Source organism: Caulobacter sp. GW821-FHT12A07 (genome assembly GCF_058807655.1).
This window is the reverse complement of the sequence record NZ_JBXAQX010000006.1, coordinates 223,099-276,434: the sequence shown is the minus strand read 5'-3', so window position 1 is coordinate 276,434 and position 53,336 is coordinate 223,099. Positions and strand designations below refer to the sequence as shown.

General features: G+C 69.3%; 60 protein-coding genes and 1 other RNA gene (2 of these 61 only partly in view). 22 read left to right on the top strand and 39 right to left on the bottom strand.

Annotated elements, in window-relative coordinates; genetic code table 11:
• Positions 1-316 carry the 5' portion of a histidine kinase dimerization/phosphoacceptor domain -containing protein gene (locus tag AC1RRS_RS15080; protein ID WP_492855850.1) on the bottom strand. Its footprint begins 1,820 nt before the window's first position, so 316 of the gene's 2,136 nt are visible here — the first part of the coding sequence; its start codon is at positions 314-316; the stop codon falls past the left edge of the window.
• 214 nt (positions 317-530) lie between these two features.
• On the opposite strand from AC1RRS_RS15080, the gene AC1RRS_RS15075 reads away from it, so the two are divergent.
• Complete coding sequence (locus tag AC1RRS_RS15075) at positions 531-887, top strand: phage holin family protein (RefSeq protein WP_492855849.1); 357 nt, start codon at positions 531-533, stop codon at positions 885-887.
• 10 nt (positions 888-897) lie between these two features.
• Here AC1RRS_RS15075 and AC1RRS_RS15070 read toward each other — a convergent pair whose 3' ends face one another.
• Complete coding sequence (locus AC1RRS_RS15070; RefSeq protein WP_492855848.1) at positions 898-1,680, bottom strand: M23 family metallopeptidase; 783 nt, start codon at positions 1,678-1,680, stop codon at positions 898-900.
• Between the two features lie 323 nt (positions 1,681-2,003).
• Here AC1RRS_RS15070 and AC1RRS_RS15065 point away from each other — a divergent pair, with 323 nt between their 5' ends.
• A complete protein-coding gene (locus AC1RRS_RS15065; protein ID WP_492855847.1) occupies positions 2,004-2,348 on the top strand; it encodes a UrcA family protein in 345 nt (114 codons plus the stop codon).
• Positions 2,349-2,515: 167 nt separating this feature from the next.
• Here the strand turns inward: AC1RRS_RS15065 and AC1RRS_RS15060 are convergent, their stop codons facing one another.
• From AC1RRS_RS15060 to AC1RRS_RS15015, 10 genes are all read right to left on the bottom strand, one after another.
• Entirely contained in the window at positions 2,516-3,934 is a 1,419-nt protein-coding gene (locus tag AC1RRS_RS15060; RefSeq protein ID WP_492855846.1) for an NAD(P)(+) transhydrogenase (Re/Si-specific) subunit beta, read from the bottom strand.
• 31 nt (positions 3,935-3,965) lie between these two features.
• The gene (locus AC1RRS_RS15055; RefSeq protein WP_492855845.1) at positions 3,966-4,289 is read right to left on the bottom strand and encodes a proton-translocating transhydrogenase family protein; all 324 of its coding nucleotides are present in this window, start codon (positions 4,287-4,289) and stop codon (positions 3,966-3,968) included.
• Between the two features lie 23 nt (positions 4,290-4,312).
• A complete protein-coding gene (locus tag AC1RRS_RS15050; RefSeq protein WP_492855844.1) occupies positions 4,313-5,455 on the bottom strand; it encodes a Re/Si-specific NAD(P)(+) transhydrogenase subunit alpha in 1,143 nt (380 codons plus the stop codon).
• 210 nt (positions 5,456-5,665) lie between these two features.
• Positions 5,666-5,905: an aa3-type cytochrome c oxidase subunit IV gene (locus AC1RRS_RS15045; protein WP_487292030.1), complete on the bottom strand. Its 240-nt coding sequence runs from the start codon at positions 5,903-5,905 to the stop codon at positions 5,666-5,668.
• Between the two features lie 113 nt (positions 5,906-6,018).
• Entirely contained in the window at positions 6,019-6,939 is a 921-nt protein-coding gene (locus AC1RRS_RS15040) for an alpha/beta fold hydrolase (RefSeq protein ID WP_492855843.1), read from the bottom strand.
• Positions 6,940-6,942: 3 nt separating this feature from the next.
• Complete coding sequence (locus AC1RRS_RS15035; RefSeq protein ID WP_492855842.1) at positions 6,943-7,416, bottom strand: PaaI family thioesterase; 474 nt, start codon at positions 7,414-7,416, stop codon at positions 6,943-6,945.
• Between the two features lie 256 nt (positions 7,417-7,672).
• On the bottom strand, positions 7,673-8,524 hold the full coding sequence (locus AC1RRS_RS15030; protein ID WP_492855841.1) for a pirin family protein: 852 nt from the start codon (positions 8,522-8,524) through the stop codon (positions 7,673-7,675).
• Between the two features lie 149 nt (positions 8,525-8,673).
• Positions 8,674-10,029, bottom strand: a complete 1,356-nt coding sequence (locus tag AC1RRS_RS15025; RefSeq protein WP_492855840.1) for an ABC1 kinase family protein — start codon at positions 10,027-10,029, stop codon at positions 8,674-8,676.
• Positions 10,030-10,144: 115 nt separating this feature from the next.
• Positions 10,145-11,935 (bottom strand): M3 family oligoendopeptidase, encoded by a 1,791-nt coding sequence (locus AC1RRS_RS15020; protein ID WP_492855839.1) that lies wholly within the window; start codon positions 11,933-11,935, stop codon positions 10,145-10,147.
• 218 nt (positions 11,936-12,153) lie between these two features.
• On the bottom strand, positions 12,154-12,519 hold the full coding sequence (locus tag AC1RRS_RS15015) for an MmcQ/YjbR family DNA-binding protein (protein ID WP_492855838.1): 366 nt from the start codon (positions 12,517-12,519) through the stop codon (positions 12,154-12,156).
• 203 nt (positions 12,520-12,722) lie between these two features.
• On the opposite strand from AC1RRS_RS15015, the gene AC1RRS_RS15010 reads away from it, so the two are divergent.
• Positions 12,723-14,183: a sigma-54-dependent transcriptional regulator gene (locus AC1RRS_RS15010; RefSeq protein ID WP_492855837.1), complete on the top strand. Its 1,461-nt coding sequence runs from the start codon at positions 12,723-12,725 to the stop codon at positions 14,181-14,183.
• Here AC1RRS_RS15010 and AC1RRS_RS15005 read toward each other — a convergent pair.
• From AC1RRS_RS15005 to AC1RRS_RS14975, 7 genes are all read right to left on the bottom strand, one after another.
• Positions 14,180-14,683 (bottom strand): hypothetical protein, encoded by a 504-nt coding sequence (locus tag AC1RRS_RS15005; protein WP_492855836.1) that lies wholly within the window; start codon positions 14,681-14,683, stop codon positions 14,180-14,182. The two genes, AC1RRS_RS15010 and AC1RRS_RS15005, sit on opposite strands and share 4 nt — an antisense overlap.
• A 71-nt stretch (positions 14,684-14,754) precedes the next feature.
• Positions 14,755-15,096 carry a hypothetical protein gene (locus AC1RRS_RS15000; protein ID WP_492855835.1) on the bottom strand — a complete coding sequence of 114 codons (342 nt, stop codon included), beginning with the start codon at positions 15,094-15,096 and terminating at the stop codon, positions 14,755-14,757.
• Positions 15,097-15,146: 50 nt separating this feature from the next.
• On the bottom strand, positions 15,147-15,416 hold the full coding sequence (gene gapR / locus AC1RRS_RS14995) for a nucleoid-associated protein GapR (RefSeq protein ID WP_058348015.1): 270 nt from the start codon (positions 15,414-15,416) through the stop codon (positions 15,147-15,149).
• Positions 15,417-15,491: 75 nt separating this feature from the next.
• On the bottom strand, positions 15,492-16,109 hold the full coding sequence (locus AC1RRS_RS14990) for an HAD family hydrolase (protein ID WP_492855834.1): 618 nt from the start codon (positions 16,107-16,109) through the stop codon (positions 15,492-15,494).
• The gene (ykgO, locus tag AC1RRS_RS14985; RefSeq protein ID WP_110119424.1) at positions 16,109-16,234 is read right to left on the bottom strand and encodes a type B 50S ribosomal protein L36; all 126 of its coding nucleotides are present in this window, start codon (positions 16,232-16,234) and stop codon (positions 16,109-16,111) included. The genes AC1RRS_RS14990 and ykgO overlap by 1 nt, the downstream gene beginning before the upstream one ends.
• Positions 16,235-16,385: 151 nt before the next feature.
• Positions 16,386-16,790 (bottom strand): DUF805 domain-containing protein, encoded by a 405-nt coding sequence (locus tag AC1RRS_RS14980; protein WP_492855833.1) that lies wholly within the window; start codon positions 16,788-16,790, stop codon positions 16,386-16,388.
• Positions 16,791-16,814: 24 nt separating this feature from the next.
• Positions 16,815-17,231: a hypothetical protein gene (locus AC1RRS_RS14975; RefSeq protein ID WP_492855832.1), complete on the bottom strand. Its 417-nt coding sequence runs from the start codon at positions 17,229-17,231 to the stop codon at positions 16,815-16,817.
• A gap of 112 nt (positions 17,232-17,343) precedes the next feature.
• Between AC1RRS_RS14975 and AC1RRS_RS14970 the strand changes: the two genes are divergently transcribed.
• Entirely contained in the window at positions 17,344-18,642 is a 1,299-nt protein-coding gene (locus AC1RRS_RS14970) for a lytic murein transglycosylase (protein ID WP_492855831.1), read from the top strand.
• 169 nt (positions 18,643-18,811) lie between these two features.
• On the opposite strand, the gene AC1RRS_RS14965 is transcribed toward AC1RRS_RS14970, so the two are convergent.
• Entirely contained in the window at positions 18,812-19,267 is a 456-nt protein-coding gene (locus AC1RRS_RS14965; RefSeq protein WP_199228406.1) for a chemotaxis protein CheW, read from the bottom strand.
• A gap of 164 nt (positions 19,268-19,431) precedes the next feature.
• Positions 19,432-20,154: a GGDEF domain-containing protein gene (locus AC1RRS_RS14960; RefSeq protein WP_110119418.1), complete on the bottom strand. Its 723-nt coding sequence runs from the start codon at positions 20,152-20,154 to the stop codon at positions 19,432-19,434.
• 271 nt (positions 20,155-20,425) lie between these two features.
• Here AC1RRS_RS14960 and purE point away from each other — a divergent pair, with 271 nt between their 5' ends.
• From purE to AC1RRS_RS14945, 3 genes are all read left to right on the top strand, one after another.
• On the top strand, positions 20,426-20,917 hold the full coding sequence (purE, locus tag AC1RRS_RS14955) for a 5-(carboxyamino)imidazole ribonucleotide mutase (protein WP_492855830.1): 492 nt from the start codon (positions 20,426-20,428) through the stop codon (positions 20,915-20,917).
• A gap of 5 nt (positions 20,918-20,922) precedes the next feature.
• Positions 20,923-22,017, top strand: coding sequence for a 5-(carboxyamino)imidazole ribonucleotide synthase (locus AC1RRS_RS14950; protein ID WP_492855829.1), 1,095 nt, complete (start codon positions 20,923-20,925; stop codon positions 22,015-22,017).
• Positions 22,018-22,192: 175 nt separating this feature from the next.
• Complete coding sequence (locus tag AC1RRS_RS14945) at positions 22,193-22,891, top strand: aspartate/glutamate racemase family protein (protein WP_492855828.1); 699 nt, start codon at positions 22,193-22,195, stop codon at positions 22,889-22,891.
• Between the two features lie 164 nt (positions 22,892-23,055).
• On the opposite strand, the gene AC1RRS_RS14940 is transcribed toward AC1RRS_RS14945, so the two are convergent.
• On the bottom strand, positions 23,056-23,715 hold the full coding sequence (locus tag AC1RRS_RS14940; protein WP_492855827.1) for a COQ9 family protein: 660 nt from the start codon (positions 23,713-23,715) through the stop codon (positions 23,056-23,058).
• A 182-nt stretch (positions 23,716-23,897) separates the two neighbouring features.
• Here AC1RRS_RS14940 and rpsU point away from each other — a divergent pair, with 182 nt between their 5' ends.
• Both rpsU and AC1RRS_RS14930 read left to right on the top strand, forming a co-directional pair.
• Positions 23,898-24,131 carry a 30S ribosomal protein S21 gene (rpsU, locus tag AC1RRS_RS14935; RefSeq protein WP_487292076.1) on the top strand — a complete coding sequence of 78 codons (234 nt, stop codon included), beginning with the start codon at positions 23,898-23,900 and terminating at the stop codon, positions 24,129-24,131.
• A gap of 174 nt (positions 24,132-24,305) precedes the next feature.
• The gene (locus tag AC1RRS_RS14930) at positions 24,306-25,103 is read left to right on the top strand and encodes a DUF72 domain-containing protein (protein ID WP_492855826.1); all 798 of its coding nucleotides are present in this window, start codon (positions 24,306-24,308) and stop codon (positions 25,101-25,103) included.
• Between the two features lie 165 nt (positions 25,104-25,268).
• On the opposite strand, the gene AC1RRS_RS14925 is transcribed toward AC1RRS_RS14930, so the two are convergent.
• On the bottom strand, positions 25,269-26,006 hold the full coding sequence (locus AC1RRS_RS14925) for a tetratricopeptide repeat protein (protein ID WP_492855825.1): 738 nt from the start codon (positions 26,004-26,006) through the stop codon (positions 25,269-25,271).
• 295 nt (positions 26,007-26,301) lie between these two features.
• Here AC1RRS_RS14925 and AC1RRS_RS14920 point away from each other — a divergent pair, with 295 nt between their 5' ends.
• Positions 26,302-29,199, top strand: coding sequence for a TonB-dependent receptor (locus AC1RRS_RS14920; protein ID WP_492855824.1), 2,898 nt, complete (start codon positions 26,302-26,304; stop codon positions 29,197-29,199).
• Between the two features lie 196 nt (positions 29,200-29,395).
• Here AC1RRS_RS14920 and pth read toward each other — a convergent pair whose 3' ends face one another.
• The 7 genes from pth to lgt form a co-directional block, all read right to left on the bottom strand.
• Positions 29,396-30,010 (bottom strand): aminoacyl-tRNA hydrolase, encoded by a 615-nt coding sequence (gene pth / locus AC1RRS_RS14915; protein WP_110119410.1) that lies wholly within the window; start codon positions 30,008-30,010, stop codon positions 29,396-29,398.
• 90 nt (positions 30,011-30,100) lie between these two features.
• Positions 30,101-30,700, bottom strand: a complete 600-nt coding sequence (locus AC1RRS_RS14910) for a 50S ribosomal protein L25/general stress protein Ctc (RefSeq protein ID WP_487292051.1) — start codon at positions 30,698-30,700, stop codon at positions 30,101-30,103.
• Positions 30,701-30,861: 161 nt separating this feature from the next.
• Complete coding sequence (locus tag AC1RRS_RS14905) at positions 30,862-31,992, bottom strand: hypothetical protein (protein ID WP_492855823.1); 1,131 nt, start codon at positions 31,990-31,992, stop codon at positions 30,862-30,864.
• Positions 31,993-32,335: 343 nt separating this feature from the next.
• Positions 32,336-33,274 (bottom strand): ribose-phosphate pyrophosphokinase, encoded by a 939-nt coding sequence (locus AC1RRS_RS14900; RefSeq protein WP_492855822.1) that lies wholly within the window; start codon positions 33,272-33,274, stop codon positions 32,336-32,338.
• Between the two features lie 281 nt (positions 33,275-33,555).
• On the bottom strand, positions 33,556-34,341 hold the full coding sequence (gene pgeF, locus AC1RRS_RS14895) for a peptidoglycan editing factor PgeF (RefSeq protein WP_110120077.1): 786 nt from the start codon (positions 34,339-34,341) through the stop codon (positions 33,556-33,558).
• Positions 34,338-35,516: a class I SAM-dependent methyltransferase gene (locus tag AC1RRS_RS14890; protein ID WP_492855821.1), complete on the bottom strand. Its 1,179-nt coding sequence runs from the start codon at positions 35,514-35,516 to the stop codon at positions 34,338-34,340. Before AC1RRS_RS14890 ends, pgeF begins: the two co-directional genes overlap by 4 nt.
• Positions 35,513-36,397 carry a prolipoprotein diacylglyceryl transferase gene (gene lgt, locus AC1RRS_RS14885; protein WP_492855820.1) on the bottom strand — a complete coding sequence of 295 codons (885 nt, stop codon included), beginning with the start codon at positions 36,395-36,397 and terminating at the stop codon, positions 35,513-35,515. The genes AC1RRS_RS14890 and lgt overlap by 4 nt, the downstream gene beginning before the upstream one ends.
• 116 nt (positions 36,398-36,513) lie before the next feature.
• On the opposite strand from lgt, the gene AC1RRS_RS14880 reads away from it, so the two are divergent.
• The 3 genes from AC1RRS_RS14880 to proC all read left to right on the top strand — a co-directional run bounded on the left by AC1RRS_RS14880 (position 36,514) and on the right by proC (position 38,477).
• Positions 36,514-36,819, top strand: coding sequence for an accessory factor UbiK family protein (locus AC1RRS_RS14880; RefSeq protein ID WP_492855819.1), 306 nt, complete (start codon positions 36,514-36,516; stop codon positions 36,817-36,819).
• Between the two features lie 131 nt (positions 36,820-36,950).
• Complete coding sequence (locus tag AC1RRS_RS14875) at positions 36,951-37,454, top strand: type III secretion system chaperone family protein (protein WP_110120074.1); 504 nt, start codon at positions 36,951-36,953, stop codon at positions 37,452-37,454.
• Between the two features lie 240 nt (positions 37,455-37,694).
• Positions 37,695-38,477 (top strand): pyrroline-5-carboxylate reductase, encoded by a 783-nt coding sequence (proC, locus tag AC1RRS_RS14870; protein ID WP_492855818.1) that lies wholly within the window; start codon positions 37,695-37,697, stop codon positions 38,475-38,477.
• A 221-nt stretch (positions 38,478-38,698) separates the two neighbouring features.
• On the opposite strand, the gene AC1RRS_RS14865 is transcribed toward proC, so the two are convergent.
• Positions 38,699-39,691, bottom strand: coding sequence for an alpha/beta hydrolase (locus AC1RRS_RS14865; RefSeq protein ID WP_492855817.1), 993 nt, complete (start codon positions 39,689-39,691; stop codon positions 38,699-38,701).
• Positions 39,692-39,788: 97 nt separating this feature from the next.
• Between AC1RRS_RS14865 and AC1RRS_RS14860 the strand changes: the two genes are divergently transcribed.
• From AC1RRS_RS14860 to AC1RRS_RS14845, 4 genes are all read left to right on the top strand, one after another.
• Positions 39,789-40,103 (top strand): hypothetical protein, encoded by a 315-nt coding sequence (locus tag AC1RRS_RS14860; protein WP_492855816.1) that lies wholly within the window; start codon positions 39,789-39,791, stop codon positions 40,101-40,103.
• A 193-nt stretch (positions 40,104-40,296) separates the two neighbouring features.
• Positions 40,297-40,938 carry a TetR/AcrR family transcriptional regulator gene (locus AC1RRS_RS14855; RefSeq protein WP_492855815.1) on the top strand — a complete coding sequence of 214 codons (642 nt, stop codon included), beginning with the start codon at positions 40,297-40,299 and terminating at the stop codon, positions 40,936-40,938.
• A 44-nt stretch (positions 40,939-40,982) separates the two neighbouring features.
• Positions 40,983-42,014 (top strand): alpha/beta hydrolase, encoded by a 1,032-nt coding sequence (locus tag AC1RRS_RS14850; protein WP_492855814.1) that lies wholly within the window; start codon positions 40,983-40,985, stop codon positions 42,012-42,014.
• A gap of 30 nt (positions 42,015-42,044) precedes the next feature.
• Positions 42,045-43,022 carry an NADPH:quinone oxidoreductase family protein gene (locus AC1RRS_RS14845; protein ID WP_492855813.1) on the top strand — a complete coding sequence of 326 codons (978 nt, stop codon included), beginning with the start codon at positions 42,045-42,047 and terminating at the stop codon, positions 43,020-43,022.
• Positions 43,023-43,250: 228 nt separating this feature from the next.
• On the opposite strand, the gene recR is transcribed toward AC1RRS_RS14845, so the two are convergent.
• The 4 genes from recR to ffs form a co-directional block, all read right to left on the bottom strand.
• Positions 43,251-43,853 (bottom strand): recombination mediator RecR, encoded by a 603-nt coding sequence (gene recR, locus AC1RRS_RS14840; protein ID WP_492855812.1) that lies wholly within the window; start codon positions 43,851-43,853, stop codon positions 43,251-43,253.
• Positions 43,854-43,859: 6 nt separating this feature from the next.
• Positions 43,860-44,189 carry a YbaB/EbfC family nucleoid-associated protein gene (locus tag AC1RRS_RS14835; protein ID WP_492855811.1) on the bottom strand — a complete coding sequence of 110 codons (330 nt, stop codon included), beginning with the start codon at positions 44,187-44,189 and terminating at the stop codon, positions 43,860-43,862.
• 159 nt (positions 44,190-44,348) lie between these two features.
• Positions 44,349-46,193, bottom strand: coding sequence for a DNA polymerase III subunit gamma/tau (locus tag AC1RRS_RS14830; RefSeq protein WP_492855810.1), 1,845 nt, complete (start codon positions 46,191-46,193; stop codon positions 44,349-44,351).
• Positions 46,194-46,278: 85 nt separating this feature from the next.
• Positions 46,279-46,371: signal recognition particle sRNA small type (ffs, locus tag AC1RRS_RS14825), an RNA gene on the bottom strand.
• 266 nt (positions 46,372-46,637) lie between these two features.
• Here ffs and nudC point away from each other — a divergent pair.
• On the top strand, positions 46,638-47,582 hold the full coding sequence (gene nudC, locus AC1RRS_RS14820) for an NAD(+) diphosphatase (RefSeq protein WP_492855809.1): 945 nt from the start codon (positions 46,638-46,640) through the stop codon (positions 47,580-47,582).
• A gap of 164 nt (positions 47,583-47,746) precedes the next feature.
• Here the strand turns inward: nudC and AC1RRS_RS14815 are convergent, their stop codons facing one another.
• The 3 genes from AC1RRS_RS14815 to thrB form a co-directional block, all read right to left on the bottom strand.
• On the bottom strand, positions 47,747-48,163 hold the full coding sequence (locus AC1RRS_RS14815; protein WP_492855808.1) for an MAPEG family protein: 417 nt from the start codon (positions 48,161-48,163) through the stop codon (positions 47,747-47,749).
• Positions 48,164-48,238: 75 nt separating this feature from the next.
• Entirely contained in the window at positions 48,239-48,685 is a 447-nt protein-coding gene (gene rnhA / locus AC1RRS_RS14810) for a ribonuclease HI (RefSeq protein ID WP_110120061.1), read from the bottom strand.
• Complete coding sequence (gene thrB, locus AC1RRS_RS14805; protein ID WP_492855807.1) at positions 48,682-49,644, bottom strand: homoserine kinase; 963 nt, start codon at positions 49,642-49,644, stop codon at positions 48,682-48,684. Before thrB ends, rnhA begins: the two co-directional genes overlap by 4 nt.
• A 93-nt stretch (positions 49,645-49,737) precedes the next feature.
• On the opposite strand from thrB, the gene AC1RRS_RS14800 reads away from it, so the two are divergent.
• Positions 49,738-49,959, top strand: a complete 222-nt coding sequence (locus AC1RRS_RS14800) for an AbrB/MazE/SpoVT family DNA-binding domain-containing protein (protein WP_492855806.1) — start codon at positions 49,738-49,740, stop codon at positions 49,957-49,959.
• Positions 49,960-49,967: 8 nt separating this feature from the next.
• Positions 49,968-50,360, top strand: coding sequence for a type II toxin-antitoxin system death-on-curing family toxin (locus AC1RRS_RS14795; RefSeq protein ID WP_492855805.1), 393 nt, complete (start codon positions 49,968-49,970; stop codon positions 50,358-50,360).
• 11 nt (positions 50,361-50,371) lie between these two features.
• Here AC1RRS_RS14795 and ispH read toward each other — a convergent pair whose 3' ends face one another.
• Positions 50,372-51,334 (bottom strand): 4-hydroxy-3-methylbut-2-enyl diphosphate reductase, encoded by a 963-nt coding sequence (gene ispH / locus AC1RRS_RS14790; RefSeq protein WP_487292068.1) that lies wholly within the window; start codon positions 51,332-51,334, stop codon positions 50,372-50,374.
• A 189-nt stretch (positions 51,335-51,523) separates the two neighbouring features.
• Between ispH and AC1RRS_RS14785 the strand changes: the two genes are divergently transcribed.
• Both AC1RRS_RS14785 and argS read left to right on the top strand, forming a co-directional pair.
• On the top strand, positions 51,524-52,246 hold the full coding sequence (locus AC1RRS_RS14785; protein WP_487292069.1) for a Tat pathway signal sequence domain protein: 723 nt from the start codon (positions 51,524-51,526) through the stop codon (positions 52,244-52,246).
• Positions 52,243-53,336, top strand: partial view of an arginine--tRNA ligase gene (gene argS / locus AC1RRS_RS14780; protein ID WP_110120055.1) — the 5' portion only. Its footprint extends 748 nt past the window's final position; 1,094 of the gene's 1,842 nt are visible here — the first part of the coding sequence; the start codon lies at positions 52,243-52,245; the stop codon falls past the right edge of the window. Before AC1RRS_RS14785 ends, argS begins: the two co-directional genes overlap by 4 nt.

The following is a 53,336-nucleotide window of genomic DNA, read 5'->3' as shown; positions in this document are numbered from 1 at the left end:
GTTCGCCCTGCACCGTGGCGCTGAGGTCGAGATTGCGGCCGTTCCGGTGCAGCACGCCGACGAAGCCGCCGGCCGGGCGGGAATTGGAGATGGCGGCCACCTGGCCGGCCAGGTCGTCGCCGATCACGGCGCCGACCGCCTGGTCCAGCCACGTCCCGACGCCCAGCAGGCCGGCCACGTCGCCGGCCGCGGCGCGCACGGTCAGGCCGTCGCGGTCCAGCGCCAGCAGCACGCCGTGCGGCTGGATGGCGCCGGGGATGTGGATCGGCTCGCGATCGCAGGCCTGGATCTGCTCGGGCGTCGGCGCGGCCGTCATGCGTCAAGCCTGTCCAGCATGGGGGCGTGCGACGGGAAAGCTACGGTCACGGCGGCGGCTCCAGACGGCCTAGGCCGGTGCTTGACAGTACGTCGCATTGAACAGGCTGACCGTCGTCTTGTCGACATTTGGCCCACGACAACGCGAACAGGGCTTGTCTGCATCTTTCGAGAGCGTCACGGTCGCGCTTGTTTTTTTCGGGAGACCCATCCGCATGACCGGCTTTCTTCTGCGCGCGCTGTTCGCGGGGCTGGGGCTCTGGCTGGCGTCGCGGATCGTGCCGGGGATCAGCGCCTCGGGCTGGCAGACGATCGCCATCGCCGCGGTGCTGCTGGGGATCGTCAACGCGGTGGTGCGGCCGATCGTGGTGCTGCTGACCCTGCCGATCACCCTGGTGACGTTGGGTCTGTTCCTGTTGGTGGTCAACGCCGCCATGCTGGGCCTGGTGGCGATGCTGCTGCGAGGGCTGGTCGTTCACGGCTTCTGGGCCGGCGTCTTCGGCGCGATCGTGATCGGCGTGGTCAGCTGGCTGGGCCACCTGCTGCTGGGCGAAGGCGCCGAGCGGGAATGAGCCTGAAGTTCTAGCCGTCGGCGACCTGGATCCGAACGCGCACGCGGCCGTCCTCGCCGCGCGTGGCGACGCCGACGCCGCCATTCGCAGCGCGGCGGGCGGCGACCTTTTCCTTCATGCCCTCGGGCCAGCGCGACACCTGGGCCAGGCGCACCTTGCGCGGCACGCGTGCGGCGGCCTTCAGCGGCAGGTCGTCGGCCTGCGCGAAGGTCTTGTCCATGAACAGGGCCGGGTTCAGCGGCCGGCCCTTGCGGCTGATCTCGAAATGCAGGTGCGAGCCGGTCGAGCGGCCGCTGTCGCCGACCAGGGCGATCGGCGTGCCGCGGCGCACGAAGACGTCCTTCTTCATGCCAAGATTGCGGCCCAGGTGCGCATAGAGCGTCGTGAAGCCGTCCTTGTGCCGGACCTCGACGAAGCGGCCGTAGCCGGCGTCGACGCCGGTGCGCAGGACGACGCCGTCGGCGGCGACCTTCACCGCCGTGCCGGAGGGGGCGGCGATGTCGACGCCTTCATGCAGGCGGCCGCCTTCTTCCCAGGGTAGCTTGCGCAGGCCGAAGGGCGAGGCGATGTCGCGGCCGGGCAGGGGCGCGTCGAAGACGTAGGCGGGCGGCGGGGGTGGCGGCGCGGGTTCGGCGGCGGCCTGGACGACGGGCGCGGTGATGGGGGCGGGCGCCAGCAGGTCGGCCAGGGCGCGGGCGGCCGGCACGGAAGCGGCGGCCACGACGACGGCGAAGCCCAGCGTCAGCGGCAGGGCGAGATTGCGGGCGGGCGGGGCCTGGGTGTCTGGCGCCAAGAACGGAACCTCGTGGATCGGTCATGTGCGAGGATCGCGGGCCGGGCGGTTCTAGGGGCTTGGCCTTTCGCGATCGTGAACGCGGCTCTTTGCCCGCCTGATCGGGCGGAAAGGCGGCAGCTGAGCCGTGGTGTTCATCAGAGCTTGGCCGATCGCTGTCGCGAATTTGTCAAACATTACACGAATTTTAGAATATTAAATCCAGTCAATACTATGAATACGGAGTCATGAACGACACTTAACGGGACTCTTCAAGTATCGTTCAGTACACCTTTGTCCATGGAGGCGCGGCGGACGCGCCCGGGAACAGAGGGAAAATTCCAATGCGCAAGTTCATGATCAGCCTCACCTCGATCGCGACCCTGACCCTGGCGGCCGTGCCGCTGATCGGCCTGACCCAGGCGGCCCACGCCGCGCCGGTCACGGTTCGCGTCGGCGACCTGAACCTGGCCGACCCGGCCGACGCCGCCGAGTTCGAGACCCGCGCCGCCGACGCCACCAAGCGCTTCTGCCGCGCCCGCGCCAACCACGAGCGTCTCGACCTGATGTCGCAGCGCGCCTGCAAGATCGACGTCCGTGACGAGATCAACGACAAGCTCTCGGACAAGCAGCGCCAGGCCCTGGCCTCGGCCGCCCGCGCGACCCCGATGGCGGTGGCCGCTCGCTGAGCCCCGCATGCAAAGCCATCCGCCGCGGAGGCCCCGGTAGAACCGGGGCCTTTGCTGGAGGACCCCCTCCGGTCCTGCGGACCACCTCCCCCAGAGGGGGAGGATCAAACGAAAAAGCCCCGGTCCTGCGACCGGGGCTTTCGCGTTTCTGGCGGAGGAAGAAGGCTTCAGAGCCCCTTCACGATGCCTTCGACCATCTTCTTGGCGTCGGCGAACAGCATCATCGTGTTGTCCTTGAAGAACAGCTCGTTCTCGACCCCGGCATAGCCCGACGACATGCCGCGCTTCACGAAGAGGACGGTGCGGGCCTTTTCGACGTCCAGGATCGGCATGCCGAAGATGGCGCTGGTCGGGTCGGTCTTGGCGGCCGGGTTGGTCACGTCGTTGGCGCCGATCACGAAGGCCACGTCGGCCGTCGAGAACTCCGAGTTGATGTCCTCCAGCTCGAAGACCTCGTCGTAGGGGACGTTCGCCTCGGCCAGCAGCACGTTCATGTGGCCCGGCATGCGGCCGGCGACGGGGTGGATGGCGTACTTCACCTCCACGCCCTCTTCCTTCAGCTTGTCGGCCATTTCGCGCAGGGCGTGCTGGGCCTGGGAGACGGCCATGCCGTAGCCCGGGACGATGATCACCTTGCTGGCGTTCTTCATGATGAAGGCCGCGTCGTCGGCCGAGCCCTGCTTGACCGGACGGGTCTCGACCTTGCCGCCGGGGCCGGCGGCCGCGGCGTCGGCCCCGAAGCCGCCCAGGATCACCGAGACGAACGAGCGGTTCATGCCCTTGCACATGATGTAGGACAGGATCGCGCCCGAGCTGCCGACCAGAGCGCCGGTGATGATCAGGGTGGTGTTCTCGAGCGTGAAGCCCAGCGCCGCCGCGGCCCAGCCCGAATAGCTGTTCAGCATTGACACCACGACCGGCATGTCGGCCCCGCCGATCGGGATGATCAGGGTGACGCCGATCAGCAGGCTCAGAGCGAAGATGCCCCAGAAGGCCCACTTGGCCTGGCCGCCGCTGATCACCAGCACCACCACCAGGGCGACGATGGCGGCCGCGATCGCGATGTTCAGCAGGTGGCGGGCCGGCAGCAGGATCGGCGCGCCGCCCATGTTGCCGTTCAGCTTGGCGAAGGCGATGACCGAGCCGGTGAAGGTGATGGCGCCGATGGCCAGGCCCAGCGACAGCTCTATCAGGCTGTTGAGGTGGATCGCCCCGTTCTCGCCGACGATGCCGTAGGCGGCCGGGGTGTAGATGGCGGCCACGGCCACCAGGCAGGCGGCCATGCCGACCAGCGAGTGGAAGGCGGCGACCAGCTGCGGCATCGAGGTCATGGCGACCTTGCGGGCGATGATCGCGCCCACCGCGCCGCCGACGGCGACGCCGCCGAGGATCAGGCCCAGGGTCACGATGTCGAGCGCGCCTTGCGTCCACAGGGTGGCCAGGGTGGTCGCCACGGCGATGGCCATGCCGATCATGCCGTTGCGGTTGCCGGTCTGGCTGGTCACCGGGCTGGACAGCCCGCGCAGCGCCAGGATGAAGAGCACGCCCGAGACGATGTAGAGGATGGCGGCGAGATTGGCGTTCATGATGTCATTTCCCCCAAGTGGCTCTCGCCGCTCACTTCTTTTCTTTCTTCTTGTACATGGCCAGCATTCGCTGGGTGACCAGGAAGCCGCCGAAGATGTTGACCGCCGCAAAGGCCGCGGCGAGCGCGCCGGCGCCCTTGGAGATCCACACCGAACCGGCGGCGGCCTCGCCCGAGGCGCCGTGGGCGGCCGCGGCGAGCAAGGCGCCGACGATGATCACCGACGAGATGGCGTTGGTCACGGCCATCAGCGGGGTGTGCAGGGCGGGCGTCACGCTCCAGACGACGTAGTAGCCGACGAAGATGGCGAGCACGAAGATCGCCAGGCGGAACACGGTGGGGTCGACAGCTTCCATGGGAGCCTCCCTTTCTATGCCGGTTAGGCGGTCTTCAGGTTCGGGTGGACGATCTCGCCGCCGCGGGTGACCACGGCCGCCTTGAGGATCTCGTCCTCGAAGTCGGGGGCGAAGGCGCCTTCCTTGGTCAGGAACAGGGCCGACAGGGCGAACAGGTTGCGCGAATAGAGCGCCGAGGCGTCGGCGGCGATGCGGCCGGGCAGGTTGGCGTGGCCGAGGATCTTGGCGCCGTTGGCGGTGACCACGGTCTCGTCCAGCTTGGCGCCCTCGACATTGCCGCCCTGCTCGATGGCCAGGTCGACCAGGATCGAGCCGGCCTTCATCGACGCCACCTGGGCGGCGCTGACCAGCTTCGGCGCCGGGCGGCCCGGGATCAGGGCGGTAGTGATGACAATGTCCTGCTTGGCGATGTGGCTGGAGACCAGCTCGGCCTGCTTGGCCTGGTACTCGGCCGACATCTCCTTGGCGTAGCCGCCGGCGGTCTGGGCGTTCTTGAACTCCTCGTCCTCGACGGCGAGGAACTTGGCGCCGAGCGACTCGACCTGCTCCTTGGTGGCGGGGCGGACGTCGGTGGCGGTGACCACGGCGCCCAGGCGGCGGGCGGTGGCGATGGCCTGCAGGCCGGCGACGCCGACGCCCATGATGAACACCTTGGCCGCGGCGACGGTGCCGGCGGCGGTCATCATCATCGGCAGGGCCTTGCCGTAGGCCTCGGCCCCTTCGATCACGGCGCGATAGCCGGCGAGGTTGGCTTGCGAGGACAGCATGTCCATCACCTGGGCTCGCGTGATGCGCGGGATGAACTCCATGGCGATGGCGCTGGCGCCCGCTTTTGCAAGCGCGTTCAGCGTGTCCTTGTCCTGGTAGGGATTGAGGGCGGCGGCGACGATCGCGCCGCTCTTCAGGGCCGCGATCTCGGCGGTTTCGGGCGCGCGGACCTTGAACAGGACGTCGGCGTCCTTGATCGCGTCCTTGGCGGTCTTGGCCAGCTTGGCGCCGGCCGCTTCGTAGTCGGCGTCGAGATAGGAGGCGGCCGTTCCGGCTCCGGCCTCGACCACCACCGAGAAGCCGGCGGCGGTCAGTTTCTTGACGGTCTCGGGCGTCGCGGCGACCCGCGTCTCATTGGCGCGGGTCTCTTTCGTGACGGCGATGACGGCCATCGGCATACCTCCCCCGTGAGCGTTGTTCGCTCCCCGAGCCCGCGAGGTCTCGCAGGCACGGGATCCTAAAGTTGGAGCGGCGTTCAGCGTTGATGCCGCTGACACTTTCGCCTAACGCCGCTCCAGCAACTTGAGCCGCTCTTTAGGGGAGGTTCTTGCCTCTTGTCGAGAAATACCCGCGTGTCGGGCGCAAAAAATTGCCGATGTCCACCGGTGTCAGTGAGCCGGGGCGGCTTTCTCGCGAAGGGCCAGGATTCCGACGACGGCCAGCACGACAGCCGTTCCGGCCGCGCCGATGAAGCCCGCGGGGGTGCAGAAGAGCAGGGTAAAGAAGGTCAGGGCGACAGCGATCGCCAGCGAGCCCCACTTGGTCATCTTGCCGAACGCCGCATAGGTCGCGGCCTGTTCGTGGATGTCCATTTCACCGCGGTGGTAGTCGGACGCTTGGTTGCCCATCGAGGAGCCTCTCCCTGAATTTTTTTCCACAGCCGAAGTATATCAAGCCTGCCCGGGGCTCAAGCTGGGGCGGCGCCATGACGCAGAACGACGTTCCAATTTCCCAGGCCAATTTATTCCCAGGCCGCCAGCAGACCGCGCAGTCCGGCCACGAAGGCGAGCGGCTGGTCGAGCATGACGTGGTGGTCGGCGTCGGGCACGGGCAGGCGCAGCACCGCGTCCGGCATCTGGGCGATCATGTAGTCCAGGGTCTCGGCGTGCATCAGGCCCGAGCGCTCACCCCACATCAGCGCCGCCGGGCAGGCGATTTCGGTCAGCAGCTGGCCAAGATCCGGCATCGAGAATCGTTGCCAGATCGCCGGATCGAACTTCCAGGTCCAGCCGCCCTCGACTTCCTTGAGCGAGCGGCGGGCGATGTGGTCGGCGATGTAGAGGTTCTCGCAGGGCTGGGGCGGAGCCAGGCGGAAGCGGGCCAGGGCCTCCTCCAGGGTCGGATAGACCTTGGTGCCGAAGCCCGAGCGCGGCGGCGGGCCCTTCCAGCGCTTTTCCGGCGGCTGGATGCTGGTGTCGACCAGGATCGCCCCGCGCAGGCGCTCTGGGTGGCGGGCGGCGCAATAGAGGGTCGGAAAGCCGCCGAACGAGTGGCCGACGAAGATCGGCTTCACCCCGCCGGCCTCCAGCTGGGCGGCCTCGACCGTGGCGAAGGCCTCGGCCGCGAAGGTCTCGGCGCTGTAGGCCTCGCGCCAGCCGCTGCTCCCCATGCCGGCCCAGGAGATGGCGGCGATCCGCCAGTCCTTGGCGAAGGAGGGCGCGATGAAGCTCCACCAGTCGGCGTGGGCGCCATTGCCGTGCAAAAAGAGCAGGCCCGGCTTGCCAACCTCGCCCCAGGTCAAAAGCTCGATGGGCGTTCCCAGCACGTCGATGGTCGAGCGCTCGGGCTGGTGCGCGATCGCCGCGTCGAACCAGGCGGGGGCGGGCGGCGGCGCGCCGTGGAACGGGGCCAGCAGCGAGGCGGGGGCGTGGTCGTCGGCCATGGCTCAGCCCTCCTCGCGGAAGGCGACCTCGCCAGGGCGGGGCTTGCGGGGGGAGAGCGCCTTGAAGATCCCCGCGCCGGTCATCAGGGTGCGCTCGCCGGTCCAGATGCGGCCGCGCACGGTGAAGACCAGGTCCTCCTCGGCCAGCAGCTCGCCCCGGCCCTCGACGAATTCGCCCAGCTGCGCGCCAGACAGGAAGTCGGTCATCAGCCGCACGGTCACCCACGAATAGGACTTCTGCAGCGAGATGATCCGGCCCCAGGCCATGTCGGCGAAGCTCATCAGCATGCCGCCGTGGCAGTTGCCCAGGCCGTTGGTGTGGTGCTCCTCGACCCGGAAGCCCAGCGTGGCCTCGCCTGGGCCGTCGGCGCGCTCGTACAGCGGCCCGATCTGTCGGCCGAAGCCGCGCGTCCAGTTCAGCTGGGCGTAGCCGGGCGGGATGGCGGCGCTCTGGGCCTCGGTCAGGTCGTCGGACATGGGGGAAGTCTAACGGTCGTTTGAACCGGTGAGCAAGTTTCCTTTGAGGACGGCTCCCCTCTCCCTGTGGGAGAGGTGTCGGCGAAGCCGACGGAGAGGGGAGTAGCTGAAGCCGTCCAGCTATTCGGAAGCTGAAAACGGTCCCCCTCCGGCCCTCCGGGCCACCTCCCCCAGAGGGGGAGGATCTAGCGACGTCGCGCCAGGAAGATGCTCCCCCTCTGGGGGAGCTGTCGCGGAGCGACTGAGGGGGTCTTACCTACGCCCGAACCTCGCCGAACTTGCCGGCCTGGTAATCCTGGATCGCCTGGATGATCTCCTCGCGCGTCGTCATCACGAACGGCCCGTGCGAGACGACCGGTTCGCGGATCGGGTCGGCGTGGCCGAGCAGCAGCACCGCGCCGTCGGCCGAGGCCAGGTCCAGGCCCTCGCCGTCGGTCAGCTCGACGAGGTTCGCGGCGCCCGCCGTCCGATCGCCGACCGTGATCGACCCGCCCACCACATAGAGGAACACCGCCCGTCCGGCCGGGATCGGCAGGGACAGGGCCGCGCCCGCGTCCAGTCGCACGACGCTCATAGCCACGCCGGTCAGCGACTCGATCGGACCCTTAACGCCGTCGATCTCGCCCGAGATCAGCTCGATGGTCGCGCCGTCCTTTTGGATCTTGGGGATGTCCGGCGCCTGCAGGCCGACATAGTGCGGCTTGGTCATCTTCAGGCGGCTGGGCAGGTTGACCCACAGCTGCAGGATCTCCAGCGGTCCGCCGCTGCGCTTGAAGCTCTCCGGCGACAGCTCGGCGTGCACCAGGCCGCTGCCGGCCGTCATCCACTGCACGCCGCCGGCGTCGATGACGCTCTCGTGGCCGCCGCTGTCCAGGTGCGACAGCTGGCCTTCGAGGATGAAGGTCACAGTCTCGAAGCCGCGATGCGGATGCGGCCCGAACGGCAGGCCGCGATTGCCGGGGCGGTAGGTCTGCGGACCGTGGTGGTTGAGGAACAGGAACGGGTCCAGCTGGTCGATGGCCGGGCCGGGCAGGGGGCGACGGGTCGAAAGGTCGCCGATGTCGTCGCGATAGGCCGCGTGCAGGCGGGCGATGGTGCGGGTGGTCATGCGAACTCCTTACTCCTCCCTCGCGAAGCGGGGGAGGTGGCGCGGCGCTATCAGCGCCGTGACGGAGGGGGCGACCGCAAGCTCAGCGCCCAGTCTCGCCCCCTCCACCGCTTCGTGGTCCCCCTCCCCCGTTGCACGGGGAGGAGTGGTTATGCGATCCCAGCCGCCCCGAGCACCTTGCCCTGCCGCTCCGCCAGCCCGTCCTCCGAGAACCCCTCCAGCGAGGCCTCGAACAGGGCGCGCCAGTTGTGGCGGGCGCCTAGGTGCAGGAAGGCCGCGCCCAGGCCGATGGCGGCGCGGTCCATGAACACGAACTCGCGGGGGATGACGACGCCGCCGACCGACTTCAGCGCCTGGCGCACCTTGAAGGCCTCGCGGCGCCCGTACTCGCCGGGCGGCACGTCGTCGGCCACGGTGCGGACGCGGTCGTCGAGCAGCGGGCCGTAGATGAACCGCGCCCAGACGTTCAGCACGTCGACCAGCTCGTCGGTCAGGTTGGCGAAGCCCCAGCTGCGATAGGCCTCCATCTGGCCGGCGCGGTCGTCTTCGGAGAGGGCGCGGTAGAGCCGCACCACCCCGGCCACGAAGCGCGGCGGGAACACCCGGATGCAGCCGAAGTCGAGCAGGTTGAGGTGCGCGGCCCCGTCCTCGCCGCCGCCGAAGGTGTAGTTGCCCAGGTGCGGATCGCCGTGGATGACGCCGATATGGGTCATCGGCCCCCACCAGGCCTCGAACAGCAGGGCGGCGATGCGATCGCGGGTTTCCTGCGGCGCGGTCTTGAAGGCCATCAGCCCCTGGCCGTCGAGCCAGGTCATGCTGAGCAGGCGCCTGGTCGAAAGCTCGGGGGCGGGCAGGGGCGTGCGGATGTCGTCGCGGCCGGCGAAGAAGCCGCCATAGACGGTCATCATTCGGGCCTCGCGCTCGTAGTCGAGCTCCTCGCGCAGGCGGTCGCCGATCTCCTCGATCATCTCGGTCGGGTCGATCGAGCCGTCCATCCGCTTGAGCAGGGCGATCAGGGCGCGCAGCTGGCCAAGGTCGCTTTCGACGGCGCTCTGCATGTCCGGGTATTGCAGCTTCACCGCCAGGGCGCGGCCGTCCGGCGCCGTGGCGCGGTGCACCTGGCCCAGCGATGCGGCCGCGGCGGCCTCGTGCTCGAAGTTCGTGAACCTGCTCGCCCAGTCGGCGCCCAGTTCGGCGGCCATCCGCCGACGGACGAACGGCCAGCCCATGGCCGGGGCGTTGGTCTGCAGCTCGGCCAGCTCCTTGGCGAACTCCGGCGGCAGGAGGTCTGGCACCGTGGCGAACATCTGCGCCGCCTTCATCAGCGGACCCTTCAGCCCGCCCAGCGCCGCCTTCAGCGCCTTGGCGTTGCGGGCGCTGGCGTCGTCGCCGGCGAACAGGCTGTTGGCGCCGTAGCTGACGGCGGCGCCGGAGAGGCCAGCGCCGACCTTGGCGAAGCGGGCCAGGCGGCCGGACAGGCGGTCGCGTTCCGGGTCATTCGTCACGCGGGAAACCCCCTCCGGCCCTCCGGGCCACCTCCCCCAGAGGGGGAGGATCTGGTCGGCGCGGCGTAGATGCTCCCCCTCTGGGGGAGCTGTCGCGGAGCGACTGAGGGGGTCCTCACACCAACGCCTCGAACTCGTCCACCAGCCGTTCCAGCTGCTTGCAGCCCGCCGCCCAGAAGGCCTTGTCGCGCGGGTTCAGGCCGAACGGCTTGAGGGCCTCGACATAGGTCCGGGTGCCGCCGGCGGCCAGCAGGTCTTCGTACAGAGGCGCGAAGGTCGCCGGATCCTCGCGGCGCTTCTCCATCAGGCCGCGCACCAGCAGGTCGCCGAAGGCGTAGGCGTAGACGTAGAACGGCGCGTGCACGAAGTGGCTGACATAGGCCCAGTAGTGCTCGTAGCCCTCGTTCAGCACCACGGCCGGGCCCAGGCTCTCGGCCATCGTCTCCAGCCACAGGCCGCCGATCTGGTCGGGCGACAGCTCGCCCTCCTGGCGGGCGGCGTGGAACCGGCGCTCGAAGCGGTGGAAGGCGATCTGGCGGACCACCGTGTTGAGCCCGTCCTCGATTTTCCCTGCAAGGAGCCCCTTGCGGTCGGCCGGAGTGGCCTCGGCCAGCAGGCGGTCGAACACCAGGCCCTCGCCGAAGATCGAGGCGGTCTCGGCCAGGGTCAGGGGCGTGTCGGCCAACAGGGTGCCCAGCGGCGCGCACAGGGTCTGGTGCACGGCGTGGCCCAGCTCGTGGGCCAGGGTCAGCACGTCGCGCCGCTCGCCCATGTAGTTCATGAAGACGTAGGGGTGGCGGTCGGCGGTCACCGGGTGCGAATAGGCGCCCGACTGCTTGCCGGCCCGCGGACGGGCGTCGATCCACGGCTGGGTGAAGAAGGTCTCGGCGGTGTCGGCGAACTTCGGGGCCAGGGCCTGGAAGCTTTCCAGCACCACGTCCCTGGCTTCGTTCCAGGGATAGGTGCGGGGCTGGGCGGCGTCGAGCGGGGCGTTGCGGTCCCAGTAGTCCAGGCTCTTGCGGCCCATGGCCTTGGCCTTCAGCGCATAATAGCGGTGCGACAGGCGCGGATAGGCCTCGACCACGGCGGCTTCCAGGGCGTCGACCGCGTCGGCGTCGACCTCGTTGGCCAGGTGGCGCGAGTGGGCCGGGTCGTCATAGCGCCGCCAGCGGTCCTCGACCTGCTTTTCGAAGGCCAGGGTGTTCATCACCAGCGCCTGGGTGGAGGCGCGCTCGTGCAGGGCGTGGGCCAGGCCGTCGGCGGCGGCCTTGCGGCGGCGCACGTCGGGATCCGACAGCCGGTTCAGCGCCTCGGGCAGGGTCAGCTGCTCCTTGCCGACCTTGGCGCTGAGTTTGGCGAGGGTCTCGTCATAGAGCCGCACCCAGTTGGCCACGGCCGGGCCGCGATCGACGATGTAGCGCTCCAGCTCGGCCGACAGCTCGTGCGGGCGCGACAGACGCAGGCGGCGCAGCCACGGCGTCCAGCGGCGGGCCGGCTCGTGGGCGTCCAGCGCCGCGTTCAGTTCGGCGTCCTCCAGCTGGTTCAGCTCCAGCGAGAAGAACAGGCTGTCGGCGGCGATCTGCGAGGAGCGGGCGCGAAGATCGGCCTCGAACTTGGCCCAGGCCGGGTCGTCGCGGGCGGTCGAGGCGGCCAGGCCTGCATAGGCGCCCACGCCCCACAGGCCGTTCGTGGCCTCCTCATAGAGCCGGATGCCGCGATCCAGCAGCTTGCCCAGCCGCCCGGGCTCGCCGCGCGCTTCGAGGAACATGCCCTCCAGCGAGGCCAGTTCGTCATTGGCGGCCTTGGCGGCGGCCAGGTCGGTCTCGATCCTCGGATCCTCGCGGCCGGCATAGAGGTCGGCGAGGTTCCACTCGGGAAGGGCGTCGGGCTTGAAGGGCGCGTTCATGGCTGGAAGGGATATGGCGTCTGGCGGGGATGAAGCAATCGGGAAGGGCGGAAATCCCCTCTCCCCCTGCGGGAGAGGGTGGTCTCCGAAGGAGGTCGGGTGAGGGGTTGAAGGACAAGACAGCTGCGGAAACGTGTCAGCCGGCGCGGTGGTTCAGGTCTGAGAGACCCCACATCCGTCGGCTACCGCCGACACCTTCTCCCGCAAGGGGAGAAGGATCAGGAATACCGTTTCACCAACGCCTTCGGCGCCACGAGCGTCCAGGCCATGCGCAGCAGGCCCGCCAGCTCGTCCGCGTCGATCGCCGCCAGCCGCACCAGCACCGCCGGATAGCCAAGATAGTGGGAGTCGTCGAAGAACCGCTCCGGGGCGGCCTCGATCAGCATCTGCTTGGTCTCGATCAGGCAGCGCACGGCGATGACGCCGGGCACCAGCACGCGCCTGGCCTTGGGCGCGGGCCGGGCGAGATAGCCCCAGGCCAGGCCCTTGCCGGCCACCTCGTAGGCGACCTGCTCGCCGTTGGAGGCTTCCACCACCTCCGGCAAGGCGATCGCCAGGGCGCGCAGGGTTTCATCGTCGACCATGGAGAGATGAAGCGCTTTTCTCCCGCCCCGTGCAACGGGCGAGGAGCCGGTTTGGTCAAATAGCGTAAACCGTTGTTAAGGCTCGCTGTTAAGGTCTGCGACACCTCTCCGAAAGCCGGTGTTTACCCCCGTGCTGTACCACTCTGAACCAACAAGAGCCTCGCTCCATGTCGGGCGCGGCCGGTTCTGGTGGATGGCCTTCAATGACCAAGACGGTGCTCGTCGTCGACGACGATCCGACCCAACGTCGACTGATCCAGGCGGTGCTGGAGCGCGAAGGATTCGCCGTCTCCCACGCCGAAAGCGGCGACGCGGCCATGGCCCATCTGGCGGCCGGGGCGCCGGCCGACGTGATCCTGCTCGACCTCGTCATGCCCGGCCTGCCGGGCCAGGAGGCGCTGAAGGAGATGCGCGCGCGCGGCTACGCCCAGCCGGTGATCGTGCTGACCGCCAGCGGCGGCGTCGACACCGTGGTGAAGGCCATGCAGGCCGGCGCCACCGACTTCTTCATCAAGCCGGCCAGCCCTGAGCGGATCACCGTGTCGATCCGCAACGCCCTCTCCATGGGCGACCTCAAGGGCGAGGTCGATCGCCTCAACAAGCGCGTCTCGGGCCGCACCACCTTCGCCGACCTGATCGGTTCGTCGCCGGCCATGACCATGGTCAAGCGTATCGGCGAGCGGGCCGCCAAGAGCTCGATCCCGGTGCTGATCACCGGCGAGAGCGGCGTCGGCAAGGAACTGATCGCCCGCGCCGTGCACGGCTCGTCCGATCGCGCCGGCAAGCCGTTCGTGGCCGTCAACTGCGGCGCCATTCCGGAGAACCTCGTCGAGTCGATCCTGTTCGGCCACGAGAAGGGCTCCTTCACCGGCGCCTCCGACAAGCACTCGGGCAAGTTCAAGGAAGCCGACGGCGGCACCCTGTTCCTCGACGAGGTCGGCGAGCTGCCGCTCGACGTCCAGGTCAAGCTGCTGCGCGCGCTGCAAGAGGGCGAGATCGATCCGATCGGCTCCAAGCGCTCGGTCAAGGTCGACGTCCGCATCGTCTCGGCCACCAACCGCGACCTGTCGGCCGCGGTGAAGCAGGGGCTGTTCCGCGAGGACCTCTATTACCGCCTGAACGTCTTCCCGGTGGAGGCGCCCAGCTTGCGCGAACGCCGCGAGGACATCCCGGCCCTGGTCGAGGCCTTCGTGCGTCGCTTCAATGTCGAGGAAGGCAAGCGCGTGGTCGGGGCCTCGCCCGAGACCCTGCAGATCCTCTGCGCCTTCGACTGGCCCGGCAACGTGCGCCAGCTGGAGAACGCGGTCTATCGCGCCATCGTCCTGGCCGACGCGCCCTACCTCCAGCCCTACGACTTCCCGGCCATCTCGGGCGTCATGGCCCCGCCGCTGGAAGCCTCGCCCACCGAGGCCCTGCCGGAGATGATCCAGGCCGCCGCCGTCTTCGTCGACGGCCCGATCGGCGAGGCGCCGGTGCGCATCCTCGACGGCCACGGTCACCTGCGGACCCTGGAGGAGATCGAGCGCGACCTCATCCAGCACGCCATCGAAGTCTATGCCGGCCACATGAGCGAGGTGGCCCGCCGCCTCGGCATCGGCCGCTCGACCCTCTATCGCAAGGTGCGCGAGCAGGGCATCGACGTGGACGTGAAGGAAGCCTCCTAGGAGGCTTCCCTCGCGGCCTCGCCCGCGCCCCACCGCGCCACGAGCGCGATCGGGATCCCTACCAGCGCCAGGTGGGCGCCGAGGTTGTTGATGAAGCGCGGCCAGGCGAAGGCGGCCGGCGGGGCCACGGCGCTGAGCGGCAGCACCACATAGTTCATCACGACATAGGTCGCCGCCCCGTAGGCCAGGCCCATCAGCAGCGGCCGGCGGACCAGCACCGGCAGCCGGCGCGCGGCGGCGACGTAGAGCCCGGCCATCACCGACATGATGAAATAGTGCAGGACGAGGCCGAGGGCCGCCGTCGCCGTTCCCCCTTGGAACGCCGCCTTGCCCAGCAGGCCGCTGGCGATCGACTGCAGGATCCGCTCGGGCGGCACGCCCTTGGTCACGGCCCAGAAGGTGAAGGCGTCGGTGATGTCGAGCGTGCCGGCGACCAGCGTCGCCACGGCGACGACGAGCACGAGCGGACGCGCGCCGGCGGCGCGGCTGTCGGTGGTCATTGGACGGTTCCTCCCCGTTCCCGGCGGCGAGGCTATTGCGACGAACGGCGTTCGGCAATCTGGGGCGAGGTTCAGTCCTCGGCCTCTTCCGCTGCTTCGGGCTCGGGCTGGCGACCGCGGCGGGCAAAGCCCTTGCCGCGCTGCATCGGCTTGCGCTCGCCCTTGGCCTTGGCGGTGATTTCCTTGAGCTTGATGGTCTGGTTGACCGACAGGGCCTGGCCGGCGCCGCCCTTTTCGGGATCGCCGAACGCCCGGCCGTAGGTCTCGATGCGCTGGGCGACCGAGCCCAGGAACTCGCCCTCCCAGTCGGAGAGCTCGATCCCGCCCTTGTCGGCCATCCGCTTGGCCTTCTTCAGGGCGTTCAGCGCGGCCTTCTTGGCCTGGGTGCGGGGATCGGGCGGCTTGGCGCGCATGAGGCCAGCCTAGCAAAAAGGCCCTCTCCGGGGAGAGGGCCTTTTCAAAATCAAATCTCGCCGATGGCCGAGAGGTAGAGGTCGAGGATGGCGTCCTCTTCCTGGCGCTTGGCGCGGTCGGTCTTGCGCAGGCGGACCACCTTCTTGAGCACCTTGACGTCGAAGCCGTTGCCCTTGGCTTCGAGGTAGACTTCCTTGATCTGCTCCATGATCTCGGCCTTCTCGACTTCGAGGCGCTCGACGCGCTCGATGATCGACTTCAGCTGGCCCTGGGCGGTGGAGTTCAGAACGTCGGCGTGCGGGATGGCGTCGTCGGCCATGGAGATCTCTCGCGAAAAGGGCTGGAAACTGGAGGCGCGGAAACTAGTTCGGGACGCGCCCGAGGGAAAGCCGATTCAGAGCAGGCCGTGGGCTTGAATCGCCGGACGCAGGGCGGCCGGGTCGACGAAGTGGTGGACGTGGAAGCCCATCGCCCGCGCCGCCTCGATATTGGCCGCGCTGTCGTCCACGAAAAGCAGGTCGGCGGGCGACAGGCCGGTGCGCTCCAGCGCGATCTCGTAGATCCGGCGCTCGGGCTTGATGGTGCGTTCCTCGGCCGAGACGACGGCGTCGCGGAAGTGGCGGAAGACCGGGCTCATGGCCTGCACGCCGGGCCAGGATTCGCTCGACATGTTGGTCAGGGCGAACTGCGGCACGCCGGCGGCGGCCAGGTCCTCGATCAGGGACTCGGTCTCGGGGATCGCGCCGGAGAACATCTCGTCCCAGCGGTCCCACCAGGCGGCCAGATGCTCGGCGTGCTCGGGGAACCGAGCGGCGCGCAGGGCGATGTTCTCGCCGAAGGTCAGGCCCCGGTCGGTTTCGCTGTGCCAGTCCAGGGTCCCGACATGCGAAAGGAACCGGTCGAGATCGGCCGGTTCCTTGAAGATCTTCGCGTAGAGCGTGCGCGGGTTCCAGCGCACGATGACATTGCCGACGTCCCAGAGCATGGCCCTGGGAGACGCGGGCAGGGTCATCAGCCCTGCTTGGCCTTGAAGCGCGGGTCGGTCTTGTTGATGATGTAGATGATGCCCTTGCGGCGCACCAACTTGCAGTCGCGGTGGCGACCCTTCAGCGACTTCAGCGAGCTGCGAACCTTCATGACCGTCTCTGTTTTCAGCGGAGAGGTTCGGGCGCGCCAAGAGACTCGCCGGAACATCCGGATGTTTCGGAGGGCGTGCGTATAGGCAAGACCCGGGCGAGAGTCAATCGACCTGGGGCCTTTCCCGCGCGGCGTTTGCGCGCTGTGGCTCTCAGGCCTCCGTCTTGGGTCCCGCCAGGGCCGGCTTGAACGACAGGCCCTTGGGCGGGGGCGGGCCGAAGCGGTTGTCGGCGGCCTTGCCGGGCAGGGCGCCCAGCGCGATCAGCAGGCCCGCCAGCAGCAGCACGGCCACGCCCAGGGCGCTCTGATAGGGCTGGGGCGACAGGACGAAGCCGCCGCCGAAGATCAGGGCCGTCTCGGGGATGAAGAAGCCGCCGGCCCACCAGCCGCTGCGTCCCAGGTCGTGCAGGCGCGGCACGGCGGCGATCAGCAGCACCACCTGGGCGGCCGGCATCGGCCGCTTGAACACCACGCCCGAGATCAGGGCCGCGGCGATGGCCACGCCGACGATGATCCAATAGGTGGCGCGGTTGATCCGGCCCTTCAGCAAATGCACGGCGATGATCTCCTGGATGGGCGGTCAGCGGCGCAGCGGCGCGACGCTCAAGATGCGCTCGGCATAGAGCCGGCTTTCGGTGTCGTGCAAGTAGGCCTTGGGCTTGCGCTGGACGGCGCGGCGTCCCTCGAAGGCCACCACCACCCTCACGCCCGCCCGCAGGTCGCCGCCCAGCGCCTTGATCCGCCGTTCGAGTTCGGCGCAGGCGTCGGGCGCGCACTCCAGCCATTCCGGCTCGGCGGCCCCGGGAGGATTGCAGGGCGCGCCTTTGGCCGGGCAGGCGGTCAGGGTGCTGTTTTCCCAGTTGCTGAAATAGACGCCGGTGATGCGCTGCGAAGGGCCGTAGGCGCGGTCGCGAACCACCAGCCGGTCGCCCGCGAGCGCGGAGCCCGCGGCGAGCAGGGCGGCGCACGAAAGCAGGGTGGGGACGACGATCCTCATGGGGCCAGCCTGGCACGGCGGGAGTCAGCTTGACCATGCCCGAAAGGGAACTCACCGCGTCCTGGCGTCCTTGTGATTGAAGCTTTCGCACGAACCCCGGTAGCCTGCCCGCATGGATAAACGCGTATTCCTCGTTCTGCTGCTGGCCGGCTGCGCCGACACGACCGTCAACGCGCCGCTGGCGCCGTCGACCCCGGTCGCCCCGCCGCCGAAGGTCTCCACGCCCGCCGCCCCGACCCAGCCGAGCGCCGTCACGGCGGTCGAGACCGGCGGCCAGGTCGCCGCCTTCAACGCCTGGCTGGCCGACTTCAAGCCTCGCGCGGTCGCCGCCGGCGTGCCCCAGGCGGTGGTCGATCGCGAGCTGGACGGCCTGACGCCGAACCCGCGCGTCATCTCGCTGGACGGCCGCCAGCCGGAATTCTCCAAGCCGGTCGGCGACTACATCAAGGGCGTGATCAGCGACGATCGCGTGGCCGTGGGCCGCGCCAAGCGCGACGCCCTGCCGTTCCTGCCCACCGTCGAGAGCCGCTACGGCGTGCCGCGCGACATCCTGCTGGCCGTCTGGGCCATGGAGTCAGCCTTCGGCAAGATCCAGGGCGACTTCGACGTCGTCCGCTCGATGGCTAGCCTCGCCGCCGACGGCCGCCGCCGCGCCTGGGCCGAGGGCGAGCTGATCGCGGTGCTGAAGATCATCGCCTCGGGCGAGGATCGCCGCGACCAGCTGAAGGGCTCGTGGGCGGGCGCGATGGGCCAGACCCAGTTCCTGCCGTCCAGCTATCTCTCCACCGCCGTCGACTTCGACGGCGACGGCCGCCGCGACATCTGGGGCAGCGACGCCGACAGCCTGGCCTCGGCGGCCAATCTGCTGGCCAAGGGCGGCTGGAAACCGGGGGTGGGCTGGGCCAAGGAAGTGATCCTGCCGGCCGGCTTCGACTACAGCCTGGCCGAGGGCCCGCGCGAGGTTCCGTCGTGGTGGGAAGCCAAGGGCGTCAAAAGGGCCGACGGCCTGCCCTGGACGGCCGCTGACGCCGCATCGCCCGCCGGGCTGATCCTGCCCGCCGGCGCGGCCGGTCCGGCCTTCCTGGCCCTGCCCAACCACTTCGCGATCCGCAAGTACAACAACTCCACCTCCTACGCCCTGGGCATCGGCCTGCTGGCCGACCGCTTCGGCGGCGGCGGGCCGCTGGTCGCGCCCTGGCCGGTGGAGCAGCCGCTGTCGCTGGCCGACCGCATGGCTGCCCAGATCGCCCTGGCGCGCCTGGGCTTTGATCCCGGTCCCGCCGACGGCGTGATCGGCGCGGGCACCCGCAAGGCCCTGCGCGCCTGGCAGCAGAGCCGCCAGCTGCCCGCCGACGGCTACCTGTCGTCGGACATGGTGGTGAAGCTCAAGGCCCAGGCGGCCATCTCCTGATCCCTCTCCCCTTGCGGGAGAGGGTGGCCCTGCGGAGCAGGGTCGGGTGAGGGGGTGCACGAACAGAAACGCCGCGAAAGCCGATCAGCTTTCGCGGCGTTTTTGATTTCTGAGAGACCCCTCATCCGTCGCCTACGGCGACACCTTCTCCCGCAAGGGGAGAAGGAGATCAGGCCGCCTGGCTGACCTGCGGCGGGAACACGTCGTCCATGCGCAGATAGGTGATCAGGCGGGTGTCGACCGACAGGATGGCCTGCACGAAGCGGAGTTCGTCGGCGCCCATGTCCGGGGCCGGCTGCAGGTGGTCGCGGGTGATGGTGAAGGTTTCCGACACGGCGTCGACCAGGATGCCGGCCAGGCGGTCGTGGCACTCGACGACGACGATGACGTGGCGGGTTTCCGGGACGGTGACGCCCAGGCCCAGGCGGTTGCGCAGGTCGATGACCGGCATGATCGCGCCGCGCAGGTTGATGACGCCCTTCAGGAAGCCCGGCGCATGCGGGATCGGGGTCGCCGGGGTCCAGCCGCGGATCTCGCGGACGGTCTTGACGTCGATGCAGAACTCCTGCTCGCCGATGCAGAAGGAGATCAGCTCCAGGGCCGGTTCGGCTTGGTCGGTCATCAGGAAATCCCCGGGAATTGGAAGGCTTGCGCGGACGTCTCCGCTCGCCTGCCACAAGAGCCCGGGCGCCGTTTAACAACGGTTAATGCTGAAGTTTTCCGGTGGTTTTCGGGGCGAGGCGGATTGTCGCGCCCCGGCCGTGTCCATTGGCGCCCAAGGAACGGGCGTCAGCTCGCCGCGCGCAGGCGCTTCTTGAGGAACATGGCCGCGTCGGCTTCGGCCAGGGCCGTCTCCGGCTCGGCGTTGGTCTCGATCTCGCGCACGCCGAACGAGACGTGCAGCGGGGCGCTCCATTCGCCGAACTGGACGGGCGTGTTGCGGATCGCGCCGGCCAGGCTCTCGCCCTTCATCTCGGCGGTGGCCTTGTCGGCCTGGACCAGCAGCACGGCGAACTCGTCGCCGCCCATGCGGCCGACGATGTCGCTTTCGCGGACATTGGCCAGCAGGCGCTCGGCCACGGCCTTCAGCGCCGAGTCGCCGGCGGCGTGGCCGAAGCGGTCGTTGACGGCCTTGAAGTTGTCGAGGTCGAAGAACACCAGGCTGGCCGGCGAGCCGTAGCGCTGGGCGAAGGACGAGACGCGGCGCACCTCGCGCAGGAAGGCGCGGCGGTTCAGCACCGGAGCCAGCACGTCCATGTCGGCCAGGGTCTCGGCCTCGGTCAGGCGATACTTCAGGCGCGAGACTTCCGAGCGAAGATCGTCGATCTCGGTCATCAGGGTCTGCAGGGCGGCCTGCACCTGGGGCGTCAGGTCGGCGGGCTCCAGACCGAGAAAGCCGGCCTTGTCGACGGCCACGCTGCCGCGCGGCGCCGAGGACACGCCGGCGGCGTCGGCGAGCGCCCGGCGGCGGATCGCGGAGAAGGTTTCGGTGCGGGCGCCTGAGATCTTCATCGGAGGTGCAGCGAATCACTTTCGGTCAAGCTGAATGGAAATCTGCGTTTTCTCGTTAACCATGACAATGGCGGGCCGGGGCCGGCGCCAATACGCCGCAGGCGAGGGGCGGGGCGATCGGGCGCGCCCCGGGCGCGTCAAACTCCGCGCAACCTGCGGAAGCGACATGAAAAACGTCCGAGAACGGGCTTTGGCCTGGGGATGCGACCCGCTATAAGGCGCGCGATTCAAGGGGCCGCCCTGGCGCCTTCGTCGTTCTAGGAAGACGCCGATGACCACGTCCGCGCCGCCTGTCGCCATCGTCATGGGCAGCCGCTCCGACTGGCCGACGATGAAGAAGGCGGCCGACGCCCTCGACGAGCTGGGCGTCGGCTACGAGGCCAAGGTCGTTTCGGCCCACCGCACGCCCCAGCGCCTCGTCGAATTCGCCACCGGCGCCAAGGCGGCCGGCTTCCAGGTGATCATCGCCGGGGCCGGCGGCGCGGCGCACCTGCCGGGCATGGTGGCGTCCATGACGCCGCTGCCGGTGCTGGGCGTGCCGGTGCAGTCCAAGGCCCTCAGCGGCCTCGATTCCCTGCTTTCCATCGTGCAGATGCCCGGCGGCATCCCCGTGGCGACCCTGGCCATCGGCGAGGCGGGCGCCAAGAACGCCGGCCTGCTGGCGGCCCAGATCCTGTCGCTGGCCGATCCCGCGCTCGCCGCCCGCCTGGACGCCCAGCGCGCGGCCCAGACCGACAGCGTCGCCGAAAGCGTCGAGGACTAAAGATCATGACCGCCTCTCCGGCTCTTCCCCTGCCCCCCGGCTCCACCCTCGGAATCCTCGGCGGCGGGCAACTGGGCCGGATGCTGGCCCAGGCCGCCTCGCGGCTCGGCTTCGACGTCGTGATCCTCGATCCCGAGGAGAACAGCCCGGCCGGCCGCGTCGCCGCCCGCCAGATCGTCGGCGCCTATGACGACCGCTGGTCGCTCAAGCGCCTGGCCGAGGCCTGCCAGGTCGTGACCTACGAGTTCGAGAACGTGCCGGCCGACACCGTCGCCGAGCTGACGGCCCTGGGCTGCGAGGTCGCGCCGGGCGCCGCTGCCCTGGCCGCCGCGCAGGATCGCGTCGTCGAAAAGACCTTCCTGGCCGAGATCGGCGTGCCGACCGTGGCCTTCGCCGCCGTCGACGACGAGGAAAGCCTGTTGGCCGCCGTGGCCAGGATCGGCGCGCCCAGCCTGCTGAAGACCCGCCGCGAGGGCTATGACGGCAAGGGCCAGGCCTGGATCCAGCGTCCAGGCGACGCCGTCGCCGCCTTCGAGAAGATCGGCCGCCAGCCGGCCATCCTCGAGGCCCCGGCCGATTTCGGCCGCGAGCTGTCGGTGATCGCCGCGCGCGGCCGCAACGGCGAGATCGTCTGCTATCCGCTGTCGGACAATCACCACGAGAGCGGCGTCCTGCGCCGCACGATCGCCCCGGCCAAGGTCACCCCGGCCGAGCGCGACCAGGCCGAATCCATCGCCGCCAAGATCCTCACCGCCCTCGACTATGTGGGCGTGATCGGGGTGGAGCTGTTCGAACTGGCCGGCGGTAAGCTGCTGGTCAACGAGTTCGCCCCGCGGGTGCACAACACCGGCCACTGGACCCAGGACGGCTGCGAGGTCGACCAGTTCGAGCAGCACATCCGCGCCGTCGCCGGCTGGCCGCTGGGCCCGACCGCGCCGCTGGCCCGGGTGGAGATGACCAACCTGCTCGGTCCCGAGGTCGACGCCTGGAAGAAGCTGGCCGCCGAGCCCGAGACCCGCATCCACCTCTATGGCAAGGGCGAGGCTCGGCCGGGCCGCAAGATGGGCCATGTGAACCGCCTGCGGCCTCTGGAGGGCTGACGGGGGCGTCCTTATCCCCTCGGGACGCGCCTTGGCGCGGCCCGCCCTAGGGCATGCTTCGACAGGCTCAGGATGAGGACGAATGCGAAGACGGCTGAACCGAAAACCTCATCCGGAGCTTGTCGAAGGACGAGGTTTTCGCTGCATTGGATCCGCCCAGCCCTAGCGAGATCCCATGACCCAAACCATCGGCCTGATCGGCGGCATGAGCTGGGAAAGCTCGGCGCACTATTATCGACTGATCAACGAGGCGGTGCGGGCGCGGCGCGGGCCGACGGCGTCCGCCCAGTGCCTGCTGTGGTCGTTCGACTTCTCCGAGATCGAGGCCCTGCAGCACGCCGGCCGCTGGAGCGAGCTGGCCGACCGTCTGGTCGAGGCCGGCAAGGCGCTGGAGCGGGGCGGGGCCGACTTTCTGGTCCTCTGCACCAACACCATGCACCGGCTGGCCGGAGAGCTTCAGGCCGCCGTCGACCTGCCGCTGCTGCACATCGCCGACCCGACCGGCGCGGCGATCCAGGCGGCGGGTCTGCGCAAGGTCGGCCTGCTGGGCACGGCCTTCACCATGGAGCACGCCTTCTATCGCGGACGGCTGGAAGAGCGCTTCGGGCTGGAGGTGCTGGTTCCGGAGGCGCAGGACCGCGCCCTGGTCCACCGGGTGATCTACGAGGAACTGGTGGCCGGCGTGGTGCGCGAGGAGTCCCGCCAGGCCTATCGCCAGGTCATCGCCCGGCTGGTCGAAGCCGGCGCCGAGGGGATCATCTTGGGCTGCACCGAGATCATGCTGCTGGTCGGGGAGGGCGACAGTCCCGTCCCTGTGTTCGACACCACCACCCTGCACGCACTGGCGGCCGTGGAGCGGGCGCTGGGCGGCTAGGTCCTTCTCCCCTTGCGGGAGAAGGTGTCGGCGAAGCCGACGGATGAGGGGTCTCTCAAAAGCAAGGCGCCGCGCCCAGGCGTTCCGCTGTCGCGGCGGACAGGGCTATCGACCCCTCACCCGACCCGCTTCGCGGGCCACCCTCTCCCGCAAGGGGAGAGGGATCAGCTTTTGGCGTACCGCATCTTGGCCAGGGCGGTCAGGAATTCCGCCGCCAGGTTCGGCGCCTTCACGCCGGCCTTCCACTTCTCGAAGGCCATGACGCCGTCGATGCGGGCGTCCAGGTGCTTGAGGGCCGAGTCGCGGCCCGAGGCCAGATCGACCGCCAGGGTCGAGACCAGGATCCCCGACAGGATGGCGCGCTTGGAATAGTGGTTCTCGTCGGTGGCCACGTCGCCGGCCCAGCGCCACAGCTGGTCGGCGCTTTCCCACAACAAGGTGAGCGCCAGCGGCAGATTGGTCGGGAAGGCCAGGAAGGCGGCCCAGCGGCGGACGGCCTGGCTGTCGTGGGCGGCCGCGTCGATGCGGGCGATGACGCCCTCGCGAATCTTCTGGCGAATCTTCAGCGCCGCCGGATCGAGCTTGGCCAGCGTCGCCATGGCCTGGGCGTCGTGCCGGCGGGCCAGCAGGGCGGCCAGATCCCGCGGGCCCTGGGGCAGCAGAAGATCGGTCTCGCCGGGCGACAAACCGGCCGCCGCGGCGGCCGCGCGGGTCAGGGCCGCGTTCCAGCCAAGGCGCGGCGACAGGCGCAGGGCCTCGTCCAGCACCTTCTGTTCGGCCTTGTCGGCCCAGTCCTGCGTGGCTTTGGTCGCGGCGTCGCTCATGAATCCGAGTCTACACCGGTGTTTAGCGCTCGTCGCGCATGGACACGCGCCCTCGCCTCTGCTATCTGCCGCCCCTCGTCGCCCGGAAGCACCCCTTCCAGGGCGTAAGGTTTTTATTCGCCCGCCCGGCCCCTCAAGAGGGACTTGGGAAATTGGTCGGGCCGTCGAATGGAGAGTCACCCCTGGTCCAGATTTTCGTCCGCGACAACAACGTCGATCAGGCCCTCAAGGCCCTGAAGAAGAAGATGCAACGCGAAGGCTCGTTCCGCGAGATGAAGCGTCACGTGCATTATGAAAAGCCCTCGGAAAAGCGCGCCCGTCAAAAGGCCGAAGCTGTCCGTCGCGCTCGCAAGCTGGCCCGCAAGCGCGCTCAGCGCGAAGGCCTGCTGCCGATGCCGAAGAAGGCTACGCGTTAAGAGCGCCGTCGAGGCGCGGATCTTCGCGCCTCCGCGTTCCACGCACCCGAAAACAGACGAAACCCGCGCCGGGCGACCGGCGCGGGTTTTGTTTTGCCTGGAGTCCTGTTTGCCCTCTCGACGAGGGCCGGAAGCTCGCCTAGGTTTCGCCTCCAGAACAAGAGGGGAACGTGCATGAGCGGCGACATCCGCATCGGCATCGGCGGCTGGACCTTCGAGCCCTGGCGCGGCCACTTCTATCCCTCCGACCTGAAGCAGAAGGACGAGCTGGCCTACGCCAGCCGCCAGCTGACGGCGATCGAGATCAACGGCACCTACTATTCCAGCTTCAAGCCCGACAGCTGGCGCAAGTGGCGCGACGAGACGCCCGACGACTTCGTGTTCGCCGTGAAGGCCTCGCGCTTCACCACCAACCGAAAGGTGCTGGCCGAAGGCGGCGAGTCGGTCGGCAAGTTCCTCGACCAGGGTCTGACCGAGCTGGGCGACAAGCTGGGGCCGATCCTCTGGCAGTTCATGCCGACCAAGAAGTTCGACGAGGCCGACTTCGGGGCGTTCCTGGCCCTGCTGCCCAAGGAGAAGGACGGCGTGCGTCTGCGCCACGCCGTGGAGGTGCGCAACGACACCTTCATGACCCCGGCCTTCCCGGCGCTTTTGAGGGCGCACGGCGTGGCCGGCGTCTACGCCAAGCACTTCGACTATCCGGAGTTCGCCGACGAGACGGCCGACTTCGTCTATGCCCGCCTGCAGACGGGCTCCGACGAGGTGGCCACGGCCTATCCGGAACCGGAGCTCGACGACTGGGCCTCTCGCCTGAAGACCTGGTCGCGGGGCGAGCGCCCCGGCGACCTGTCGCGCATCGACAAGGACGCGGCGCCCGTCGCCGACAAGCGCGACGTCTTCGCCTTCATCATCCACGAGGGCAAGGTGAACGCGCCGCATGGCGCCAAGGCGCTGATCGAGAAGGTCCGCTGATCCTTCTCCCCTTGCGGGAGAAGGTGTCATCCGAAGGATGACGGATGAGGGGTCTCTCAGACGCAAAACGCCGCGACAGCTGAACGGCCGTCGCGGCGTTTCTGTTCGTGCGACCCCTCACCCGACCCGCTTCGCGGGCCACCCTCTCCCGCAAGGGGGGAGGGGTCAGGAAGAAGCGGCCGCGGCCATCTCGCGCCAGCCCTTGGCCTCCTTGCGGAAGCGCGGGTGGGTCTTGGACAGGCGCTTGTCGAGTTCGGCCAGGGCTTCGCGGGCCTCGGTCTTGCGGCCGGTCTCGCCCAGGAACACGGCGTAGCGCGCCATGCCCTCGAAACCCGGCAGGTGGGCGGCGGCCCAGCGCAGGGAGACGTCGGCCTCCTCGGTGCGGCCCAGGGCCGCCTGGGCCCGTCCCAGGGCCAGGGCGGTCTGCGGCGTGCGGCTCTTGACGCCCTGCTCGCCCAGGGCCTCCAGCAGCGGCAGGGCCTCGGCGGCGCGGCCCAACTCGATCAGGCTGTTGGCGCGGGCCAGCATCAGGGCCGGATCGTCGGCATAGTGGCCCTGCAGGGCCTGGGCGTAGATCCGCTCGGCTTCCTCGTGCTTGCCCAGGCTCGTGGCGGCGGCGGCCAGGCGCGAGAGGTTGGTGACGGTCGGCGCGTCCTCGGCGTCGCGGCTGGCCTCGCGGTATTCGCGCTGCGGGTCCAGCGCCTGGCGGGCGGCGGCCTTCATCTGCTGGGCCTTGGTCCCGCCCATGAACTCCGGCGCGACGATGGCCAGCAGATAGACGATCCCGCCCAGCGGCTGGAACATCAGGATGATGAACAGCCAGTACATGGCCTGGCCCGAGCGCACGACGTGAACACAGAGGGCGATCGAGAAGATCAGCGACAGGCCGAAAAGCGGGATCATCGAAAGGGCTCCAGGACGTCCCGGCTATGTGTGGCGCAAGCGTCGCCGCGTCAATCGGTGGGATGGCCGTCCAGGACGCGCGGGTGTGCGCTGCCGCTTGATGGGCAATCTGGGGACTAACCGGCAGGCGGGGACTTGTACTTCAGTCTTGTCACAGTATTCTCCCTATATTGCGAGATGGTATCCCAAAAGATGGGATTTGCTCTCCGCTGACATAAGCAGACCGGGAAAACCGGCGCTTTGGGTTGGAAACATAAGGCGGGCCGCCGAGCGGCGCCGCCGTCAGGAGGGACCTATGTCGTCATCATCCTTGCGTAACCTGCGTGCGGGCGTGTCCATCGCCGTCCTGGCGGTCGCGGCCTTGGGAGCGGTGAACGCTCAGGCCCAGACGGCCGCCCCGCCCGCCGGCGAGACCACCGAGAACGCCGTCGAGGAGGTGATCGTCACCGGCTTCCGCGAGAGCCTGCGCAGCGCCCTCTCGGTCAAGCGTCAGTCCTCGGGCGTGGTCGACGCCATCAAGGCCGAGGACATCGCCGACTTCCCTGACGCCAACCTCGCCGAGTCGATCCAGCGGGTGCCGGGCGTGTCGATCACCCGCGTGGCGGGCGAGGGACGCACGATCACCGTGCGCGGCCTGCCGCCCAGCTTCACCCGCGTGCGCATCAACGGCATGGAGGCCCAGTCGACCAGCGGCGCCACCACCAGCGACCGCGGCGCGAACCTCGGCCGGGGCTTCGACTTCAACACCTTCGCTTCGGAGCTGTTCAGCGGCATCACCGTGCGCAAGTCGGCCCAGGCCGAGGTGATCGAGGGCTCGCTGGGCGCCACGGTCGATCTCGACATCGCCAAGCCGCTCGACCAGAAGGGCCGCACGCTCGTGCTGGGCGGCTCGCTGGGCTACAACGACCTGTCCGAGAAGATGGACAAGAAGTTCACCGCCGTGGCCGGCGACCGCTGGGACACCGCCTGGGGCGAGTTCGGCGCCCAGGCCTCTCTGGCCTTCAGCAAGCGCAAGTTCCTCGAGGACCAGTGGGGCTCGGGCGGCTGGAACCCGGCGACGATCGACGGCGGCTTCTGCACGCCCGTGGGCCGCACGGCGCAGAACCCGGCCACCGACCCGGCCACCGGCGCCGACGCCCTGAACTGCGCCACCGGCGTGGCGCGCCCGGCGGCCAACGACACCCTCTACGACCTGGGCAACCAGACCACCGTCTTCTTCCCGCGCCTGCCGCGCTACGGCCGCTTCCACCACGACCAGGAGCGCACCGGCGCCACCCTGGCCCTGCAATGGAAGCCTAACGACCGCACCTCGTTCGGCTTCAACGCCCTCTATTCGAAGTACGACGTGGTGCGCGAGGAGAACTGGCTGGAAGGCTTCTCCTTCGCCCGCGCCATCAGCCAGAACGGCAAGCCGCAGACGGCCATCCGCGAGCTGATCCTGCGCAACGCCGGAACCAGCAGCACCGCCGGGATCAATTTCGGCAAGACGGTCTACGACGTGGCTTATGGCCGCTTCGACGGCGTCGACGTGCGCTCCGACACCCAGCACGACGAGTTCCAGAACGTCTTCCAGCAGTACACCTTCACCGGCAAGCACGAGCTGACCGACAGCATCACGCTCACTGGCCTGATCGGCTATTCGAAGTCGGACTACGACCAGCCGATCACCACGACGATCATGTTCCAGCGTCCGAACACGAGCATGACCGTCGACTTCCGCGAGGATCGCGACCAGCCGACCATCACCCACGGCTTCAACGTCGCCGACGCCAGCCTCTACACCTTCGGCACGGGCAACGCCGAGGTGCGGCTGTCGCAGATCTTCACCACCAACATCTACAAGACCGCCGAGGCCAACCTCGCCTGGCGGGCCGACGACGACCTGACCATCAAGTTCGGCGGGCACATCCACGAGTTCTCGTTCGACACCTCGGCCTTCCAGCGCTCGAACAACTTCCTGGTGCCCAACCTGACCACGGCCCAGTTGCAGGCCGTGACCAAGGTGGTCGAGGGCTTCGGCGGCCACGGCATCAAGAGCGGCGTGTTCCCAAGCAGCTGGGCGACCATCGACTACGACAAGTTCGTCGCCGACCAGAACCTCTACAGCAAGACCGGCATGTACGCCCTGATCCCCAATACGGGCGGCACGCGGCGCGTGGAGGAGAAGGTCTCCTCCGGCTATCTGCAGGCCGACCTGAAGACCGAGATCGGCGGCCTGCCGGTGCGCGGCGACATCGGCTTCCGCATCGCCAAGACCGAGTTGTGGGCGCGCGGCTACCAGATCGGCTCGACCCGGGTGACCGCCGAGAACGACTATCTCGACGTGCTGCCGGCCCTGAACGTGGCCTTCGACCTGCGCGACGACCTAGTGCTGCGCTTCTCGGCCGCCAAGGTCGTGTCGCGGCCCGACCTGACCTTCCTGTCGCCCGGCGGCAGCCTGAACCTGACCGGCACGCCGTCGATCACCTCGGGCAACCCGGACCTGGATCCGATCCGCGCGACCACCTTCGACATCGGCGGCGAATGGTACTTCTCGCAAGGGTCCGTGCTGAGCGTGGGTCTGTTCTACAAGGACATCGACACCTACGTGCAGAACCAGTCGCAGCAGATGAGCTTCCGCCAGACGGGACTGCCGCTGAGCCTGCTGGGAACCTCGCAGCTCGACCCGGACAACACCCTGTTCACGGTCACCCGTCCGGTGAACACGCCCGGCGGGCCGCTGAAGGGCTTCGAGATCAACTACCAGCAGGCCTTCACCTTCCTGCCGGGCCTGCTGCGCCACACCGGCGCGCTGGTGAACTACACCTATGTCGACTCGACCATCGACTACTTCCTGGCTGACGGCAGCGTCACCACCAACGACCTCGTGGGCCTGTCGAAGAACGCCTACAACGCCACGATCTACTACGAGGACGACAAGTTCAGCGCCCGCCTGTCGGCGTCGTACCGCGACAAGTCGATCGTCGCCCTGCCGGCCAACAACCCCTACCAGGACGTCGAGGGCTACGACGCCAACCTGACCTTCGACATGGCCGCGTCCTACCAGATCAACGACAAGTTCAAGCTGTCGCTGGAAGGCCTGAACATCTTCGACCGCTTCAATCGGCAGTACATCGACTCCGACCGCGACAGCACCTTCGTCTACACCCACACGGGCCGGCAGTTTAATCTGGGGCTGCAGTACCGGTTCTAGAGACCTCCAAGGAGGGGCGGGCTCAAGCGCCCGCCTCGCCCCCTTTACTCCCGTCATTCCCGCCCTTGTGGCGGGAACCCCTGGTTCCGCTTTCACGTGAGATGCAAGCGGCGTGCTGAGCCCGCCGCCTCATCCGCCCTTGCGGTTGAAGGAGGGTTTCCCGCCACAAGGGCGGGAATGACGGGAGGTTGGGAGGCTAGGCCCCGCGCGGCTTCTTCGGGTCCGCCTTGGGCGACGGGGCCAGGCGCAGCACCTCGGCCTGGTAGCGTTCGTCGTCGCCGGCGGCGGCGAAGGGCAGGGCGTCGCACAGGGCGTCCAGCAGCGGGTCCAGCCACTGGTGCTCGACCTTGTGGAAGTCGCCCAGCACGTAGTGCATGACCATGTCCTTGTCGCCCGGATGGCCCACGCCGATGCGGCCGCGGCGGAAGGCGTCGCCGATCTGGCTGGTGATCGAGCGGATGCCGTTGTTGCCGGCAGCCCCGCCGCCGGCCTTCATCCGGAAGCGGCCCGGCGCCATGTCGATCTCGTCGTGGAAGGCGATGACGTCTGCGGGCTTCAGCTTGAAGAACTTCATGGCCTCGCCCACGGCGCGGCCGCTCTCGTTGTAATAGGTCTTGGGCTTGAGCAGCAGCAGCTTGACCGGCCCGTTCGGGGTGTCGACCTGGCCCTCGCAGGCCAGCCCCTGGAAGCGCGCGCGCCACGGCGCCGTGCCCCACTTGCGGGCCAGGGCGTCGACGGCCATGAAGCCGACGTTGTGGCGGTTCTTCTCGTACTTGGGCTCGGGATTGCCGAGGCCGGCGAGGATCAGCATCGCGCGGTGCTCACGTATTCAAACGAAAACGGGCGGACCCGAAGGTCCGCCCGCTTCCTAGATCAGTTCGGTCGGAAGACCGAGCCCGGATCAGCCTTCGACGGTGGTGTCGCCGGCGCCCGACTGGGCCGAGGCCGAGGCCTTCAGGGTCGCGATCACGAAGTCGCGGTCCACGGCCGGCTTCACGCCTTCCGGCAGCTTCACTTCCGAGATGCGGATGGTGTCGCCGATGTCGTGGTCGGCCAGGTCGATGATCAGCTCTTCCGGGATCTGGTCGGCCGGGCAGGCCAGCTCGACGGTGTGACGGATGACTTCCAGCGAGCCGCCCTTCTTCAGGCCGACCGAGGTTTCGTGGTTCTTGAAGTGCACCGGCACTTCGATCTTGATCAGCTGGTGCTCGCTGACGCGGTACAGGTCGAAGTGCACCGGCTCGTCGGTGACCGGGTGGAATTGCACGGCCTTGGCGATGACCGATTGCTTGTCTTCGCCGTGCTGCAGCGTGACCAGGTGGCCGAGCAGCTTGCCGGTGTAGAGCGCCTTGCGGAATTCGTTGACCTTCACCGCGACGTTCACGGGATCCTTGTCGCCGCCGTACAGCACGCCCGGGACCAGGCCGGCGCGGCGGGTTTCACGAGCGCCGCCGGTGCCGGCGCGGTCGCGGATTTCAACGTTCAGGATGATCTCGGCCATGTCAGTTCTCTCTTGAGGGCCAATGCCCTCGAAATGCGAAATCGCCGCACAGGACCAGATTGCCCCGCTCGGTCGACGTTTTCAGGAGGGCGCCCAATACACGAAGAGGGCCGCCGGTGCAATCCGGCGGCCCTCTTGTTCGGCTGGAAAGGTCTGAAGGATCAGGCCTTCTTCTTCTTGGCGACCGCGGGCTTGGCGGCGGGCTTCTTCTTGGCGGTCGACTTTTCAGGCGGCGGGGGCGGCAGCGGCTCGACCGGCATCGGCGCGCCCGAGGCCTTGATCACGCAGGCGCCGGTGTCGATCATGATGTGCTGGCCAAGGCAGAAGATGTCCTCGTAGTGCGGCTTGGACACGGCCAGGCACTGATAGAGGTTCAGCTTGGCCATGTTCAGGCACGAGCCGGCGTTGGGCTCGGCCATGATGGCCTCGATGGTCGGCAGGTTCTCGTCGCCGGCGGCGCCCAAGGCCGCGAGTGCGGCGACCGCCAGGCTGCGGATGACCAGCGGGCGATAGGGCGGCGGAGCCGAGCGCGGGCCGGCCGGGACGGTCGAGGCCAGGGCCGCGTCGATGCTGGCGGCTGGGCTGACGGCCGGGGCGGCGGCTGGCGGCGGCGGGGCGCTGACGGTGGCCAGCGAGGCCTGCTGCAGCTGGGCCACGTCGGCGGTGTCGGCCAGGGCCGGGGTGGCCGAGGCCGACTTGGCGTAGGCCAGGCGGCCGTCGCGATCGGTCACGGCGGCCTTCGACCAGGTCGCGCGCTGCACGTCGTAGGCGGCCTGCTTCACCTTCTTGCCGGCGTCGTAGACCTTGAGGCCGTCGGCGCCGAGGGTGTCGATGATGCGGGCGGCGGCGGTGTCGCTGCCCTTGAAGCCGACGGCGTAGGCCGGGTCGGCGATCAGTTGGTTGATGACCTGCTGGCGCTGGGCCGGATCGGCGGCGAAGGCGCGCACCGAGGCCACGAAGGTCGGGTCCTGCAGGGCCAGCACCGCGCCGTACGACATGGCGCCGCTGAGGAAGTGCTTCTGCTCGTAGCCGACGCCGACCTTCAGCGAGGCCTGGATTTGGTCGCCGTTCTGGAAGTCGGGCGTGATGGAGCCGGCGCGCTGCATGTAGCCGCGGAAGGCGCTGGCGCGCTCGACCACCTTGTTCGACAGGGTGATCGGCGGCGGAGCCGGCGGGGCCTGGACGACGGGCGGCGGCGGGGGAGGCGGCGGGGTGCTGCAGCTGGCCAGGACGGTGGCCGCGGCGATCGCGACCGCCGTCAGAGCGGCGCGCGGACGCAGGTTGGAAAGCATGCTGACGACATCCCCGTGTAGATGGAGCCGGCATAACATCGCCGGCGGGCGACATTGTGACAGTCAGTCCGTTAACCAGACTTTGACAAGCGGGGCTGTGTCGCGATTTCCGCGAGAGCGCGGATTCCGTTGGATATTTTCCCGACGGAAAATGTGGCGCCGATGTGGCGGAGAGGTTTGGGGGTTAACGGCGGCGCTCTTTGAGAGGTGATCCCCCTCATCCGTAAAACCCCCGCGAAAGCGGGGGCCCAGGCTTTTTCTGAAACGCGTGGCGCTCGACGATAAAACGCCTGGGCCCCCGCTTTCGCGGGGGTTTTACGGTTTGAGAGAACCGGAAAGCCGATCAGTCGAACAGCTTCGACACCGACTCTTCGTTGGCGATCCGGCGGATGGCCTCGCCGATCAGCGGGGCGCACGAGACGTAGCGGATCTTCGGGCAGGCCTTGGTGGTGTCCGAGGCCTCGATCGAGTCGGTGACCACCAGCTCGGTCAGGACCGAATTGGCCACGCGCTCGGCGGCCGCGCCCGACAGCACGCCGTGGGTCACATAGGCGCTGACCGAGGTCGCGCCGTTGGCGATCAGGGCGGCGGCGGCGTTGCACAGGGTGCCGGCCGAGTCGGCGATGTCGTCGAACAGGATGCAGCGGCGGCCGGCGACGTCGCCGATGATGTTCATCACTTCCGACTGGCCCGGACCCGAGCGGCGCTTGTCGACGATGGCCAGGTCGGCGTCGTCCAGGCGCTTGGCCAGGGCGCGGGCGCGCACCACGCCGCCGACGTCCGGCGAGACGACCATCAGGTCGTCGCCCAGCGGGTAGTTCTTGATGATGTCGTCGGCCAGCAGGCGCGAGGGCAGCAGGTTGTCGGTCGGAATGTCGAAGAAGCCCTGGATCTGGCCGGCGTGCAGATCCATCGTCAGCACGCGGTCGGCGCCCGAGCGGGTGATCAGGTTGGCGACCAGCTTGGCCGAGATCGGGGTGCGGCCGCCGGTCTTGCGGTCCTGACGGGCGTAGCCGAAGTAGGGCAGCACCGCGGTGATCCGCTTGCCCGAAGCCCGCTTCAGGGCGTCGATGCAGATCAGCAGCTCCATCAGGTTGTCGTTGGCCGGGTAGCTGGTCGACTGGATCACGAAGACGTCCTCGCCGCGGACGTTCTCGTCGATCGTGACGAACACCTCGAGGTCGGCGAACCGGCGCACCTGGGCGCGGGTCAGCGGCATGTCGAGGTACTCCGCGATGGCCTGGGCCAGCGGACGGTTGGAGTTGCCGGACAGCAGCTTCATTTTGGATTCTCGGTGGGGGGACGCCGTTGCCGGGCCTTCTAGCAGCGATCCGCCCCGGGGCAACCCGCTTAAGCCCGCTGGTTGCGCTTCATGACCATTTCGTGTCGTCAAAGCCTCAGGGCGGGCCGCGGGGCGACGAGAGGAACCTCCCCCTCTGGGGGAGGTGTCGGCGAAGCCGACGGAGGGGGGAGTGGCTGCAAGCTGGCTGGCGCTCCGGAAGCTGAAAACGACCCCCCACCGGCCTTCGGCCGCCTCCCCCAGAAGGGGGAGGTTCCGTTCTCTCACCCTTCCAGCATGATCGCCGAAAGCAGCCGGCCGTAATCCTTCTGGCCGTTCAGCACCGCGCGGCGGTTGGAGAAGAAGTGGTCGCCCTCGGCGCAGGTGTCGCGGCCGATCCATTCGCGCTGCTCGATGCCGGCGGTCTCGATGCGGTCGAGCACGAAGGACGGCAGGTCGAACATCCGCTTGTCGTCGGCCTTGCCCGGCTTGAAGAACCGCTTGGAGCCAGGGCAGTCGGCCTCGAAGCGGTGCAGGAACTCCAGGCCCACTTCGTAGGAGTCCGGGCCGATGCAGGGGCCGACGGCGGCGACCATCCGTTCGGGGCGGGCGCCGAGCTCGACCATGGAGTCGACGGCGGCCTGGACGACGCCGTCGAGCGCCCCGCGCCAGCCGGCGTGGGCGGCGGCCACGACGCGGGCCTCGGGATCGACGATCAGCACCGGGGCGCAGTCGGCGTGCAGGGCGCCGCAGACCACCCCCGGCGTCTTGCTGACCACGGCGTCGCCCTGCGGCCGCGCATCGCCCCACGAGCCGTCGGCGACGATGGCGATGGTCGAGTGGATCTGGAAGCAGGTGTTGAGGTCTTCGCGGTCGACGCCGAACCAGCCGGCGGCGCGGGCGCGGTTCTCGATCACGTCGGCCGGCTCGTCCTGGCTGCCGCGGCCGACATTGAGGCTGTCGTAGAGGCCCTGCGAGACGCCGCCGTTGCGGGTGAAGAAGGCGTGGCGCAGGCCGGGCACGGTCGCCAGCAGCGACGACTGGACGGTGGGGATGTGAGCTTGCGTCATGCCTCGTCCTCGAAGAGCGGGGCGGCCAGCCCCGGCGCGCTCAGGCACGCGACCTTGAAGAGATCGCCCATCTGCGCCGCTCCGGTCAGGCGATCAAGCTGTCTTGCGATCATGTCGGCGCGATCGGGCCGCGCGGCCGCCAGCGCCTGGGCGCGGGCCTCGATGCCGAGCGCGCGCAGGAACTCGCCCTGGGTGATCACCGGCGGGGCCTTGGCCCCGGCCTCGCGGGCGGCGTCCAGCACCGACGGGAAGTCGGCCCAGACGGTCAGGTCGGCCTGGCCGGGATTGTCCAGCGGGCCTTCCTTCCTGTGGGCGCGCAGGGCCTGCAGGGTGTCGCCCGGCTCGGGCGCGGCGCGGCCGTAGTCGATCAGCAGCGCCGCGCCGCCGTCGCGGGCCAGGCGGTGGCCGATCTCCGAGCCCAGGGCGGCCTGGGCGGGCGAGGATTCGAGGATGGAGCCGACGGCAAGATCCTCCCCCCCTGGGGGAGGTGTCGACGAAGTCGACGGAGGGGGAAGAATCCCAGACTCGGCGGCGGCTGAAAACGCCCCCCCTCCGGCCCTTCGGGCCACCTCCCCCAGGGGGGGAGGATTTAGTTTGCGCAGCCCGAACGCCAGTTCCCCGTCCTCGCCGAGCCCCACGACCCGTTCGGCCCAGCCCTCGGCGGTCTTCACGAACTGACGCGCCGGCAGGCAGTCCAGCAACTCGTTGGCGACCAGCAGCAGCGGGGCGTCGGCCGGAACCTCTTCCAGCCGCCCGACCCAACGCACCGAAGCGCCGGCCAGCTTGGCCTCCTGCGCCGCGCGCAGCACCGGCGATACCTCGACCAGCCACAGGTCGGCGGCCTCCAGGAACGGCGGCAGCAGGCGGGCGGCGCGCAGGATGTCGCTCATCAGCGTCCCGTCGCCGGGACCCATCTCGACGAGGCGGAACGGCGCGGGGCGGCCCAGGCGGTCCCAGGTCTCCATCAGCCACAGGCCGACCAGCTCGCCGAACATCTGGCTGACGCCGGGGGCGGTGACGAAGTCGCCCTCAGGACCCAAGGCGGGCCGGTTGGCGTAGTAGCCGTCGCGGGGGTCGTGCAGGCAGCGGGTGAAGTATTCGGGAACGCTGATCGGCCCGTCCTGGGCGATCTGGGCCTTCAGGCGGTCGAGCAGCGCGGGTCGTGCGGGGATCAAGACGCGGCCGGCTCCTCGGCGATCGTTTCTTGCGGGGGCGGAACGACAGGCTCCTTGAGCGCCCGCCAGACCAGCCAGGCGCCGATCAGCAGCATCGGGGTCGACAGCAGCATGCCCATGGTCAGGCCCAGCGGGAAGTTGGGCATGAAGGCGTCGGGCTGGCGCACGTTCTCGAGGCTGGCGCGGAACAAACCATAGCAGAGCATGAACAGGCCCACGAGCCCGCCGCGGCGCTGCAGGAAGGCGAAGCGGTGGGTGGCCAGGCGCAGGACCACGAACAGGACCAGGCCTTCCAGCGCCGCCTCGTAGAGCTGGCTGGGATGGCGCGGCAGGTCGCCGGCCACGCAGGCGCCGCCTTCGAGGGCGCGGATGCGAGCGTTGCAGAACACCACGCCCCACGGAACGTCGGTGACCCGGCCCCACAGCTCGCCGTTCACGAAGTTGGCCAGGCGGCCGAACAGCAGGCCCAGCGGCGCGACCGGCGCCACCAGGTCGCCGAGCTTGAGCAGGTCGATCTTGTTGCGGCGGGCGAACAGGATCACCGCGGCGCAGACGCCCAGGAACCCGCCGTGGAAGCTCATGCCGCCGTTCCAGACCTGCAGGATCTCCAGCGGCTTGGTCCAGATCAGCGAGGGGCTGTAGAACAGCACGTAGCCCAGGCGACCGCCCAGGATGATGCCCAGCGTGATCCACAGCACCAGGTCGTCGATCTGCTCGGGCGTGGCGGTGGGCGTGCGGCCGCCCCACAGCCGAGAGGTCTTCACCAGCCGCACGGCGTACTGCCAGCCCAGCAGGATGCCGGCCACATAGGCCAGGGCGTACCAGCGGATCGCCAGCGGACCGAGGTGGATCAGGACGGGGTCGAATTCCGGAAAGATCACGCCGCGCGGCTCCGATCGGGACAGTTGGTCGCAGGCATAGCGGGTTACCAGTTCGCTTTCATCCCCCGCTCACCATATAAAGGACGTCAGGCGATTTGCGCCCATCCGGAACGACGATGCACAGCCAGAACCCTTTCCTCGACGAGTTCGCCAAGTTCACCCAGGCCGCCATGGGCATCGCCCAGACCGCGGGCGACGAAGCCAAGACCGCCTTCCGCTCGCAGGCTGACCGCTGGGCGGCCGAACTGGATTTGGTGCGTCGCGACGACCTCGAGGTCCTGAAGGCCCAGGTCGCGGCCCTGCAAGCCGAAGTGGCCGCCCTGAAGGCCGAAAAGGCCGCCGCCGAACCCGCCAAGCCCGCCCCGAAAGCCGCCAAGAAGACCGCTCCGAAGGCGGACGGAACTTCCGGGAAGGGCGAATAAGCACGCTTTTTGCTCGCTTGGAGCGTGAACGCTGTTGTGGCGAAACGCGCGAAGCAGCTTAGACTCCATTCTCGTGGGCGACACCCGGCGGGTCCCACGCCCGTCATCGCCCCTGGGGGCCAAAGGTTCTGATGGACACCCAACCCGACGACGACGTCCTGCTGGCGCTGGATCCCCTCGAGGTGGTCGAGCACGTGCTGGCGGCGGAAAACCTGACCTTCGACCGGACGGAAGACGGCGATCTCGCCTTCGCCCTGACCGGCGACTGGAAGGATTACGAGCTGTGGTTCGCCTGGCGTCCCGAGGCTGATTGCCTGCAGCTCTGCCTGTCGCTGGACCTGCGCGCCTCCAAGACCAAACGCCCGGCGGCCTACGAGTTGCTGTCGATGATCAACCAGCGCGTCTGGCTGGGCCACTTCGAGGTCTGGACCGATGACGGCGAGGTGGTCTTCCGTCACGCCCTGGCCCTGCCCTCGGGCGAGCGCCCGACCATGGCCCAGGCCGCCTCGATGATCGACGCGGCGGTCGAAGCCGCCGACCGCTTCTATCCGGCCTTCGACTTCCTGCTGCACGGCGCCAAGACCCCCGACCAGGCCATGGCCGCCTGCATGTTCGAGACCGTCGGTCAGGCGTAGGCCTCCTTCTCCCCCTGCGGGAGAAGGTGTCGGCGCAAGCCGACGGATGAGGGGTCTCTCAGACTTTCGACGCCGCGACAGCCGAACCGCTGTCGCGGCGTTTCTGTTTGCGCGACCCCTCACCCGACCTCCTTCGGAGGCCACCCTCTCCCGCAGGGGGAGAGGGATCATTCTGGTGGTGACGCCGCCGCCCAGCCGCGCTAAGCGCCCAGCGCACACTGTGACGCGGGAGCTTCGCCCATGACCCCCATCCTTCTGCTCGGCGCGGGCCGCATGGGCGGCGCCCTGATCGAGGGCTGGCGCAAGACCGGGGCCTTCGCGACGACCGACCTGATCGTCCGCGACCCGGCGGCGACCGCCGAGGGCTTCCCCGGCTCGCTCGTGAACCCGCCGCTGGAGGCGCTCGCCGCCGCCAAGGTCGTGCTGCTGGCGGTTAAGCCGCAGATCTGGCGCGAGGCGGTGAAGGACGTGGTCCCGCACCTGGCGCCGGACGCCATCATCGTCTCGATCGCCGCTGGCGTGCGCGCGGCCGACATTTCCGAGGTCTTCGGCGGCCGGCGCGTGGCGCGGGTGATGCCGACCACGGCCGTGGCCATCGGCCAGGGCGCGGCCAGTCTCTACGCCGACACGCCCGAAGCCCTGGACGCCGCCAAGGCGCTGTTCGGCCCCGTCGCGGCGACGGTCGAGCTGGCCGACGAACAGCTGATGCACGCGGCCACCGCCGTCTCGGGTTCGGCCCCGGCCTATCTCTACGCCTTCATCGAGGCCCTGGAAGCGGCCGGCGCCGGCCAAGGCCTCACGCTGGAAGACAGCGCCCGCCTCGCCCGCGCCACCATCGCCGGCGCCTCGGCCCTGCTGGCCCAGGGCGGCGAGGAGCCGGCTGAACTGCGCCGCCAAGTCACCTCGCCCGGCGGCACCACGGCCGCGGCGCTGTCTGTGCTGATGGGCGAGGGCGGTTTTGGGGATCTGCTGCCGCGCGCGCTGGAAGCGGCGGTGAAGCGCTCGGAAGAGCTGGGGGGCTGAGAAAGATCCGCCCCTGAAGAGGGGCGCAGCCGGGAGGGGGAAGGAAAGGCTCGAACCTCTCCCCGTAAAATCCCCGCGAAAGCGGGGACCCAGGTGTTTTATCGTCGAGCGCCGTGGGTGGCAGAAAAAGCCTGGGTCCCCGCTTTCGCGGGGATTTTACGGATGTTGTGTACGGAGGGAGGCGACCACTTCCCCCGTGAGCTTTGCGGCAGTTTTCCCTTTCAGGGCGCCGTCACATCCACCAGCGCCTGCGCCGGCTTGCCCCGTTCCGCCGCCACGAACTCCACCGCCCGCACGATGTGGTCGGCGAATTCGCCGCCGAGCAAGCGGGTGTGGCTGGCGCCGGCCACGTGGTCGACATAGCCGTGCTGGGAAGCCTGGGCCGGGGCGGCCTGCATGTCCTTCCATTGCACGCGGTCGCCGACCCGCGCCCCGGCGGTGACCACGGCCACCGGCCATTCGGGCGCGAAGGGCGGCTCGGCGCCGGCCTGGGCCGAGGATTCGGCCCACAGCTCGACCTCGGCGGCCGAGGTGCGGTTATGGCGGCCGTTGGCGAAGCCCCAGCGCTTCTCGGCCTTGGCGTCGGGCGGCAGGCCGATCTTGTCGCCCAGGGGGGTATAGACCAGCGGCTTGTAGAGCCCTGCCGAGGCCCCCAGCGCCGCCGCCCGCGAGGCGAACACGAACGAGCTGAGGAAGCGCTTGGCCAGTGGGAGCCGCGCCGCCTCGGGCGTGGCGGCGTCGACCAGGACGAGGCCCGCCACCTGGCTGGGATTGCGGCCGGCGTATTCGCGCAGGCGCAGGCCGGCCATCGAGTGGCCGACCAGGATGAACGGGCCCTTCTCGCCCGAGGCGGCGACCAGCTTCTCGAAGTCGGTGACGATGGCCAGGCCGTCGCGCGGGTCCGGACCGGGCGGGGAATAGCCCATGCCGGCGCGGTCATAGGCGCAGGCGCGCCAGCCGGCGGCGGCCAGGGCGTCCTGGGTGGCGCCCCAGTCGGCGGCGAAGCCGAAGGCCCCGGCCTCCAGCCACACGGTCGGGCGATCAGCGCGGGCTTCGCCCTCGCAGACCAGGCGCAGGGTGCGGCCCTCGCCGATATCAACCTGGGCGCCGCGTGGCGGCTTGGATCCGACTCCGGCCATCACGCCGCCCGCCGCGACGAAGGAAACGTAGAGCAGGGTGAAGGCGGCAAGGGCGCGTCCGGCGTGCTTGAGCATGGCTCTCAATGTAGGGGCGCGCGGCCGTTCGTCGAGGGGCTGGTGCGGCTTCTCGGCGCGGTTTCCTTCGGACGGATCAATCCCTAGACTCGCGGGCATGCGTCGCGCCCTTTCCGCCCTGCTGCTGGTCGTCGCCCTGGCCTCTTCCGCCGGGGCGCAGGCGAGCGCCCAGACGAGCGCGCGCTCGACCGGTTCGCCGACCGCCGAGACGCCCGCGCCCGCGCCGCTTCCGCCGCTGTTCTCGCCCAAGCCGCCCGAGCGCGACGTCCCCGCCTGCAAGGCCGCCTGCGCCAAGACCTACTATTTCTGCCGCGCCAACGCCGATGACGACAGCTGCCCCAGCGAGTGGTCGCGCTGCAACGTGCGCTGCTCGGCCAGCTTCGTCCGGCCGACGGGGTTGTCGGGGAACTAGATCCTCCCCCTCTGGGGGAGGTGGCCCGGAGGGCCGGAGGGGGGATGTTTTCAGACTTCTCCCTACGTCGGCTTCGCCGACACCTCCCCCTTCAGGGGGAGGGTCTTATCGACAGACCCTCTTGCTCCGCGCCCGGAACGGGGATCAAATCCTGACGGGGCGTCATCGACGCCGCTGGGAGTCGCGCTCATCGATGTCGAACATCGCCTATTTCCCCGCCATGCCGCCGCGCGAGGACAATCGCCCGGGCAAGCGCGAGCGCACCAAGACCGCCAACCGCCAGGCCATTCTCGACGCGGCCCGCCAGGTGTTCGGCGAGTTGGGCTATGACGGGGCCACGGTGCGCGACATCATCCGCCTGACCGGTTTGGCCTCGGGCACCTTCTACAACTACTACAAGTCCAAGGAGGAGGTGTTCGACGCCCTCGCCGACGACGGGGCGCGGCGCTTTCGGCCGCTGCTGCGCGTGGAGTTCGAGAAGGCGACCGACTTCGCCTCGTTCCTGCGCGGGGCCATGCGGGCCTATTTCGACTTCCTGGCCGCCGAGCACGAGACCTGGCGGGTCAACCGCCCGGCCGGCGAGACCCATCCGCAGGTGCGCTCGACCCCCGAGGTCACCGCCGTCTTCGGCGAGGTGCGCGAGGCCTTCGAGCGGGTGCTGGAGCGCGAGCACGCCCCGCCCGTCGATCTCGACTACCTGACCGCCGCCTGCATCGCCGTGGCCCGCGAGGTCGGCGACAAGATGCTGGAGCGCCGGCCGATGGACACGCAGGGCGCCACCGCCTTCGCGGTCGGCCTGATCCTCGGCGGCCTGCCGGCCTTGCCCAGGCCCTAGCGGCCGACCCTTTCTCCCGACTTTCAGAAGAAAAGAGCCCCCGAATGGCCGATGTCCAGAAGCTGGTCCTCAAGACGATCCTGTCGCTGCCGACCCCGATCCTGCGGGCGCTGAGCGGCGGGGGCGTGGTCTATCGCGGCGGGCGCACGCTCGATCCGCGCTTCCAGTTCTTCGCCCACGCGGCCCAGGGCCTGCCGTCGATGACCACCCTGGCTCCGGAAGAAGCCCGAGCGGCCAGCGCCAAGGGACTGGCGGCGGTGTCTGGTCCGCCCGAGCCCGGCGTGCGCACTGAGAGCCTCAGCATCGACGGTCCCGGCGGCCAGATCCCGCTGCGCGCCTATCGCCCTGCCGAGCAGGACAGCGCCGCGCCGCTGATCGTCTTCGCCCACTTCGGCGGCGGGGTGATCGGGGATCTGGAGACCTGCCACGCCTTCTGCGGGATCCTTGCGCGCATCGCCAAGACGGCCGTGCTGTCGGTCGATTATCGCCTGGCCCCGGACCATCGCTTCCCGGCCGGCCTGGACGACGTGCTGGCCGCCTGGCGCTGGGGCCGCGACAACGCCGCCCGCTTCGGCGCGGCGCCGGGCCAGGCGGCGATCGGCGGCGACAGCATGGGCGGCAACTTCTCTGCCGTCCTGGCCCAGGAGATGAAGCGGACGGGCGAGGCCCAGCCGGCCTTCCAACTGCTGATCTATCCGGCCGTGGATGTGGCCAGCGAAACGCCGTCGATGAGCCTCTACGCCGATACCTATCCGCTCAGCCGGCCGATCATGGAATGGTTCATGGCCCACTACATGGGTCCCGAGGCCGACCCGGCCGATCCGCGCCTGTCGCCGGACAAGACGCAGGGCCTGTCGGGCCTGGCCCCGGCCATCGTCGTCACCGCCGGCTTCGACCCGCTGGTCGACCAGGGCGAGGCCTACGCCAAGCGCCTGATCGCCGCCGGCGTGCCGACGGTCTACCGCTGCTACGACAGTCTGGCGCATGGGTTCACGGCCTTCACGGGCGCGGTCCCGGCGGCCGATGCGGCCTGCCGCGAGATCGCGGCGCTGGTGCGGGCGGAGATTTCCCGGTGAAGCCCTTCCCCCTCGATGGGGGAAGGTAGAGTGAGGGCGCTCGTCGTCGAGGCCCTGGCGCCGGACTTCGCCGGCTGCGCCGTCCGCGAGATCCCGACCCCGACGCCCGGACCCGGTGAGGTGCTGGTCCGGATCAAGGCCGCCAGCGTCAACTTCCCCGACCTCTTGATGACCCGCGGCGAATACCAGCTGAAGCCGTCCCTGCCGTTCACCCCCGGCCTCGACTTCGCCGGCGAGGTCGCTGGACTGGGCGAGGGCGTTTCAGGCCTGGAGATCGGCGCGGCGGTGGTCGGCGGGGCGCGCACCGGGGCGTTCGCGGAGTTCATCGTCGTTCCCGCCAAGGCCCTGAAGCCCAAGCCCGCGCGGCTGTCGTTCGGCGAGGCGGCGTCCTATGGCGCGGCCTATCTGACGGCGCGGGTGGCGCTGGTGCGGCGGGCGAACCTACAGCCCGGCGAATGGCTGCTGGTCCATGGCGCGGCCGGCGGCGTGGGGCTGGCGGCGGTGGACCTGGCCAAGGCCATGGGCGCGCGGGTGATCGCGGCCTCCGCCTCGGACGACAAGCTGGCGCAGATCGCGCGGCTCTACGCCCCTGACGCGACCGTCAACGTCACAGGCGGCTTCCGCGATCGGGTGAAGGAGATCACCGGCGGGCGCGGGGTGGACGTGGTCTACGACCCCGTGGGCGGCGACGTCTTCGACGAGAGCCTGCGGTGCCTGGCCTTCGACGGGCGACTGCTGGTGATCGGTTTCACCTCGGGCCGGATCCCGACCGTCTCGGCCAATATTCCGCTGATCAAGGGGATCTCGGTTATGGGCGTGCGGGCCGGCGAATACGGCCGCCAGTTCCCCGAGCGCGGGGCCGAGGACCAGGCGGCGGTATGGGCCATGGCCGACGCCGGCACGATCCGGCCGCACGTGCATGCGCAGGTTCCGCTGGAGCGCTGGCGCGAGGCGTTCGACCTGCTGGCGGAGCGGCGAGTGGTGGGCAAGGCGGTGATCGCGCCTTAGTTCGAACCTCTCCCAATCCTGAAAAACCTCTCCCATGGGGAGAGGGAGGGGCCCGCGCCGAAGGCGTGGGAGGGTGAGGGGGTAGGACGTCGGCCGTCTGTGCGCTGACCTGGCCGCTCGGGTTTTCGGGATTGTTCGGTGAGGGTGTAACCCCTCACCCTCCCATGCTGCGCATGGGCCCCTCCCTCTCCCTCTGGGAGAGGTGAAAACTAGGTGGGAGAGGGAAAACTACGCCGGCCGCCTCGCCCGCAGCGCCTGGGCGATGGTCCCATCGTCCAGCCAGTCGAGGTCGCCGCCCACCGGCACGCCCCGCGCCAGCATGGTCACCGGCACATTGGTCTGAGCCAGGCGGTCGGCGAGGTAGTGGGCGGTGGTCTGGCCGTCGACCGTGGCCGGCAGGGCCAGGATCACCTCGGCGACCTCGCCGCTGGAGACGCGAGCCAGCAGTTCGCTCACCCGCAGGGTCTCGGGCCCGACCCCGTCCAGCGCCGACAGCAGGCCGCCCAGCACGTGGTAGCGGCCCTTGAACGAGCCGCCGCGCTCCATGGCCCACACCGAGCCGACCTCCTCGACCACGCACAGCAGGCGCACGTCGCGGGTTCCGTCCGAGCACACGGCGCAGGGGTTGGTGGTGTCGAGCGAGCCGCAGGTCGAACAGGTCTTCACCTTCGCCTGCGCCTCGGCCATGGCGGCCGCGAGCGGCGCCAGCAGGGTGTCGCGCTTCTTCAGCAGGGCCAGGGCCGCCCGCCGGCCCGAGCGCGGTCCAAGGCCCGGCAGCTTCGACAGCAGGGCGATCAGGCGCTCGATCTCGGGTCCGGCGGAGGCGGCCATCAGCCTTTAGAACTTCATGCCCGGAAAGCCGCCCATCATGCCGGCCATCGGGCCGGCGGCCTCCTGCATCAGCTGGGCCTGCTTGGCGTCGAGCTTCTTCTTGGCGTCGGCGTGGGCGGCGACGATCAGGTCGGCGATGACCTCGCCTTCGCCCGGCTCGACCAGGCTCTCGTCGAGCACCACCTTGGTCAGCTCGCCCGAGCCGGCCAGGGTGACGGTGACCATGCCGCCGCCCGAGGTGCCCTCGACGCTGATCTCGGCGACGCGGGCCTGGGCTTCGGCCAGTTTCTGCTGCATGGCCTGGGCCTGCTTCATCAGGCCGCTGAGGTCTTTCATGGTCTGCTCCTCGAAAGGTTCTTTCCCTCCCCCTTGATGGGGGAGGGGCAGGGGTGGGGGTGGAAGCGCCGGCGGGTTCGAGCGCGGCCGAGCCGCATCCTGAAAAGCCGCATCACCCCCATCCCCGACCCTTCCCCCATCGAGGGGGAAGGGAGATGGCTAGTCCTCGACTTCGTCCGGCTCGATCGGCGCGGGTTCGGGGGCGAGGACCTTGCGGATCTCGACGATCTCCGTGCCCGGGAAGGCGCTGAGCACCGAGGCCACGAACGGGTCGGACTTGATGGCCGCCAGGGCTTCGCGCTCCTCGCGCTTCTGGCGCTCCATCAGGCTCTCGGCCCCGCCGCCGCCCTCGGCGGCGATCAGCCAGGGCTGGCCGGTCCATTCCTTCAGCGCGCGGACCAGGCGGCCGGCCAGGTTGCCCGGCGCGCCGGGGGCGGCTTCGAAGGTGATGGCGCCGGGGCGGAAGCTGATCGGGCGGACATACTGTTCGACGTCGAGCCTAAGCCCAATGTCGCGCTTCTCGGCGATCAGCTTCAGCACGTCGTCGAACGAGGCGAGCACGGGCGCGGCCGGCGCCGCGCCGACGGCGGCCATGGCGCGCGGCGCGGCCGAGACCGCGCCGCCCGGCGCGGCTCCACCGCCCACCGCGACGCCGCCGCCCGGACCCGCGCCCGGATTGCCGCCGTCGCGCAGGGCCTTCAGCGCGTCTTCCGGACCCGGCAGGTCGGCGGCGTAGCACAGGCGGATGATGGCCATCTCGGCGGCGGCCATGGCGTCGGGCGCGCGGCGCACCTCGTCATGGGCCTTCAGCAGCATCTGCCACAGGCGGGCCATGGTGCCGGCGCTGGTCTGGGCGCCGACCGAGGTCAGGCGCGCGGCCTGCTCCTTGGGCATCGACAGGGCGTCCGGCCCCAGGGCCTTGGCGACCGACGAGGCGTGGCAGTGGTCGAGCAGGTCGAGCATCACCACCACCGGATCGGCGCCGAAGCCCCACAGCTGGCGGAAGGTGGTCAGGGCCTCGCCCGGCTTGCCGCTCATCACCTGTTCGAAGAGAGCGATGGTCTGGCTGCGGTCGGCCAGGCCCAGCATGTCGCGCACGACGGCGGCGGTGACCGTCTGGCCGCGCTCGGTCTGGACGATGGCCTGGTCGAGCAGGGACAGGCCGTCGCGGGCCGAGCCCTCGGCGGCGCGGGCGATCAGGGCCAGGGCGTCGGCGTCGATCCGCGCCCCTTCCTTCTGCGAGATGCGGTCGAAGTGCTTGGCCAGCACGTCCGGCTCGATCCGGCGCAGGTCGAAGCGCTGGGTGCGCGACAGGATCGTCACCGGAACTTTTCGGATCTCGGTGGTGGCGAAGATGAACTTGGCGTGCGGCGGCGGCTCTTCCAGCGTCTTCAGCAGGGCGTTGAACGCCGCCGTCGACAGCATGTGCACTTCGTCGATGATGTAGACCTTGTAGCGCGCCTCGACCGGGGCGTAGCGCACCCCGTCCAGCAGCTCGCGCATCTCGTCGACCTTGGTGCGGCTGGCGGCGTCGAGTTCCAGCACGTCCATGTGCCGGCCCTCGATGATCGCCCGGCAGTGCCGGCCCTCGGTGGTCAGGTCGACGCTGGGGCCGTGGACGGTGTCGCTTTCGTAGTTCAGCGCGCGGGCCAGCAGGCGGGCGGTCGTGGTCTTGCCGACCCCGCGGACGCCAGTGAGCATGAAAGCGTGGGCGATGCGGCCGGTGCTGAACGCGTTCGCTAGCGTGCGGACCATGGCCTCCTGGCCGATCAGGTCCTCGAAGGTGCGCGGGCGGTACTTTCGGGCCAGCACGGTATAGGCCGCGCCGGGTTCTTCCGGTTCGGGCTCGGGCAGGGGCCTGGCCGCCGGCGGCGCGGCGGCGGGCGCGGGCGCTTCGCCGAAGATGTCGGCCGTGTTCTCGTCGCGCTCTGGCAGCTCTTCGCGTTCGAGCGCGGGCTCGTCCCAGGGCGGGGCGGATTCGGGCGTGAGGTCGTGGTCGGCCATGGGCGCAGTCTAGAGCGTCGGGCGGCGCGGCAAAAGGCTCGCGCGCGCTCGCTGGCGTGGATGCTGACGATTTCGGGGAATAAGGTGGAGACCGGCAGACGACCCGAAGGTGATCTCGTTGTGGCTGCTGCCTCTCGGCCCTGACCAGGTTGGCGAGGCCATCGTCCGTCGCCGATCTCCGAGGGGGTATATCGCGACTCATCGACCGATATGCAAGCGCCCAGAGCGTCGCAGCCGAAAGTGGCCGCCGGTTTCGGCGTCCGCGACGCGACAAAACGAGAAGCCAGAGCGTCGCAGCCGAAAGTGGTCGCCGGTTTCGGCGTCCGCGACGCGATAAAACGAGAGGCCAGAGCGTCGCAGCCGAAAGACAGCGGGTTTCCGGTGGGCGAAAAGCCTTAACGGCAGGCGGTGACGACTCCGCGTCGCTGGGCTACAGATTCGCCCATGCCGCTATCCGAGATCGTCAACATCTTCGCCGGGAATCCGCTGGACCGCGCCAGCGAGCGTCGAGGCGACGCCAGCTGGATCGCCGAGAAGCTCGACGACGCCCAGTCCCTGGCCGTCGCCGTCTGGAACGGCAAGGTCCTGGTCGAGGACGCGCCTGGGGCTGATGACGAGCCGGGCGGCGTCCAGATCGCCTATCTGCGCGCCGACATGGCCAAGGAGCTGGCCGGCACCGACGAGCGTCTGCTGTTCATGGGTCTGTGGAAGGACATCGCGGTCTTCGCCGTCGACCTGGAGGGCGCGGCCGATCCGGCGGAGGGCGCTCTGCAGGGCCTGGGCCGGTTCGAGGAACTGCGCGGCGCGGCCGCCACCTTGCCCGCGCCCGACGCCGGTATCCTGGGCACCGCCAAGTCGATGTTCGAATGGCGGCGCAAGCATCCGTTCTGCGCCAACTGCGGCCAGAAGAGCGACATCGCCGACGGCGGCTGGAAGCGCATCTGCCCGGCCTGCCACGCCGAGCACTTCCCGCGCACCGACCCGGTGGCGATCATGCTGGCCGTCCACGGGGATAAGTGCCTGCTGGGCCGCCAGGCCGCCTGGCCGCAGGGCATGTTCTCGGCCCTGGCCGGCTTCATCGAGCCCGGCGAGACCATCGAGGAGGCCTGCGCCCGCGAGCTGAAGGAAGAGGCGGGCCTGGTGGCCACCAAGGTGCGCTACCATTCCAGCCAGCCCTGGCCGTTCCCCGCCTCGCTGATGATGGGGCTGATCGCCGAGGTCGACAGCGACCAGGCCGCCCCCGACCAGACCGAGCTGGAGGCCGTCCGCTGGTTCGACAAGGACGAGGCGAAAGCCCTGATCCGCGGCGAGATCGAAGACGCCTTCGCCCCGCCGACGCTGGCGATCGCTCATCAGCTGATCAAGACCTGGTGCGAGAGCGAGGACTGACCCTTCTCCCCTTGCGGGAGAAGGTGGCGGCGAAGCCGTCGGATGAGGGGTCTCTCAAAAGAAAACCGCCTCGCCCCGCCTGACCGCCCACGCAGCGTCGAGGTCTGAGAGACCCCTCACCCGACCCGCTTCGCGGGCCACCCTCTCCCGCAAGGGGAGAGGGATCAGGCGATGAGCCTCATCCACTCCCTGACCACCATCACCCCCAGCACGATCGTGCTCAGCGAAAACACCGCGAACCGCGCCAGCACGATGTTGACGCTGGCCTGGATCAGGCTGTGCAGCACCCGCAGGCCCGCATAGGCCCAGGCCAGGCCCACCGCGACCGGATCGCCATGCCCCGCCACGGCGATCGCAAGAGCCGCCGCGTAGAAGATCGTCGGCTGCTCCATCAGGTGGTTGTAGTTGTCGGCCGCCTGCCGGGCGGCGTCGGGCAGGCCGGTCAGCGAGCCCGGAAACCGCGCGTCCTGCGGCTTGATCCCGGCCTTGCCCATGGCCGGCAGGCGCTGGGCGTACATCCACAGCCACATCAGCAGCGACCAGCTCACCAGCGCCAGCACCGGCGCGATCATCGTATTCATGGCTTTGCCTCCCCAGGCCTTCTTATTTCGGGGAGGCTATCGGTGGAACGCCGTTCCGCGAAGCCTGACCTTGGGTCAGCGCTTCTTCAGGGTCTCTTCCATGCCCCGGCGGGCCAGTTCGTCGGCGCGTTCGTTGTGTTCGTGGCCGGCGTGGCCCTTGACCCAGCGCCAGTCGATCTCGTGGCGCAGGCGGGCGGCGTCGAGGCGCTGCCACAGGTCGACGTTCTTGACCGGGCTCTTGTCGGCGGTCTTCCAGCCCTTGGCCTTCCAGCCATGGATCCACTGGGTGACGCCCTTCATCACATATTGGCTGTCGGTGTGCAGCTCGGCCTTGGTCGGGCGGTTCAGCGCCTCCAGGGCCATGATCGCGCCCATCAACTCCATGCGGTTGTTGGTGGTCGCCAGGTCGCCGCCGCAGATTTCCTTGCGCTTGTCGCCGTACATCAGCACCGCGCCCCAGCCGCCGGGACCCGGATTCCCGCGACAGGCGCCGTCGGTATAGATGATCAGTTTCGGGGTCACTGCGAGGATCCGAACAGCGACAGGCCCTCGCGGTGCACCGCCAGCTTGCGCTCGTATTCCAGCGGATCCTTCGGACGCACCAGGGCGCCGGCGGGGGTGGCGTTCCAGTCGGCCAGGCGCGTCAGGAAGAAGCGGATGGCCGCGCCGCGCGCCAGGATCGGCAGGGCGTCGCGCTCGGCCGGGCTCAAGGGACGGCGGCGCTCGTAGCCGGCGATCAGGGCGCGGGCGGCGGTGACGTTGAAGCTGCCGTCGGCCTCGAAGCACCAGGCGTTCAGGGTCACGGCCACGTCGTAGGCGTAGGCGTCGTCGCAGGCGAAGTAGAAGTCGATGGTCGCCGCGAACTTGCCGTCGGTCTTGAAGAAGACGTTGTCGGGGAAATAGTCGGCGTGGATCGTGCCGGTCGGCAGGTTGCGCGGCCAGGCCAGGGCCAGCTCGGCCAGGTCCTTGTCGATCACGGACGAGAGGCCCGGCTTCAGGTCTTCGGCGGCCTGGCGGTGCTTGGAGAACAGCGGCGCCCAGTGCGGCTGGCCCAGGTCGTTGGCGCGACGGCCGGCATAGCCTTCGCCGGCCAAGTGCAGCCAGGCCAGGCCTTCGCCGGCTTCGCGGCAGTGGGCCGGGGTGGGCTTGCGCACCGACAGGCCCGGCAGGAAGTCGACGATGGCGGCCGGCTTGCCGCGCAGGGTCTTGAGGTTCCGGCCCGCCTTGTCGGCCACCGGACGCGCCGAGGGATAGCCGCGGTCGGCCAGCCACCCCAGGAGGTCGAGGAAGTAGGGCAAGTCCTCGGGCCGCGCGCGGCGCTCGTAGACCGTCAGGATGTAGCGGCCGGTCTCCGTTTCCAGCAGGAAGTTGGAGTTCTCCACGCCCTCGGCGATGCCCTTGAACGCCAGCGGGGCGCCCAGGTCGTACTCGGCCAGGAAGGCTTCGAGCTCTTGGTCGGTGATGTCGGTATAGACGGCCATGGCGGCGGGATGCGGCGCCGCGCGCTGGCGGTCAAGCGGCTCCTGTCGGCGAGTGGTGGCCCGTGCTATGGTTTTGCCGGCAAGGAGCGCTCCATGATCGAACTCAAGATCGAGCAACAAGGCGAGGCGGTTAAGGTCGAGCTGACCGAGGAACTGCTTGCCCTGCTCGGCGCCAAGGCGGGCGATACGCTGGTTATCGATGGTGAAGCCGGCGGCCCGTTCACATTGGCGGCGCGATCGACGAACGAGCGCTTCGAGCGTGGCCGGGCTTTCCTCGAACGTTATCGTTCGACCTTCGAGGCCCTGGCGAAGTAATCGCGCCCATGAGCGAGCCTGTCTGGATCGACGAAGCGCTGCTCATCCGCTGGCATGACTTGGTGCTTTCCGAAACGGGAGGCGCGAGCGGCGTGCGGGATCAGGGCTTGCTGAATTCGGCCTTGGCGCGCCCGGTCAATCGTCACGCTTATGAGAGCCTGTCGGATCTGATCGAACTCGCCGCCACCTACGCGGTGGCCATCGCCTCGAACCATCCCTTCATCGACGGCAACAAGCGCGCCGCCTTCATGGCGCTCGGCATGTTCCTGGAGGACAACGGTCTCTGGCTCGCGGCCGAGCCCGACGATGCGACAACGATCATGTTCGCGGTCGCCGCCGGCGATATCGGCATTGCCGAGCTGACCGACTGGCTCCGTCCGCGCGTCGTCGACGCGCCCTGACGTTTAAGCCGTTAAGCCGTCGTCAGCAGTCGTGGCAGCTTGAAGGTCACCGTCTCGCGGGCCTCGACCAGTTCCTCGATCTCCAGGTCGAAGTGGCCGCTGATGGCGTCGATGACGCCCTGCACCAGATCTTCAGGGGCCGAGGCGCCGGCCGTCAGGCCCACGCTCTGCACGCCCTCGAACCAGCTCCACTCCAGGCCCGAGGCGTCGTCGATCAGGTAGGCGGCCTTGGAGCCGGCCTTCAGGCCCACTTCCTTGAGGCGCACCGAGTTGGACGAGTTGCGCGAGCCGACCACCAGGATCAGGTCAGACGCCTCGGCCAGCATCTTCACCGCGTCCTGGCGGTTGGTGGTGGCGTAGCAGATGTCTTCCTTGTGCGGGGCGGCGATGGTCGGGAAGCGCTGCTTGAGCATGGCGACGATGTCGGCGGTGTCGTCGACCGACAGGGTGGTCTGGGTCAGGAAGGCCACGTTCGAGGCGTCCTGCGGCTGCCAGGTGCGGGCGTCGTCGATGTCTTCGATCAGGGTCACCGTGCCCTCGGGCAGCTGGCCCATGGTGCCGACCACCTCGGGGTGGCCGGCGTGGCCGATCAGCACGATCTCGCGGCCGTTGTCGAAGTGCTTCTGGGCCTCGACATGGACCTTGGAGACCAGCGGGCAGGTGGCGTCCAGATAGATCATCTGCCGCGACTTGGCCTCGGCCGGCACGGATTTCGGCACGCCGTGGGCCGAGAACACCACCGGGCGGTCGTCGGGGGCCTCGTCCAGTTCCTCGATGAAGATCGCGCCCAGCGCCTTCAGCCGGTCGACGACGTGGCGGTTGTGGACGATCTCGTGGCGCACATAGACTGGCGCGCCGAACTTCTCGATCGCCCGCTCGACGATCTGGATGGCGCGGTCCACCCCCGCGCAGAAGCCGCGCGGGCTGGCCAGGAAAAGGCGAAGCTTGGGACGGGTCGGCGCGGCGGTGCTCATGGCGCGGAACCTAAGCGTTCGAGGCCTTCGGCGCCAGACATGCGTGACGCGAGCATGCTCGACGCGGACGTTTGACGTCAGGCGTGAAACGCGAGCACGTTGCGAGGTCACGCATATGCCTTTATCAGGCTGCATGACGCCGGCTGGGGCACCTCCCGAACTGGCAATCCTTCTCGAACCGGACGTTTCATGCGCCGCACGCTTTCCGTCGCCCTCAGCGCCACGATGGCCCTGTCGTTCGCCATGACCGCCATGAGCGCTCACGCCCAGATGGGCGGAGGCATGGGCGGCCAGGGCGGCCCCGGTGGCGGTGGTCAGGGCGGCGACGACGACGGCGGCAAGAAAAAGAAGCGCGACGAGGAGTGGAACCAGCCCAAGGCTCCGCTGGCCCAACTGCGCAACGCCGGCCCGTGCCCCTTCGTGAAGGTGCTGTACGACGCCAGCCGCTATGTCGAGTTCAAGGGCGGCAAGGAAAGCAGCGCCGCCGCCGGTTACACCGGCGAGATCCAGGGCGTGTCCTCGGGCTGCGCCTACAAGAACGACGAGCCGATCAAGATGCAGGTCGAGGTTCTGTTCGCCCTGGGCCGTGGTCCCGAAGCGACCGAGCCGCGCAAGACCTACCGCTATTGGGTGGCCGTGACCGAGCGCAACAAGGACGTGCTGGCCAAGGAATATTTCGACCTGCCCGTCACCTTCCCGGCCGGCGGCGACCGCGTCTACGCCACCGAGAATCTGCAGACCATCACCATCCCGCGCGCCGACATCAAGACGAGCGGCAGCAATTTCGAGGTCCTGATCGGCTTCGACGTCACCCCGGAAATGGCCGCCTTCAACCGCGACGGCAAGCGCTTCCGGGTCAACGCCGGCCAGACCGCCCAGGCCCAGCAAGCAGGGACTCCTCCTAAGCAATGAACGATTTGAAGCGGTCCTTGAGCGAGGCGGCCGCGGCCGCTTTCCAGGCCGCCGGACTGTCTCCCGACTTCGGGCGCGTCACGGCGTCCGACCGGCCCGACCTTGCCGACTTCCAGTGCAACGGCGCCCTCGCGGCGGCCAAGAGCGCCAAGCGTAACCCCCGCGAGATCGCCGTCCAGGTGGTCGACCAGCTGAAGGCCGATCCGCGCCTGGCCTCGGTCGAGATCGCCGGCGTCGGCTTCATCAACATGCGCGTCAGCCCCTCGGCCCTGGCCGAGCGGGCCGACCAGATCGCCGCCGATCCGCGCGCCGGCGCCAGCCTGCTGGCCGATCCGCGCCGGGTGCTGGTCGACTACGCCGGCCCCAACGTGGCCAAGCCGATGCACGTGGGCCATCTGCGCGCCTCGATCATCGGCGAGTCGATCAAGCGCCTGTACCGCTTCCGCGGCGACCAGGTGGTGGGCGACGCCCACTTCGGCGACTGGGGCTTCCAGATGGGCCTGCTCATCACCGCGGTGGCGGACGAGGACGCCTTCATCGCCGCCCTGATGGAGAAACTGCCGGACGCTCCGCGCGACTTCACCGCCGCCGACGAGGCCAAGGTGCGCGCCGAGTTCGCCGGCCGGGTGACCCTGGCCGACCTCGACCGCCTGTATCCGGCCGCCGCCGCCCGCGCCAAGGAAGACGCCGACTATCGCGACCGCGCCCGCAAGGCGACGGCCGACCTGCAGAACGGCCGCTTCGGCTACCGTCTGCTGTGGAAGCACTTCGTCGAGGTCAGCCGCGTGGCCCTGGAGCGCGAGTTCCACGCCCTGGGCGTCGACTTCGACCTGTGGAAGGGCGAGAGCGACGCCGACCCGCTGATCGCGCCGATGGTGCGCCAGCTGGAGGACAAGGGCCTGCTGGTCGAGGACCAGGGCGCCCGCATCGTCCGCGTGGCCCGTCCCGGCGAGACCAAGAAGAAGAAGCTGCCCGACGGCTCGGTGATCGAGGTCGAAAGCCCCGATCCGCTGCTGGTGGTCTCGTCCGAAGGCTCGGCCATGTACGGCACGACCGACCTGGCGACCATTCTCGACCGCCGCCAGTCGTT

Excerpts from the sequence above, each read along its gene's own strand:
- AC1RRS_RS15075 (WP_492855849.1), top strand. The coding sequence starts at position 531 with ATGACCGGCTTTCTTCTGCGCGCGCTGTTCGCGGGGCTGGGGCTCTGG.
- AC1RRS_RS15065 (WP_492855847.1), top strand. The coding sequence starts at position 2,004 with ATGCGCAAGTTCATGATCAGCCTCACCTCGATCGCGACCCTGACCCTG.
- AC1RRS_RS15060 (WP_492855846.1), bottom strand. The coding sequence starts at position 3,934 with ATGAACGCCAATCTCGCCGCCATCCTCTACATCGTCTCGGGCGTGCTC.
- AC1RRS_RS15055 (WP_492855845.1), bottom strand. The coding sequence starts at position 4,289 with ATGGAAGCTGTCGACCCCACCGTGTTCCGCCTGGCGATCTTCGTGCTC.
- AC1RRS_RS15050 (WP_492855844.1), bottom strand. The coding sequence starts at position 5,455 with ATGCCGATGGCCGTCATCGCCGTCACGAAAGAGACCCGCGCCAATGAG.
- AC1RRS_RS15045 (WP_487292030.1), bottom strand. The coding sequence starts at position 5,905 with ATGGGCAACCAAGCGTCCGACTACCACCGCGGTGAAATGGACATCCAC.
- AC1RRS_RS15040 (WP_492855843.1), bottom strand. The coding sequence starts at position 6,939 with ATGGCCGACGACCACGCCCCCGCCTCGCTGCTGGCCCCGTTCCACGGC.
- AC1RRS_RS15035 (WP_492855842.1), bottom strand. The coding sequence starts at position 7,416 with ATGTCCGACGACCTGACCGAGGCCCAGAGCGCCGCCATCCCGCCCGGC.
- AC1RRS_RS15030 (WP_492855841.1), bottom strand. The coding sequence starts at position 8,524 with ATGACCACCCGCACCATCGCCCGCCTGCACGCGGCCTATCGCGACGAC.
- AC1RRS_RS15020 (WP_492855839.1), bottom strand. The coding sequence starts at position 11,935 with ATGAACGCGCCCTTCAAGCCCGACGCCCTTCCCGAGTGGAACCTCGCC.
- AC1RRS_RS15015 (WP_492855838.1), bottom strand. The coding sequence starts at position 12,519 with ATGGTCGACGATGAAACCCTGCGCGCCCTGGCGATCGCCTTGCCGGAG.
- AC1RRS_RS15010 (WP_492855837.1), top strand. The coding sequence starts at position 12,723 with ATGACCAAGACGGTGCTCGTCGTCGACGACGATCCGACCCAACGTCGA.
- AC1RRS_RS15005 (WP_492855836.1), bottom strand. The coding sequence starts at position 14,683 with ATGACCACCGACAGCCGCGCCGCCGGCGCGCGTCCGCTCGTGCTCGTC.
- AC1RRS_RS15000 (WP_492855835.1), bottom strand. The coding sequence starts at position 15,096 with ATGCGCGCCAAGCCGCCCGATCCCCGCACCCAGGCCAAGAAGGCCGCG.
- gapR (WP_058348015.1), bottom strand. The coding sequence starts at position 15,416 with ATGGCCGACGACGCCATCCCGCACGCCGACGTTCTGAACTCCACCGCC.
- AC1RRS_RS14990 (WP_492855834.1), bottom strand. The coding sequence starts at position 16,109 with ATGACCCTGCCCGCGTCTCCCAGGGCCATGCTCTGGGACGTCGGCAAT.
- ykgO (WP_110119424.1), bottom strand. The coding sequence starts at position 16,234 with ATGAAGGTTCGCAGCTCGCTGAAGTCGCTGAAGGGTCGCCACCGCGAC.
- AC1RRS_RS14975 (WP_492855832.1), bottom strand. The coding sequence starts at position 17,231 with ATGAGGATCGTCGTCCCCACCCTGCTTTCGTGCGCCGCCCTGCTCGCC.
- AC1RRS_RS14970 (WP_492855831.1), top strand. The coding sequence starts at position 17,344 with ATGGATAAACGCGTATTCCTCGTTCTGCTGCTGGCCGGCTGCGCCGAC.
- AC1RRS_RS14960 (WP_110119418.1), bottom strand. The coding sequence starts at position 20,154 with ATGAAGATCTCAGGCGCCCGCACCGAAACCTTCTCCGCGATCCGCCGC.
- purE (WP_492855830.1), top strand. The coding sequence starts at position 20,426 with ATGACCACGTCCGCGCCGCCTGTCGCCATCGTCATGGGCAGCCGCTCC.
- AC1RRS_RS14950 (WP_492855829.1), top strand. The coding sequence starts at position 20,923 with ATGACCGCCTCTCCGGCTCTTCCCCTGCCCCCCGGCTCCACCCTCGGA.
- AC1RRS_RS14945 (WP_492855828.1), top strand. The coding sequence starts at position 22,193 with ATGACCCAAACCATCGGCCTGATCGGCGGCATGAGCTGGGAAAGCTCG.
- AC1RRS_RS14940 (WP_492855827.1), bottom strand. The coding sequence starts at position 23,715 with ATGAGCGACGCCGCGACCAAAGCCACGCAGGACTGGGCCGACAAGGCC.
- AC1RRS_RS14930 (WP_492855826.1), top strand. The coding sequence starts at position 24,306 with ATGAGCGGCGACATCCGCATCGGCATCGGCGGCTGGACCTTCGAGCCC.
- AC1RRS_RS14925 (WP_492855825.1), bottom strand. The coding sequence starts at position 26,006 with ATGATCCCGCTTTTCGGCCTGTCGCTGATCTTCTCGATCGCCCTCTGT.
- AC1RRS_RS14920 (WP_492855824.1), top strand. The coding sequence starts at position 26,302 with ATGTCGTCATCATCCTTGCGTAACCTGCGTGCGGGCGTGTCCATCGCC.
- pth (WP_110119410.1), bottom strand. The coding sequence starts at position 30,010 with ATGCTGATCCTCGCCGGCCTCGGCAATCCCGAGCCCAAGTACGAGAAG.
- AC1RRS_RS14910 (WP_487292051.1), bottom strand. The coding sequence starts at position 30,700 with ATGGCCGAGATCATCCTGAACGTTGAAATCCGCGACCGCGCCGGCACC.
- AC1RRS_RS14905 (WP_492855823.1), bottom strand. The coding sequence starts at position 31,992 with ATGCTTTCCAACCTGCGTCCGCGCGCCGCTCTGACGGCGGTCGCGATC.
- AC1RRS_RS14900 (WP_492855822.1), bottom strand. The coding sequence starts at position 33,274 with ATGAAGCTGCTGTCCGGCAACTCCAACCGTCCGCTGGCCCAGGCCATC.
- pgeF (WP_110120077.1), bottom strand. The coding sequence starts at position 34,341 with ATGACGCAAGCTCACATCCCCACCGTCCAGTCGTCGCTGCTGGCGACC.
- AC1RRS_RS14880 (WP_492855819.1), top strand. The coding sequence starts at position 36,514 with ATGCACAGCCAGAACCCTTTCCTCGACGAGTTCGCCAAGTTCACCCAG.
- AC1RRS_RS14875 (WP_110120074.1), top strand. The coding sequence starts at position 36,951 with ATGGACACCCAACCCGACGACGACGTCCTGCTGGCGCTGGATCCCCTC.
- proC (WP_492855818.1), top strand. The coding sequence starts at position 37,695 with ATGACCCCCATCCTTCTGCTCGGCGCGGGCCGCATGGGCGGCGCCCTG.
- AC1RRS_RS14865 (WP_492855817.1), bottom strand. The coding sequence starts at position 39,691 with ATGCTCAAGCACGCCGGACGCGCCCTTGCCGCCTTCACCCTGCTCTAC.
- AC1RRS_RS14860 (WP_492855816.1), top strand. The coding sequence starts at position 39,789 with ATGCGTCGCGCCCTTTCCGCCCTGCTGCTGGTCGTCGCCCTGGCCTCT.
- AC1RRS_RS14855 (WP_492855815.1), top strand. The coding sequence starts at position 40,297 with ATGTCGAACATCGCCTATTTCCCCGCCATGCCGCCGCGCGAGGACAAT.
- AC1RRS_RS14850 (WP_492855814.1), top strand. The coding sequence starts at position 40,983 with ATGGCCGATGTCCAGAAGCTGGTCCTCAAGACGATCCTGTCGCTGCCG.
- recR (WP_492855812.1), bottom strand. The coding sequence starts at position 43,853 with ATGGCCGCCTCCGCCGGACCCGAGATCGAGCGCCTGATCGCCCTGCTG.
- AC1RRS_RS14835 (WP_492855811.1), bottom strand. The coding sequence starts at position 44,189 with ATGAAAGACCTCAGCGGCCTGATGAAGCAGGCCCAGGCCATGCAGCAG.
- AC1RRS_RS14830 (WP_492855810.1), bottom strand. The coding sequence starts at position 46,193 with ATGGCCGACCACGACCTCACGCCCGAATCCGCCCCGCCCTGGGACGAG.
- nudC (WP_492855809.1), top strand. The coding sequence starts at position 46,638 with ATGCCGCTATCCGAGATCGTCAACATCTTCGCCGGGAATCCGCTGGAC.
- AC1RRS_RS14815 (WP_492855808.1), bottom strand. The coding sequence starts at position 48,163 with ATGAATACGATGATCGCGCCGGTGCTGGCGCTGGTGAGCTGGTCGCTG.
- thrB (WP_492855807.1), bottom strand. The coding sequence starts at position 49,644 with ATGGCCGTCTATACCGACATCACCGACCAAGAGCTCGAAGCCTTCCTG.
- AC1RRS_RS14800 (WP_492855806.1), top strand. The coding sequence starts at position 49,738 with ATGATCGAACTCAAGATCGAGCAACAAGGCGAGGCGGTTAAGGTCGAG.
- AC1RRS_RS14795 (WP_492855805.1), top strand. The coding sequence starts at position 49,968 with ATGAGCGAGCCTGTCTGGATCGACGAAGCGCTGCTCATCCGCTGGCAT.
- ispH (WP_487292068.1), bottom strand. The coding sequence starts at position 51,334 with ATGAGCACCGCCGCGCCGACCCGTCCCAAGCTTCGCCTTTTCCTGGCC.
- AC1RRS_RS14785 (WP_487292069.1), top strand. The coding sequence starts at position 51,524 with ATGCGCCGCACGCTTTCCGTCGCCCTCAGCGCCACGATGGCCCTGTCG.